This is a genomic window from Campylobacter sp. RM9333, from assembly GCF_020137705.1.
In the GTDB taxonomy this organism is placed as follows: domain Bacteria; phylum Campylobacterota; class Campylobacteria; order Campylobacterales; family Campylobacteraceae; genus Campylobacter_E.
Map to the genome: position 1 here is coordinate 1 of NZ_JACGAY010000019.1, position 42,675 is coordinate 42,675.

Sequence of the window (42,675 nt, forward strand, 5' to 3'; positions counted from 1 at the left end):
ACTCTTACTTAAAATCTCTTCCATATTTTCACGAGTGCTTGTACCTTTTACTTCTATGGGTTTTCTTTTTATATTCTCATCTTTTTCGGAATTTTCTTGTAAATATTTCTCTCCAAAATGTTTTTCATAACCATTTTGCTCTTTGTATAAATCAACTTCTAATTTTAAAGCCAAATAACCGATTTTAAACTCATCTAAATCATCAAGAGCAAATAAATCCATAAGCCTATCCATAAAGCCACCGCTCCCACAAAAAACATCTCCTAGCTTTATATTGCCTTGAGAAAATCTGCTTAGATAAAACTCAGGCACGCTAGTATCTCCAAAATTTGTATCATTAGTAGCAAATCTAACGCCCACAATCTCGTTTTGCTTTAAAAACTCTAAAAGTTTTAAATCGTTTTTAATAAATGCTTGATTATAAATATTATTAGCTTTTGTATTTATTTGTAAAGCGTCTAACTTAGAAAGAGCCTTTTTGTCATCGTTTTCGTTGAAAAATGCAGGGTGTAAAGAATTAATCACTTTTACCATTTCTTCAGCTCCGACACTCTTGCCCGTTTCTATCCAGTATTCTCGCTCTTTTTTATTCATTCCATAAAAAAGCATACCTTCCATAAACTCGCTTTCAAGCATAGCGTGAAGCTCTGGATGCTTAGATTTATTTACACCCAAAAGTATTCTTTGTGTATTATTTGGCTCATAAGTTCCACATTCATCTTGTGGAACATCTTTTAATAAATTCATAACTTGCTCTTTTATATTATCTTTAGGAGTTTGAGTGGTTGGAATTTGATTTTTAATATTTGTTTGATAATTTATATAATTGTTATTTGTTATTTGCATTTTAAACCCCCGTTATTTTTCTATATCGGTAAGTTTAAAAAAATATTAATAGATATTTAATTTATATCTGAACTCTTTTATAAAATTTTTAGCTTTAATTCTTATTCATATAAAATATTAATCTATATTCATTTTAACAATTTTATAAATTTTCTTTATTTTAAACTCTTTTATCATATAAATTCTCGCCATTTTTATAGGCTAAAAATATAGCTAATAAATCTCTTTCATCTTTAATATTTTGAATATTAATTTTGCTAAGTATTTCTTCCATACTTTCACGAGTGCTTGTGCCTTTTACTTCTATGGCTTCGAATGGTTTTTTATCTTCGGTTTTGTCTTTTTTATCTTCAACTTTTTCATCATTTTCATTTATGCTAGATATTTCATCACTTGGCTTTGGATTTTTGCTATCTTGAATATTTTCACTATTTTGAATATTTTCATGCTCTTTGCCTTGTTTTATCTCATCAATTCTTGCTAGATATCTTTGCTTAAACTCATCTTCGCTAATATTTCTTGCATTAAATAGCTTTGCTATTATTACATCTTGATTCCATTTATAATCTCCTGAGCTATCCGAATGCTCCTTTAAAAAATCCTTTAAATCTTTTTGCACATCTTGATTTGCTTCAGGACTAAAGGCTCTTTCATAAATTGTATTCGTATACATATCGCCATATAAAGCATCTTGATGTTCAAGTAACATATAAATAACCATACTTTGAATTTTTGCTTCATTGCTATTAGTTGGGTAATTAAAATCCAAGCTATCGTGAGTATCGGGGTAAAACATTTTAATAAAATCATCATATCTTTTTGCATTTTCTTTATTTTCAAGTCTTCCTTGAACTAATGCTTGATTATTATTTGGCTTTTGTAATGGTAAGTTATAATTATTTGAACTAATTTTCATATTTTATCCCTTTAAAATAATTTAATAATTAGTAAATATATTAATTAAATATAACTAAATATAACTTTAAAAAGATTAAGTAGCAAAACTTAATTTAAACTAACGATTAAAAAAAATTAGATAAATTCAGCAAAAAATTATCTAAAAGAGTTTTATTATGAGTTTTATGGAAATTGTTATTATTTTAATAGTTGCTGTTTTGGTTTTAGGACCTGAAAAACTACCTGGCACTATAGTTGAAATCGCAAAATTATTAAAGGCTGTTAAAAAACAAATTAACGAAGCTAAATCAAGTATAGAAAACGAAATCAATATTAGCGAATTAAAAGATGAAGCTAGAAAATATAAAGAAGAAATCACAAAAGCAAATGATAGTATCAGAAAAAAACTAAGCTTTGAAGAATTTGATGAGATTAAAAATACTTTAAGTGATTTTGAAAAAGACGCACAAAATGCTTTAAATAGCACTATTGATAGTGTAAAAAATACAGAAAACTCAAATCAAAATTCAAATTCTACAGAAGAAAAAAATATAAATACAGAAGAAAAGCAACTTAGCAAAAGAGAACAATTTTTAAAAGAAAAGAGCGAAAATGTTTGAAGAATTAAAACCACATTTAGTTGAACTTAGAAAAAGATTATTTATTAGTGTAGTTGCTTTGATTTTAGCTTTTTTTGTATGTTTTGTATTTTGGAAACCAATACTGCATTTTATTTGTGTTCCACTTATGAATGTATTGCCTGAAGGCTCTGAAATTATATTTTATAAACCACAAGAGAATTTCTTCACTGCTATGCAAGTGTCTTTATTTGCAGCATTTCTTGTAGCATTGCCTATAATTTTGTGGCAAGCTTGGAAATTTGTTGAACCAGGTTTATATGAAAATGAAAAAAGATTTGTAGTGCCTTTTGTATTTAGCGCTACTATTATGTTTTTGATTGGTGCGGCGTTTTGCTATTATTTAGTAGTTCCTATTGCTTTTGATTTTTTAATCAATTTTAGCGGTGGAGAATATAAGGCTATGCCTTCAATTTCTGAATATGTGAGCTTTTTTACAAAATTAGTAATTGCATTTGGATTAGGATATGAATTACCTGTTGCTATATTTTTCTTAGCAAAAATTGGTCTTGTAACTGAAAAAACTCTTATTAGAAATTTTAGAGTTGCTATATTAGTTATTTTTATATTTGCAGCAATTATGACCCCACCTGATGTATTTTCGCAATTTTTAATGGCAATTCCTTTAATTGGGCTTTATGCTATTTCAATTTATATTGCTAAAGTAGTAAATCCAGCTGACCCTGATATAGATAGCGAAGATGATGAAAAAGAATTATTAGAAGATAAAAATGCTTGATAATTTACTAAGTTCTTATGATTATGATTTGCCAGAAGAATTAATCGCAAAATACCCTGCAAATCCTGCTGATAGTGCAAAACTATTAGTATATGAAAAAAATAGTGGAAAAATTACTCATAGTGTATTTTATGAATTAGCTAATTTTTTGCCTGAATGTGCTTTGATTTTTAATGATACTAAAGTATTTAAAGCTAGATTTTATGGCAATAAAATTAGTGGTGCAAAATGTGAATTATTTATAAATAAAATTCTAGCAAATGATGAGTTTTTAGTGCAAATTAGGGGTAAAGTTAAAGAAGATGATATTTTAATTTTTCAAGATAATTTAAACGCAAAAATATTAAAGCTAAACGCAGATGGCACCAGAATTGTGAAATTTTGCAAAAACAATGAAGTTTTAAAAACCGATGAAGTTTTAACAATTAGCGAAAAAATCGGACATATTCCACTACCACCATATCTTAAAAGAATGGATAATTTAGATGATGAGATAAATTATCAAAGTGTGTTTGCTAAAAATATTGGAGCTGTTGCAGCACCTACTGCGTCATTGCATTTTACGAATAGAGTTTTAGATAGTCTAAAAGATAAAAAAAGCGCTTATATTACTTTACATGTTGGTGCAGGAACTTTTGCTAGCGTAGAATGTGAAAACATACAAGAACATAAAATGCATAGCGAATACTTTAATCTAAGCGATGAAGCAATAAAATTAATTAATAGTGATATACCTATTTTAGGGGTTGGCACAACTGCTACAAGAACAATAGAGTATTATGCAAGGACAAAAAAAAGTAGTGGTGAATGTGATTTATTTTTAAACCCATCTAATAGGCCAATTAGACAAAATTATTTATTAACAAATTTTCATTTGCCAAAATCAACTTTAATTATGTTAGTAGCTAGTTTTATAGGTAGGCAAAATACTTTAAAACTTTATGAAGAAGCTATTAAAAATAAATATAAATTTTACTCATACGGCGATGCAATGCTTATTATTTGAAAGGAAAATATGAAAAAATTATTATTAATTTTAATCTCAACCTGTCTATTTGCAGATTCTAAAATAGATTTTTCTGATAAAGATACAATACTTTTATTTGTAGTTTTAGGTGGCTTAATAGTTTTATTATTAGCTTATATTTACAAGCTAAAAATGAAATTAAAAACTAAAAAAGTAAAAATGTTTAGTGTTAGCGATGAAGCAGAATTTGAAAGTGAAAGTTTTGAAAAATCATCTTTATATTTTGATTTACAAGAAGTATTTTTGTATTTTTTCAAAACGCTAAATTACGAAGCTAGTGTTAAAAATAATATATTTTTAGTTAGACAAGATATGTTATATCTAAACGATAACAATGAAAAATGTATGCCAAATAGGTATTTTTATGGAGATTATACAAATATTATCAATGCTATTTGGGCTGCTGCTGATTTGATTAATCAAAATGTAGAAAATGAAACCATATTTATTGATATTGGAATTATGAATAATATGCAAAATAGAACTCTTTTATGCGTTGATATTGGAGTTTGTGGGGTTGTTGATGATAAAAAAACTGAACTATTTAAAAGCTTTACTAATCCTAAAAAATTATCTATTTCAGAACAATTACATAAATTTAGTGGATATATGAAAAAAATTGATGGTTCTAGCTATGCCTTTAAGGATACAAATGAAAGAATTAATCACGCAATCTGTCTTAGTATCCCAATACTAATCAATGATAAAGAAAATAATTTACCAGATGTAACTCCAAAAGATAGATTAAGTGTTTTAATAGTTCATAACAATATTGACATATCAAAAACAATCACTGCAAATCTTGAAAGCTATGAAATAAACTGCATTCAAAACCAATCAAGTAATGGTCTTTTAGAAAAAATTGAAGATGGGGTAAATTGCGCTTATAGAGCTGTTTTATTAGACGCAAATCTAATTAATACTTTTAATGAATATGATTTAAATCGTTTAGTAAAAGCACAAGATGAATATTGCTTTAAATTAATTCTTATACTAAATAATCATAAAATAACACCTAATATTGAAAAGATTATTCAAGAAGTAGATTTCCTACCATTACCATATACAATTGATAATATTCGCTCAATTGTAAATATCATAAAAACTCAACAAGAAAAATTATTAAGCTAATTTATTAATTAGCTTAATTTTATAGTTTTAATTAATTTAGCTGGAACCCCTGCTACTATTTGAAATTCTTCAACATCTTTAGTAACCACCGCACCAGCTGCTATTATTGAGCCTTTTTTAATTTTTACTCCGCTAAGTATTGTGGCATTTGAACCAATCCAAACATTATCTTCTATTGTTATTGGCTTTAATACCATATCAGAGCGTTTAAATGGATTGATATCGTGATTTATAGTAGCTAATACTACATTATGCCCTATTAAAACATTATTTCCAATATAAATTCCACCTTGGTCTTGAAATTTACAACCACTATTTATAAATACATTTTTGCCTACTGAAATATTTTTACCGCAATCCGTATTAAAAGGTGGAAATAAAGTGAAACTTTCATCTACTTCTTTACCAATTAATTGAGAAAATAATTTATTTAATTCTTCTGGTTCATTATAAGTATTGTTAATTTTAAAAGTTATTTTCATAGCTTCTTTAGCTTGTTTAAGCATAAGTTTATGCTCAATAGAATTTGCTTTTACATACTTAATCATAATTAATCCTTATTTTTAACATAAAACCTAGCATTAATTTTGCCATTACCTAAAAGCCTTTTTAACTCATCTTTATTAATGCCATAAATTGTTCCTAATTTAGTAAAACTCCAAGAATTATTATCATAATAAATTACTATATTATTAGCATTATATAAAATCAAATCAAGTGCTTTAGCTTGAAAATATTTATCATTAGTAGGAAGATTTTTATCAATTCTTCCTACCTTTTCAAACCCACCATAATCATTCATTAAAACATTCAAATCAGACTTTTGTAATACTTCATAAAGAGCAGTTGATGATGAATTACTTTCTAATTTTATTCTTAATTCTTGATTATTTATTTCAACATATATTTCATCATTGCTAAATCCATTTAACATACAAAAAGCTCCTAAACCAATAAAAATGCTAAAAACTTTTCTTAAGTATATGAATAATTTCATCTTTATTAAGCTCCTTATAACCACCATTTAAAATGAATACATTATTAGCAATATCTTCAATCAAACTTTCATCTACTAATAAATCTTTTATATTCATACAAAGACCTAGCTCACTCATCCAATCTCTCATAGCAAATAGTCCTAATTTAGCTATTTCTTCATCGCTTTTATTATCTTTTATATCCCAGACATTAATAGCAAACCTTTTAAATTTCTCAATATTATAAGGCATTATATATTCATAATACGCCAAGCTAATAGCACTTAAAGTAGCTCCGTGCGTTGCATTGGTAAAGCCACCAATTGCCTGACCTATCATATGAACCATCCAATCTCCATTTTTACCACAATGAAGCATAGTATTTAATGCTAGAGTACTTGCCCACATAATATCGCTTCTAGCCTTATAATCATTAGGATTTTTGTTTGCAATTTTGCTTGATGAGATTATTGAACGCATAAGCCCTTCTGCTAAATAATCACTCACATTATCATCTTCTTTTGAAAAATATTGCTCTAAAATATGATTAAACGCATCATAAATTCCATTTATCATTTGATATTTGCTAATACTTAAAGTGTATTTAGGATTTAATATAGAAAACTTAGGAAATACTCTTTTATCATTAAAAACTTTTCCTATTTTTTGATGAGTTTTTTCATTTGTAATTACACTACCACCATTCATTTCAGAGCCTGTCCCACACATTGTCAAAATACAACCTAACGAAACTACATCACAATTTGGCTCAAGTTGATTTATAAAATACCTATCCCAATAATCATCGCTTGAGTTTATACTAACTGCTAAAGCTTTTGTATAATCACAAACAGAACCGCCACCTAAAGCTAATAAAAAATCAGCTTTATGCTCTCTTGCTATCTTTACACCTGAGTTTAATTTTTCTAAAGTAGGATTTGGCATAACACCATCAATATATGCTACATTTTTGCCTAATTTATCTAGTATTTTTACAATTTGGTTAAAAATACCATTTTTATGCACCGAGCCACAACCATAAACCAAAACAATGTTTTTACCATATTTACTTAATTCAAATTCTAAAGATTGCTCTACTTCATCAGTAAAATAAATCTTAGTTGGATTGTGAAAAATAAAATTATTCATAAAAAATCTCCTTGTTTTAAAAGTAAAATAATTTTATTTATTTTTAGTAGAAATATCAAATACTTATAATATATAATTAATTATAAAAATTAATTATTTCTAAGGAATATTATGGAAATTAGAGTTTTAAAATATTTTATAGAATCTGCAAAATTGCAAAACATAACTAAAGCAGCTAATAAATTAAATCTTACTCAACCAAATCTATCAAGACAATTAAAAGATTTAGAAGTAAAATTAGGGCAAAAACTTTTTATTAGGACAAATTATAAAATCATTCTCACAAAAGAAGGAGAAATGCTTTATAAAAGAGCTTGTGATATTTTAGATTTAGTTGATAAAACCGAGCAAGAATTTAAAAATTTAAAAGATTTTAATGGTGGAGATGTTTATATAGGCTGTGCTGAATCAATTGGAATAGTCAAAATAGCAAGAACTGCTAAAAAGCTACAAAATAAAAATATTAAGTTTCATATATTTAGTGGAAACTATGAAAATGTGGTAAATAAATTACAAAATTCTTTAATAGATTTTGCCGTTGTAGTTCAAGAATTTGATATTAGCAATTTTAGTTATTTAGATTTAAATCATAGTGATACTTGGGGGATTATTATGAAAAATACTTCAAAATACGCTAAGCAAAAAGATATAAGCATAAATGATTTATTTCAAATGCCACTTATAGTATCAAGACAAGGTTTTACGCAAGAAATGCCAAATGTTTTAAGGCAAAATCAAGATAAGCTAAATATAGTAGCTACTTATGATTTATTATACAATGCTGCAATTTTTGTTAAAGAAGATATTGGATACGCTTTATCTCTTGATAAATTAATTAACACTAATGATGATTTATGTTTTAAGCCTATAAACCCATTAATTACTTCTAATTTAAGGTTAATTTGGATTGATGATAAATTAAGTGATGTTGCGAGAATTTTTTTAAAAGAATTGCAAAAAGACTTAAAAAACTAATTTGAAATTCCTAAGAATTTCAAATTATATTTATTTATTTTCTTCCATAGCTCTTGCTACTTCTTCTGAACTTTGTTTGATTTTATTCATACATTCATTTGCAGTATTTGCTAACACAACACTATCATTTACTTGAGCTATGCTTTTATTTATACTCTCAACAACATTAGCACTAACATTTCTAATAGAATTAATTGTTAAAGTAATTTCATTAATTGATGTTGCAGTCCTTTCAGCAAGTTTTCTAACCTCATCAGCAACCACAGCAAAACCACGACCATGCTCGCCAGCACGAGCGGCTTCAATAGCAGCATTTAATGCTAATAAATTAGTTTGCTCTGCAATATCTTTAATAGTTTGAATAACAGATACAATCTCATCTGATTGAGTATTTAACGAATTAACCAATTCACTACTTTCATTCATAATTTCTGCTATTTCTTGGACATTTTGCACGGTTTTAGCAATAACTTTACTACCTTCATTTGTGCTTTCATCATTTTTTTGTGCTAACTCGCTTACGATTTTATTTTTATTCAAATCTCTTATTACTTGCTCACTAACATCGCTTGCAAATTTAATTACCTTATAAACCTTACCTTCGGCATTATAAACAGGATTATAACTTGCTTCTAAATATACAGGATTATTATCTTTTGTATATCTTATAAATTGACCTGATTGAAAATGTCCGCTTCTTAAATCTTCCCAAAATTTTCTATAATCACTACTTTTTACATATTCACTATCACAAAACATAGAATGATGTTTGCCTATAATTTCGCTTTTTCTGTAATTTAATGTATTTAAAAAATTATCATTTGCATCAAGTATTTCTCCGTTTGGAGTGAATTCAATTAAAGCCATAGACTTACTTGCTGCATTAATTGTGTTTTTTAAGTCCAACAATTCATTTTCATGCTCTGTAATATCAGCAGCAAACTTAATTACTTTATAAACTTGATTTTGCTCATCTACTATTGGTAAATAATTTGCTTCTAAATAAACTACTTGACCATCTTTTGCAAATCTTTTAAACTGACCACTTTGTGGAATATTTCTTGATAATTCTTGCCAAAAGATTGAATAATCACTTGAATTAACATAATGTTTATCACAAAATATTCTATGATGCTTACCTTTTATCTCTGCTAGTGTATATTTTGTAGCTTTTAAAAAATGCTCATTTGCATCAACAATATTTCCTTTAGTATCAAATTCTATAATCGCCATTTCTTTATAAATAGCTTTTAAAATAGCTTCTTTATCTTTTAACTCCTTAATAATCTTGTCTTGTATTTCTTTATTATTTTTAAAAAACATTAAATTACTCCTAATTTTAAAAAAAGGAGCGATTATAAATAATTTTATTTAAAAAAGTATTAATAGTTTAAATTAAAGCAAATAATTAATCCAAATCAATGAAAAATTAATTTGGATTAATCTAAAAAATCAACAAATTACAATCACATTAAATTATCATCAATATATTTATCAACATATTTTTCTTTTATTGCAAATATTTCTTCTTTACAAGCAAAAAATGCTTCAACCACTTTAGGGTCAAATTGAAAACCTGAATTATCACTAATATATTTGCAAACTTCATCAAGTGGCCAAGCTTTTTTATAGCATCTATCACTTGCAAGCGCATCAAAAACATCAGCTAAAGAAACAATTCTTGCATAAATATGAATATCATCACCTTTTTTACCCATTGGATAGCCACCACCCGCATATTTTTCGTGGTGTTCGTGAGCGATGATTGCTGCTGCTTCCATAATTTTACCTTTAAATCTATGCAACATTTCATAGCCTATTTGTGCGTGTTTTTGCATGGTTTTAAATTCTTTTTCATCAAGTCTTCCAGGTTTATTTAAAATAGCATCAGGAATTCCAATCTTACCAATATCGTGAGTTGGAGCACCATAACTAATTAGCGTTACTTCTTCTTCGCTTAACCCCATTTGTCTTGCTATGGCTTCGCTTATTTTACCTACTCTTTTTACATGATTTCCTGTTTCTTCACTCTTACTCTCAACCATTTCAGCTATTGAATAAATTAAATCTTTTTGAGCGTTTAAAATATCTTCTTGGAATTTCATTCCTTCATAAATCTTACCTGAATAATCAGCTGCAATTCTTAGATAATCTAAATCATCTTTATCAAAATTATTATTAATATCTGTAAGTTTATTTAAAGCTTGGAATACCCCAATAACTTCGTGCTCACTATTTAAAATAGGCATAGCTAAAATTGATTTAGTGCTATATTTTGTTCTCTCATCATTTGAGCTATCAAAATACGGATTGCTTTTTGGATTATTTTCTAAAATAGCTTCTTTTGTCTCAATTGCACGACCTACTATTCCTTTACCAAAAGGAACTCTAATCTCACCTACTCCATCAGCGTGTAAGGTATAATATTCTTTTCTTTCATTGTCAATAAACCACACACTACATCTATCAGCTTGAATGTTTTGTTTAACCATTTCGCCTAAGGTATTTAAGTTAGCTTTAGAATCAGAATTTTTAGATATTTGAGAAAAGCATTCAAGTATGGTTTCTAGTTTTTGCTCTTGGTCTAAATTATGTCTTTTTAATACATTTATCATATCACTTTGATAATTTGTATTAAATTGCATAAATGAACCATTTTTAATAATCATTCCATAATCTTTTAAGATATTAAATTCTTTTAATTCTTCTTCTATTTTATCTTTAAAGCAATATTTAATGTGATACACATGGAAAATCACATCATCTCTTACATTGTCTTGAATTTGCTTTAATAATTTTGGAGTTAGGTGCTTAGATGCTTTTGCTAATTTATCCATACTAGAATCAAAACTAACATCAGCAATTACTTGTCTTATATCAGTTCTTTTATTGATTAATTCCACTATATCATCGTGATAATAAGTATCTGAAGTAAAATATATACTATCTTTATCATAAGTTAAAATAAAACCAAAACTACCTTCAATGTGATAGCTCTTAACTGGCTCTATTGTTATATCATCTATTAATAATTTATCTCCTACATTAATTTCTTTATAAACTATAGCAGGACTTCCATTTGGCAATTTTATCTTTGCAAAATCAGGCCAAATTTTATTGTTAAAAAAATGCTCTTTGAGATTATCTATACTTTCTTTACTAGCATATATACAAATACTATCTTGAAGTTTTAAAAAATAATTATCAACATATAAAGCAATAGCACAAATATGGTCTAAATGAGTGTGGGAAATAAAAACATGCTTTATAAAATTATCATCAGTTGGTTTTGGTAAAAATCCAGCATCAATCACACCATTTAAACTAAATTGAATGCAAGTTAAATTATCACTTAAATATTTGCTAACCGAAGAACCTTCAAAAACTATTCTATGTGTGTTAAAAATATTCATATTAATCCTTATTAAATACACTTGAAAACGCTATAAAAGGTTTGCAAGAAAAATTGGGCGTATTATAATTCAATTTTTGTTTATCAAGCCCTAACATTAATCCACCACTTTGATTTATTAAAAAATCCCCAGCAGCTAAATCCCAAGAATTGAGCCTTTCGTATCTTAAATATACATCAGCATCACCTTCTAATAAAGCACAAAACTTTAATGCAGAGCCTATATTTAATGCCGAGTATCCGTAGCTAAATGGAATTTTACTATTATTTATATCTTGTTCTTTTCTTAAAGATACTAAAGCCTTATTTGATTCTTTTTTAACTTTATTTAGGATTTCTTGATTTTTATAAACTGGCATATTTTTAGCTGAATAATACAAATTCTTATTGCAAACATCATAAATTACACCTAAAATTGGTCTTGTATCTTCAATCAAACTAATACAAACGCAAAAATTTTTTCTATTTTTTAAATAGTTATTAGTGCCATCAAGTGGGTCAATTAGCCAAAATAAAGTTTTTTTTCTTTTTTCATAATCTAAAATCTGTTCTTCAGAACATATATTAATTTTACTTTTTCCTAAAATATCAAATATGATTTCATTAGCTTTTAAATCAGCTGAACTAACTAAAGTTCCATCTGGTTTTGTATTAATTAAAGGGTATTTTATATCAATTATTTCATCTCCAGCAATTCTTGCTGCTTTTTTAGCAAGAGTTAATAACTCTTGCATTATTTTTCCTTAATCCAAGTCTGACTTCTTCCTATTAAAGAAAATCCAACATATCCTCTTAAAATTAATTTATCATCTTTAAAAGTTGCATTTGCTCTATATAATTTACCACTTTCTGGATCAATTATATAACCACTTTTATAAGAATTTTCACCATCTTTTTTTAATTTATAAAGCAATGGCGCACCTACTATTTTCATCTTTCTAGCATCTTCTGCATAAGTAAAATAATCATAAGTTTTTTCACAAGATTTACAAAGTTCATCATCGCCATATTCAAACAATTTAACAACTTTGCCAAATAATTCATTATTTTCTTCATAAATATGCCATCTAGCAGTTTTTTTACCATTTTCATCAATACTTATATAATTACCATAATCCTTAGCTAATAAACTACCTAATAATCCTAAACATAAAAATATTTTTTTCATTAAATTAAAGCCTTTTAAAATTTTTTGATTTTGGGTTTATTATATCATCACTTATATTTACAAAATCTTTATTTTTGTATGCAATAACCCCTGCTCTTGCTATCATTAAAGCATTATCAGAACAATATTTAAGCGGAGCTAACAATAATTGCATATTATTTTTTTTACAAATTTCATCTAATTTAGACCTAAGCAATAAATTAGCACTTGCACCACCAACTACGCCTAATGCTTTATAATTTTTATTATGTAAAACTATGTTTAATTTATTAATTATATGTTTACAAGCAATTCTTTGAAATGCTGCTGCTATATTTGCTTTTTGAGTATCTAAAGTATTATTTGCTATACAATCATTAATAGCTAATCTCACTTGATTTTTAATACCCGAAAATGAATACTCAAGCCTACTTTTACTTGGGATTGGTAAAGAAAACTCATAAGTATTATTGCGTTCATTTTTTGCTAATTCTTCAATAAATACCCCACCAGGATAACCAAGTCCTAGCATTTTTGCAACTTTATCAAAACTTTCTCCAAAACTATCATCACTTGTAGTTGCTATTAAATTTATATCATATTCTTTAGTAATCTCAAGTATCATAGTATGACCGCCACTTACAAGCAAAACTAAAAAATCATTCATTATTTCTTTATCTAAAAATAAAGAACAAATATGACCTTTTAAATGATTTATCGCAATTAATGGTATATTTAAAGCCACACTTAAAGCCTTAGCCATTGCAACTCCGCTTTGAAGCGATACTGATAATCCTGGCTCATTAGTAACTGCAATTGCCTTTAATTCATTTAAAAAAGGCTTGGTTTTAGCTAATATTTTAGGTAAAGCTTCAGTATGTAGCCTTGATGCAAGTTCTGGCACAACTCCACCAAACTCACTATGCTCATCTTGAGATATTTTTTCATAAAATAAACATTCATAAGTATTTACATTAATAACTGCGATGCTTGAATCATCGCAGCTACTTTCTATTGCTAAAAGTAATTCTCTCATTTTGGCTTAATCATATTTGCAGGAACTACAAATTTATCAAAATCTTCTTCACTAACTAAACCTAATTCTAAGCAAGATTCTTTTAGGCTAATTCCTTTTTTGTGAGCATTTTTTGCAACTTTTGCTGCATTTTCATAGCCAATATGTGGATTTAGTGCAGTTACTAGCATTAAAGAATTATTTAAATTATGAGTAATTTTATCAATATTTGGAGTAATTCCTATAGCACAATTATCATTAAAGCTAATCATACCATCAGCTAATAATCTTAAACTTTGTAAGAAATTATAAATAATCACAGGCTTAAATACATTTAGCTCAAAATTACCTTGAGAAGCTGCAAAACCAATTGCCGCATCATTTCCCATTACTTGAACGCTAAGCATTGTTAAAGCTTCACTTTGAGTAGGATTTACTTTACCTGGCATAATTGAGCTTCCTGGCTCATTTTCAGGGATACTAAGCTCTCCTAAACCACATCTAGGACCACTTGCAAGCCATCTAATATCGTTTGCTATTTTCATTAAATTTGCTGCAAGAGCTTTAAATGCTCCGTGTAAAAATACTAAAGCATCGTGGCTTGTAAGTCCGTGGAATTTGTTTGGGCTACTTATAAATTTAGTGCCTAAAAGTTCGCTTAATTTTGCTGATACTTTTTCACTAAGTTCTGGATGAGCATTAATTCCAGTTCCAACAGCTGTTCCGCCAATTGTTAGCTCTCTTACATCTTCAAGCGCTTTTAAAATATGTCTTTTTGAGCTTTGCAACATATATACATATCCACTAAATTCTTGACCTAAAGTAAGTGGGGTTGCATCTTGCAAGTGAGTTCTTCCGATTTTAATTATATTTTCAAATTCTTTTGCTTTTTTATCTAGTGTTTTTTCTAGAATTTCTAATGCAGGAATTAAAGTCCTTTCAGTTTCTAGGACTGCTACTATATGCATTGCAGTTGGGAATGTATCGTTTGAGCTTTGGCTCATATTTACATGGTCGTTTGGATGGACTATTTTTTCTTTAGTAAAATCCATTCCACTAAGTTTAGTAGCAAGATTTGCTATAACTTCATTTAGGTTCATATTTGTTTGTGTTCCTGAACCTGTTTGCCATATAGCAAGTGGGAATTCATCATTATGTTTATTAGCTAAAATCTCATCACAAGCTTTAACGATTGCATCTTTTTTTACATTGTCTAATTTGCCTAAATCATTATTTACTAAAGCTAAAGACTTCTTAAGATGCGCAAAAGCGTGGATTAATTCTACAGGCATTTTTTCTGTGCCGATTTTGAAATTCTCTAAACTTCTTTGTGTTTGTGCTGCCCACAATTTATCTGCAGGAACTTTAACTTCACCCATTGTATCGTGTTCTATACGAAAACTCATTTTATCTCCTTTTATTTGTAGTTTTTAATTAAATCAAATGTTGTGTTTTTAATAATATCTATTGTGCTAATCTCACATCTTTCATAAATACTATGTGGGCTTAAGATATTTGGACCTATTGAAGCACATAATAATTCATTTTGCTTAGTTTTTAACACTCCACATTCAAGCCCTGCGTGAATACTACTCATACTAGCTTTTGGATTATATTTTTGTAAAGAATTAAGCACTGCATAAGTAAAATCATTTGGTATAGGCTCCCAAGGCTCATCTTTAGCAAGTAGTTTTACTTCGTAATTATTAAAATGTGCTTTGGTTTTATAAAAGACTTCATCTAAATCTGCTGAATTATCGCTTCTTGCAAATAATTCAAGCTTTAATTCATCATTATTTTGACTAATAATTGCTAGATTTACGCTAGTTTTTACTATATTTAAATCCCTTGAATAAGACCAAACTCCGTGTTTATAACTAGCAATTAGACTTAAAATATCTTCTTGAATTACTTTTTCGCCTTTACTCTCAAGCTTGGTTATTTCAATATTTTCACTAGATTTAAGTTCAGTGTCGCTATAAAAAATAGCCTTAGCATTTACACTTATACTATTAGTTCTTTCCCCACCACTAAAGCTTACTAATTCAGCATCGTTTTTATATAAAAATAAAGCTAAATCACTAATAGCACTAGGAATGTTTTTAATAATATCAATCCCACTATGACCGCCTTTATAGCCTTTAGTATGAGCTTCATATAAATATTTTTTACTAGGGTTTTTATAATTTAGCTTAATATTTACATTCATCATTAAACTCGCCGCACAACCAATTATTACTCTATCTACACACTCGCTATCAAGATTTAATAAGTGTTTTGAGCTAATTTTTAGCTCTAAATTATTTGCACCTATAAGCCCTACTTCTTCATTAGCGGTAAATAAACATTCAAGGTCGCTAAACTCATTCATAGCTTCCATCATAATGGCAATTCCTATACCATTATCAGCACCTAAGGTTGAATTATTTGCTTTAATAAATCCATCACTTTCTATTATATTTATATTAGGTGCATCTCCAACGCAAACCATATCATAATGGCTTTGCAAACATATATTAGGATTTCCCTTTTTGCATAAAATATTTTCAGCCTTATCAACTAATACTTCAAAACCTTTTGATTTTGCATAATTAATTAAAAAATCTTTTAATTTAACTGCATCAAAACTACAATGCGGAATTGCTGCAATTTGTTTAAAGTTTTCTAAAACTCCCATTCTTTCTCCTTATTTTTAAGCAAACATTAGATTTTAAAGTTTAATAAAGAGTAAGATTTGTGTGTAATTTTGTAATTTATTTTAAAGTGTGTAAATTCGTAATATTTTTGTAGAATTTAATTCAAATTCTAAAAAGAATTTGAATTAAAAATTTATAGACCTTTAAATCCAAATAATTTATATTGCCATTTTAATTCTGTGATTTTTTTAAGAACTTTTGCTAAAAATCCACTAAAATCTTTGCCTTGAATACTTGCAACGGCATATTTTTCACTAAGAGAGCAAACGCTTCCTTGGTCTTTATAAATAAATGTTTCTTTAAATTCTTCATTATTTAATCTAGCACTTAAACTTCTTGCTAAATAATTACCTTGCTTGCAAGCTATTTGAGCTGTTGGAGCAAATGGTCTATCATTATTCATAATTAAAGAACAATCTCCTAAAATATAGCAATTTGAATAATTTGGCGCTTGTAAAAACTCATTAACCAATATTCTATTATTTTTGTTTTCAAATACACTATTTTTAATAACTTCATTTCCCTTAACGCCAGCTGTAAAGATTATATTTTTTGAATCTATATAAGTATCTTCATTGTTTAAATACAATCTATCCCCAACTTTTTTAATAATTTTATGAGATGTTAAAACTTTTACGCCTAATTTTTCAAGATAATTTCTTGCTATTTTTGCTAAATCTTTATTATACATAGGCAAAATCTCATCCATAGCTTCAACTATGCTAATTTTTGCATCAATTCCTTTGCTTTTGCAAACTTGAGCTATAGAAGCACATAATTCAACACCACTAAATCCGGCTCCACAAATTACAATATTTTTATAAATACTTTCAGATTTTTCTAAATTAGAATAAATAATTTCTTTGGTTTTTAAAGCATCTTCATAAGTTCCGATTTCATAAGCTTCATCAAGCCCTTCTATACCAAAAGTATTTTTATTAGCACCTAAACCTACATAAATCTCATCAAAATCATAATCAGTATTTTTGCAATATAATTTATTTCCTTCAATTTTAATAGCACTATCTTGAATAATTACAATTTCACTAGGAATTATATCTTTTAAAGGAATTTTGATATTTTTTTCACTCTCATTTGCTGCAATTTTATGTAATTCTGTAGTTTTATAATGATATGAATTATTATTAATTAGTAAAAATTCAGCCTTTGTTAAATCTTCCTTGCTTAGACTTTTAATTAAAGATAAGTTTGCATATCCAGCACCTAAAAAAATTATTTTTTTCATAACACCCCTTTTTATTGTAATTTAATTAAATATTCTTTAGATTTTTTTTCAATATTATAATTATATATACCATCAAGTTTTATTACAAGACGATAAAAATTTCTATGAACTCCAGTATAAATTTCATCAAAATAATTAGCTTTTATTTCAAATGATTTATTTTTTAAACTTGAATTAATTTTAAAATCCATAACAATTCTATTTGGTTTTTTTAAACTAAATTCCCTAATTAATTCGCTATTTGTTTTAATTGAAATATTTTTTTTGTCTATAACTATTTTAAAATTATTTGATATGTCTAATGATAAAGGTGTATATTCTGTGGTTTTACTAATTTGATTTTCTTTGTTTTCTTCTTTCTTAACTTCAGTAATTTTAGTAGTATTTTGCTCTACATTAGAATTGTCATCATTAGCGTTTTCTTGATTTTTTAATGCAAGTTTTATTTTATCAACTTCTTTTAATTCAGTTTTTGCTTCTTCTTTATCTTGGTTTGTAAGCTCTTGGGCGTCAAGTAACATATAAACTTTATGCCAATCAAGAGCTTCATTAATATCTAACTCAAATTCTTTCAATGTCCCATCTACATTTGTATAAATAAGTTTCATTTTATTTAAAATTCTAGCATCACTTGGAACACTAAAAGCTGTTTTTTTAAATTCCTTTATCTCTTCAATAGGACTTGGATTATTGATTTTTACAATAGGCACAAATGGATTTTCTCTAGCAAAAAGCATTGAGCTTATTAGTAAAAATAAATATTTTTTCATTATAAATCCTTTCTAAAATAAGCCCTTACTAAATCCATATTTATATAAAATTCTTTCATCAAGGTAAGTGCTAGATATTTACCAAAAAAAGTATTATTAATAATACCATTATTTATGTTAATTGCTCCAATAGTCTGCATTGCTTTTAGTTTTAGCCCTAAGTGTTTTTCTAAATCACAATTATAATTAGAATTAAAATTATTAATATTCAAATTATCCTTAAAAAACTCTGTTAGAAAAATATAATTAATTCTATCTTCAGGACTAAAATCTATATGAGCTAATTTTTGATTTTTACCAGCTAAAACCTTAGCTTTATAATCATCTAATTTAAAAGCATTTACTAAAAGCTTATTATTTGTAAAAGAAAAAGCCCCGCTACCAGCACCAATGTATTCGTGATGTGTGCTTACATATTCATCATTAAAACTAGTTCTATCCTTAGAAAAACTCCAAGAGTTATTTTGCTCATAATCACTAAAGTATTCGCAAATTATCTTATAAAATTCATATTCATTATCTTGTTTATCTATGCCTAATTTAGCTGCAATTATTTCTTTAGTAAGATTAGATTTCATCAGTGGATATAAAGTAATTTGTGATGGAGCAATATTTTTAGCTAATTCAATATCTTTTATTAGCATTTGTTTTGTTTGTGATGGAAAATTAAAAATCAAATCAATACTAAAAGTTGGCAAAATACCATTAGCTAATTCTAGTTTTTTTACTAATTCTTTTTGATTTCCAAACTTTTCTAAACGATTAACTTTTCTTAAAATTTCATCATCAAAACTCTGCACCCCACAACTAAGCCTATCAATAAGCCCTTTAAAGTCTTTTAAAGCTTCAGGCTTTATATGATTTGGGTCACTCTCACAAGAAATCTCTTCAATACTAAATAAATCCTTACATAAACTAAGTGTTTTTATAAGTTCTGCTTCATTGATTAAAGTAGTTCCGCCACCAACATAAAGTGTATTAAAATCGTATCCTAAATCCTTAAATTGCTGTAATTCAATTCTTAAAGTTTTAAAATATTCTTTACATAATTCTTCATCATAAGCAAATTTGTGAAAGCTACAATAAGGACAAAAAGTATGGCAAAACGGAACATGAATATATAGCATTACCTTTTTACCATCTTTAGATTTTTCTAAATTAACTTCATTTTTAAAATTAAACTTAGACTTAAGCTCTTTGTTAAGAAAATTGCAAGTATATTTTAAAGCTTGATTTTGTAAAAAATTCATTAATAACCTTTATTAAAAATTAAAAAATGCCATTAGTTTATACAAATAAAATTAATTCAAAATAACATAAATTAAGAATTAATTTTAAAATTAATATGCTCTTCAAATTCTTTTAAACGCTTGTGAATACTTCTTAATTCTGTAATAGTTGTCCAGTTTTTAGTAAGAACACTAAAGCTTGAACGAACACTACTAAAAGCATTATTGATTTGAACTAAAACACCTAGGGCAATTATTCCTAAGAATAAATTTTGCCCTACTATCAAATAAGCAAAAATCACCATAAATTGTTCGTATAAATATAGCCAAACATCAAAATATCCATAGTGCAAAAACAATCTTTTGTAATTAAACTTAAGCCCTGTAAAAAGCTCAAACATTTGCTCTGGTAATGCGTGATTGGTTCTATCATTTTCTGCATAAACTAACTCTTTTCTAAAAGCAGCTTCGGCTTTTTGATTGTTATATTCAAGATTAGGAAGTTTAATTCCAACAAACCAAGATATAATAAGACCACCAACACTTGTTAATAAAGCCCACATAATTAAACCTGATTGAAAATTAAAAATAGGTAAAACCAAATTAGCCCCTAAAGTATATAAAATAGGCAAAAAAGCAATCAAGGTCATAAAAGCCTTTATAATATCAACACCCAAGCTCTCAACGATTTTTGCAAATCTATATATATCTTCTTGGATACGCTGTGATGAGCCTTCTATATAATCATTATTCTTACGCCAAGCCTTAAGATAAGCAAATGTAATAGCTTCTCTCCAAGCAAAAGCAAAATGCCTAGAAAAAAACGCTGTTAATGTAGCTATTAAAATATAAGGTAAAGCTATAAATAAAAAATCACTCAAGCCACTTAAAAACTGCTCGTAGGTGCTATTTTGTGGTGCTGCTTGTAAGAGATTATAAAAATCTTTATACCAATTATTGATTTGTACATTAAGTAAGGTTTGAGAAAAAATTGCAAGTAAAATAAGCAAACTCCCGCCCCAAGACCATAAAAACCATTTTTTAGATAAATAAAATGCTCTAAACATATAAATCCTTGCAAAAAAATAGGCTAATCATAATAATTTATCTTTAATACATTTAGAATTTGAAATATCATTTATGTTTTTTAAATCCCTTTTGATATTGCTCGTCAATATAGCCTAATTCTAATAATTTATTAAATATTTTTGCAACAATTGGCCCAGAAGTAGCACCTCCATGCATTCCATGCTCAACTAGAACAACCACGGCATATTTTGGCTCTTCATAAGGTCCATAAGCATTCATCCAAGCGTGACTTCTTGTATAATATTCCATATTTTCTTCTTTCATACGCTTTTTTTCACTTTGAGAAATCCCTACAACTTGCGCTGTGCCTGTTTTGGCTGCTAATGTGATTTTACTCTCTAATAAAGGTTTATATCCTGTGCCTTTAGGTGTATTTGCTACATCATACATAGCTGCTCTAATATATTTTAAATCTTGTTGTTCGCTTTGAGTAAAAATATCTTTTTTAACAATTTCAACTTTTTCTTTATTTATTTCATCTACAAAATGTGGCTTTATTTCATATCCACTAGCTAATTTTGCTGTATAGACTGCTACTTGCATTGGAGTTGCTAGGAAATTACCTTGCCCTATGCTAGTAATTAAAGTTTCACCTTGATACCAAGGCTGGTTATATCTTGAACTTTTCCATACTTTATTTGGTAATATACCAACACTCTCAAGTGGTAAATCAATATCTGTTTTTCTACCAAATCCAAGCTTATATAAACTTGCACTTATATCAGCTATTCCAACTTTTAAGCTGCCTTTATAAAAATAATCATCACAACTTGACCTAATAGCAGTTCTTAAATCCATAACCCCATGCCCATATACATTATGACATCTAAATTTTCTACCACCAAAATCAAAAGAACCAGAACAAGTAAAAGTAGTATTAGTATCTATTTTACCACTTTGTAAAAACGATAAGCCTACGCCCATTTTTACAACCGAACCTGGTGGATAACGACCATTTATAATCTTATTTGTAAATGGGTGGTCTAAATCTTGTATCATCATATCCCATTCATTTTGTGAAATTCCAGTAACAAAAGGATTTAAATCATACTCTGGATAAGAACCTGCTGCAATAATTGAGCCATCTTCAATATTTAAAACAACTGCTGAACCACTAATATTTTTAAACAATTCATCTAAGTATTGCTGCATTCTTATATCAATAGTGAGTTTTATGTCATTTTCCATAATTGGTTTTTTAAACTCAATTTCTTCTACTTCTTGATTGATGGAATTTACTTTTGTAACTTTTTTGCCAGGCGTGCCTTGTAATATATCATCATAATATTTTTCTATGCCTGTTTTTCCAATTTTTTTTGTAACTTTTACAACATCATTATTTACCATATCTTCAGCATTTGCCCTTGCCACATAGCCTATTATATGACTTGCTAAAGAATTAAATGGATATAGTCTTTTAACACTTGGTTTTATTAATATATTATCATCTAAATTCAGCTCAAAATAACAAGGATTTATCTTCTCATACTCTATAAAATCTATAATTTCTATTTCATCTTGATTGTAATAGCTATTTTCTCTTTTATATATTTTAATAATTTTATCAATATCTAAATCACTAAAGCATTTTAGAATTTTATTAGTTGTTACATCTAATAAATTACTACTTAAATGTGGTTTTAAAGATATTGAAAATCCGAGCTGATTAACAGCTAATGGGGTATTATTTCTATCTAATATTATCCCTCTAATAGGCGGAATTAATTCTTCTTTGGTTGAATTCTTTTGTGCTAGTTCTTCATAATAATCATTGCTATAAATACTAAGCCAATATACCCTAGAAAGTAGCATTATAAAAAATGACAATATTACAAAAATTACAAATTTTAATCTCACACAATACCTCTAAACAAAATAATTGATAATAAAGATTCAAGGCATATATAATAAATAAAAATATTGCTTAATTTAAGCACTTCTAGTTCAAATAAATAAGAAAATAATAAATTTAAAAATATATCTATAAAATATACAAATATTATAAAAATAATTATCAAAATATCCCTATTTTTAAGTTTGTAAATCAACTTATCATAAAAATAATAAAAAAATATTAAAAACGCTATTGTAGTGCTAAACAGCACTAATCCGTGGGTTATTTCAATAAGACATAGATATAAAATAATAAGCAAGCTAGTTTTATCAAAACCACTTTTTTTAAAATGTATAATCAAAAATACAAAAAAAACTCCGAGTAAAGGTGGTAAAAAAAATGTAATAGAGCATAGTAATTGGTAAAAAAATAAAACAAATATTGTTATATAATAGCTTAACCCAACTCGTTCTTTCATTTAATAAACTCATATATTTTTTCCTGCAATTTATCTATACCTTTTTTACTAGCACTTGATACATAAATTGCATCTTTATATTTTGATTTTAGCTTTGAAAATTCACTCTGATTTAATTTATCAATTTTTGTAAAAACCTTTATATAAATTTGATTTTCATTCATAAAATCTTGTAAATATTCATAAACACCTTCATCTATATCTAAATCATCGTGTCTTGAGTCTATTAAATGAATAAAGCATTTTATTTCTTTTCTTTTTTGTAAAAATTCATTTAAATTCTTGTTCCAAGCAGCTTTTTTATCCTTAGAAACCCTTGCATATCCAAAACCTGGTAAATCTATTAAAATCAATTTGTTTTTATCCGCAAATGTAACTTCAAAAAAATTAATTAATTGAGTTTTTCCTGGAGTTGAAGATGATTTTGCAAGACCTTTGTGATTTGCTAAAGCATTTATTAAAGAGCTTTTACCTACATTAGAACGACCTAAAAAAGCAATTTCACCTAAATTATATTCTTGTGTTTGAAAATATTTTTCACAAGATATTAAAAATTTTGCACTTACTATATTCATTTTGCTATCTCAAAAATTAATTTAACTGGCTTATTAGCTTTATCGCTTTTTACTTTATATGTTCCATCATTTTGGTTTATATAAATATAATCTGCTGATAATTCTTTGTTATTTTCTGTAATTTTAACATTCCCTATAAGCTCATAAGTATTTTTATTTACATCATAAACAATCTTATCTGCTTTGCCTTTGAAATTATCTTTATTTAAACTTATAGAAAAACTTGTTACATATTGTGCTTCATAGCTAGCAATTTTATTATCCTTATTTGTTCTTATTGTCAATATTTGACAATTTAAATAATCTTTACCTTGCCTTATGCTAACATCTTTGCTAAATACCCCAGTTTGATTATCTTTATTACCTTCAAAAATTTTTGCATTAATCTCAATTTTTTCAGCATATAAACTACATAAAGATAATAATAAAATAACTATTTTTCTATACATAAATCAACCTCTTTTAATAATAAATCTGAAGAATTTAAATTATAACTAAAAGAATTAGCATTAATTAAACTATTATTATAGGTTACTTTAGTTTTACTCAAAGAGCTTAAGATTTTTTCATTTATTGAATAATTTAATACATCGCTTTCAAGCTTAATTAGATTATCTTTATATTTAACATCGCCATTTAATACTATAATATTATTTTCTTTAGTTGCCTTATTACTACTTAAATGCTTTTCTAAATCATTTATACTCAAATCTATCAAATTATCTTGATTATTTATTTTGTAATATTGCTTAGCATAAGCTATTTTTTCAAGCTTATTGCTAAGCTCATAACCAATAATATAATTAGCTTCAAGACTTTTAAAATCAAGTTGATAATTCATCTTATCAATATCATAAGGCTTTTGTATTATTATAAAAAAAAGCATAGATAGCATAGAAACTAAAATAATATTAAAAGTTTTTATTAACACTTAATCCACTGCTTTAATTGATTATTTTCTTTTACAATAATTTCAAGCATTTCATGCACACAACCATATCCACCTTTTGTATTTAAAATTCTTCCAAAAATTTTTGCCCCATCTTTAGGAATAAAAGGTAGCTTAACAGATTTTAAAAGGTCTAAATCGTTATAATAGTCCCCTATTGCAGCAACTTCATCAAAAGTAATATTTAAATCTTTCAGTAATGTTTTAGCACAACTTAGCTTATCCTTAATACCACAATATACATATTCAATGCCTAAATCTCTTGCCCTATTTAAAACAACTTCAGAACTTCTTCCTGTAATAATTGCAAATTTTATACCCAATTCTTTAGCTTTTAAAATAGCAGCTCCATCTTTTACATTAAATTCTTTAATCAAATCAGCATTAGGAGAATAAATAATTTTACCATCACTTAAACATCCATCAATATCTAAAATAACTAATTTAATCATTCTTACTCCCTAAATATAAATGAACCTAGAAAATTAGCTAAGTTTATAAAATCCTTTGCTTCTTCTTCACTTCTAAAGCCTTTTAAAAACACTCTATAAAATCCATCGCTAGAATTTAATACTTTACTTGTATAACCTTTATAATTTGCATATCTTTTTGCTAAATTATAAGCATTTACAGAGCTTTTAAACGCTCCTATTTGTATCATAAAATCTCCACCCATAATACTATTTACACTATTTTGAATGTTGGAATTTGTATTAGATATTTGAGGTTTAATATTGTCTTGATTAAAGCCTAATATAGTTAATTTTACCCTTGCAGTGCCTTTTTTAGTCATATCTATTTCATGCGCTGCACGATTTGATAAATCAATAATTCTTCCAGCAACAAATGGCCCTCTATCATTAACTCTTACTACAACACTTTTTCCATTTTCTAAATTATCAACTCTAACCATTGTATTCATAGGTAAAGTTTTATGAGCTGCTGTCATAGAATTTGTATTAAAAGTTTCTCCATTTGAAGTCTTTTTACCATGAAAACCTGGGCCATACCAACTAGCAATACCAGTTTCAGTATCTCCAATATCAACCTTACTTGGATAATAAGTCTTACCATTTATTGTATAAGGTCTCATTGTAGCTGGAGTATTTGGTTTAGCTACTCCATAATTATAATTTTGGTTTAAGCTACTTGTAGTTGAACAAGCAGCAAATAAAAATAAAAAACTAGCGAAAACTAAATATTTTTTCAATTTTTAGCCTCCTTACTATCATCATATACTAATACAGGAATTAATAAAGTTTGATTAATTCCAATTCTATCATCTTTTAAATTATTATAAGCTCTTAAAGCATTTGTAGAAACACCATTTTTCTTAGCTATTGCATATATTGTATCACCTTGTTTTACCCTATAGCTTATTACATTTTTTACATTATTTTTAGCATACTTAATAGGATTTGAGTTATCTTTATAAGCTGCTATCTTTTCTATTGGTAAATAAGCATAATAATTATAAGGTGGTGCAAAATTGCCTTTAAATTGTGGGTTTAAATCTTTAAATTCACTTAAGCTAATCCCAGCTTTTCTAGCAATTGATGATAAACTTTCTTTTGGTTTTACATCAACTTTACCTATATTAAGTGCCATAACTTGATTTAACAAATAAATATCACCATACTTAGCAATATCATTTTCTGCTATTAAACTAGTACTTAAAATCTTTTTGAAAAATCTTCTTGTTTCTTTAGGTAAATATTTTTGGTCTTCATCTAATAATACACTTAATTCATCACTACCTGCATTTTTAATAGCTTTTCTAACACAGCCATTTCCACAATTGTAAGCAAAAATAGCTAAATACCATTTACCAAATTCATCTTTTAGCCTATGCAAATATTTTGCAGCAGCAACACTAGCAGCTACAACATCTTTTCTTTCATCAATAAATTTGTCAATTTTTAGACCAAAATTCTTAGCAGTAGGTTCCATAAATTGCCAAACACCTGTAGCTTTTACTCCAGATTTAGCATCTGTTTTAAAATTACTCTCAACCATAGCAAGATATAAAAAAACATCAGGAACACCTTCTTTTTTTAAAATTGCTTTAATAATTGGAATATTCATATTAGCTTCATTCAATACTTTTGTAAAATAAAGCACTTCTCTTTCACTCATATCGTAAAAAATTTCCATAAAAGATTGGTCTTGTAAATATCTTAAATCTACATCAATACTTTTTAAGATTTTTTCTTGTTTATCGTATTTATCTACTGAAAAATTCGCATATAAACAAATACTTGTAACTATTAATAATATAAATTTTTTCAAATTAATCCTTTAAATAATTTTTTTGCGTTATTTGTTGTAAGTTCTTCTATCTCCTCAATTGATTTATTTAGTATTTCTGCCATTTTTTGTGCAACCAATTTGCAATATTTTGGCTCATTTAAAGTCCCCCTGTGTGGATGCGGGGTAAGATAAGGCGAATCAGTTTCTATAAGTAATCTATCTGTTTTGATTTTAGGTAAGATTTCAACTAAGTTTTTTGCATTTTTAAATGTAAGCACTCCTCCAATTCCATAATAAAATCTATCGCTTAATTCCAATAGAATTGGACTTGCATTAAAACAATGCAATACTCCAAAAGCTTCTTTATAAGCCTTTAATATTTCTAAAGAATCAGCATTTGCATCTCTTATATGTATTATTAATGGTAGTTTTCTTTCAATTGATAGTTCAATCTGTTTTTTGAATACTTCTTTTTGTAGATTTTTTTCTTCTTCGCTAGGATTTTTATAATAATCTAAACCACATTCTCCTATTGCAACACATTTACTATCTTCTAAAAAACTCTTTAAGTAGTCTAAATCAAAATCTTGTATATCATAAGGATGAACTCCGGCAGCAAAATATACATTATCATATTTATGTGAAATATCACGAGCTTTTTGTAATGTTTTTATATCAGCACCTGGAATAATATGAAGTTTTACTTCTTCATTGCTAGCATTAAGCAAAACTTCATCTAAGATATTATCATATCTTTCATCATCTAAATGCGTATGAGTATCAATTATCACTATTATTCGCCTTCATAAACTTCAACTCTATCACGACCATTTCTTTTAGCGTCGTATAAAGCTTCATCAGCTTTTTTAATCATTTCTTCTATTTCTGATTTTTTAGAGCCTACTGCAACTCCTATTGAAGCTGTGAAATTAATTGGTTTATCAAGATACATAGCAGGAGTTGATTTAATTGCACTTCTAATTTTCACTGCCATTTTAATAGCGTCTTCTTTCTTAATATTTTTAATTAATAAACAAAATTCTTCGCCACCAAATCTAGCAACCATATCCCCACCCTTAACTTGTTCAAGTAGAGTCTGACCACATTGAACAATAACGCTATCTCCTGCAGCATGACCTAGTGTATCGTTAATGTTTTTAAATTTATCTATATCTATCATTAATACAGCAAAATCAACATCATCATTGATTTTTGAATAATATTCTTTGCTAGCCTCAAAAAAGCTTTTTCTATTATTTAATTTTGTTAAAAAGTCCTTTTCAGCACTTTCTTTTAGTTGTTCTGAATAATAAATTAAATCTATACTATTATTAATCCTACAAATAATATTCTCTCTTGAGAATGGCTTTTGAATAAAATCATTTGCTCCGGTTTTTAGCATTCTAGCACCAACATCATCACTTCCGTGAGCTGTTAAAACTATTATTCCTAATTGATTTTTATTATAAGATTTTCTAACTTCTTTTATAAGCTCTTCACCAGAAACTGCTGGCATTTCTTTGTCTGTTAAAATAAGTTTTACATCAGGGTGTTGTTCTAAATATCCTAATGCTTCAGCTCCGTGAGCTGCTGGGAAAACTTGGAATTTGTAAGCTTGCAAAATATTTTTAATAATATTTCTCATAGCCATTGAATCTTCAGCCACTATAATTTTTGTATTTTCGTTTCTTTGTAAGCGTTCAATAATATCTATTATATAATCAACACATTCGCTACCTTCTTTTAACACATAATCAACAATGTCTTTATCCATAAAACTTTTTCTTGTAGCGTCATCATCAAGTCCAGTTAGAATAATACTTGGAATTTTCTTAGATAGAGCATAATCAACAACTTGACCATGCATAGCATCAGGCAAACATAAATCAAGTAATGCAGCAAAATACTGATTATTATCTAGCAACTCTTTAGCCTCTGCAAAATCATAAGCTACATCAAATTCGCAATTTAATGCGCCACTAACTTTTTTTGCTATTGCTTTAGCTAACATCTTATTGTCATCTACTAATAGTAATTTCATTCTTTTCCTTCTAATATGGTTTTTGCAAAATCTAAGGCTGATTGGCTGATATTCTCATCACTAATCATTCTTGCAAGTTCATTTGCTACTTCATCTTTTCTAAGCTCTCTTGCAAAGCTTTTATTGTTTTCTTTACTTACTAAAAAATGCTGATTTGCTTTTGCACAAATCCAAGGCATATGAGTTATTACAAATATTTGATAATGCTTACTTAATTTACTAATTACATTTGCAATACTAATGGCCTCTTTTCCGCTTAAATTAGCATCTATCTCATCTAAAAATATATAACCATTCGCATAATCAATAAAATCAGCAAAACTAGCCAAAAATGCAAGTCTTAATCTATTTAACTCGCCCGAGCTAATCTCTTTAAAACCTGCTTTATTTAAACTGATTTCAAATCTATCTATGCCGTTAATTCCTAGTTCAAATTCCACTAACCTAAGAGCAATTTTGTCTAAGTATAACAAATTTAGATAATCATTAATTTTACACTCAAGTTCATTAAGGTAAATTAATCTTATTTTTGATATAGCTTTCGCATCGCTTATAAGCTTATTTTTTAGAGTTTTAAGCTCTTTTTCAATATTGTCTTTTTCGTAATCAATATTTTCATAAATATTTAATTCTTTTTCTTTATCTTTGAGTATATTTAACGCATCTTCAACGCTTCCATAACGCTTTACTAGATAATGAAGCTTTTCTAATCTATTTAAAATCTCTTCAATATCTAACTCACTACTATCATTATTTAAATCATTATAAATATCATTTAATTCATTCATAGCACTTACAAAAAATTCACTATCAATATTAGCTAACCTTAAAAGCTCTAAAACACTGCTCTCATAGGCAAAAATGCCTTCTGATTTTCTTAAAGCTTGTTCTATTTTATCTCTTTTTGAAAGCTTGGTTTTAATATCTAATAATTTTTCATATTCGCCTATTTTTGGATTTATATCTTTAATTTTTTTAATTTCTAAGCTTAATAATTCTTTTAAATCATTGATTTTATTTTCATCTTCACATAATTTTTTGTATTCTTTTTCTAATTCATCTAATTTTTTAAAATTATTTTTATATTCATTTAAAGTATTTTCATAATTTTGTTCTTTTTTAACTATGATTAAATCTAACATTTTTAATAAATAATTTGGCTCAAAATCATCATAATTTTTAGCCGATAAATAGCGAATATTACTAGCATTTAGCTCACTCATAATCTTTTTTGAAACTGCTTGATTGTTTATAAAATATCTAGTAACTTTATCCTTTTTAACCCTAAAAACATTTGGATTAGAATTTTCTATACTTTCATCATTTATCTTATCATCTATGCTAATTTCTAAAAGACTTGCACTGCTTTCAAAAATTCCAAAAGCTGCTAATATGCTTTTAAAAATCACTGATTTTCCAGCTCCACTAGAACCTGTAAAAACTATAAGACCATTTTTAAATTCTAAGTTAAGTTCATCAAAAGTTATATTATTTGTAAAATATAATCTTTCTATCATCTTACTTCTCCCCAATTAAGCTTTTCATTTAAAACCCTAAAATAAGAGCTATTTTTACGCCTAATGATATTTGCTCTTACATTACTAAGCCCTATTCTAACGCTTTTAAATTCATCTTTATTAAATACTTCTTGCCCATCTATACTTAAAGTGCAATTTGCACTTATAATATCAATAAAAAAACTTTTAGGTAATACTATTGGTCTTTGAGTAAGCGAATGAGAACAAATTGGAGTTAGCATAAAAACACGGCTTAATGGATAAATAATTGAGCCGCCTGCACTAAGATTATAAGCAGTTGAGCCTGAAGGAGTGGAGATTATAAGCCCATCGGCATTATAGTTATTAAAAATATCTCCTTTAAAACTCGTTTTTATATCCGCTAATAATAAATGATTTGCTCTATTAAATACTGCGTCATTAAAAGCATATTTTTGTAAGATTTTGCCATTATTTAGCTTTATTTGAACACTTAGTAAAAATGGTCGCTCAAGTTTATATGAACCACTTAAAAACTCATTCATACCGGTTTCAAATTCTGTAGTTTTAAACTCCGTTAAAAAGCCTAAATTACCGGCATTTACTCCAAACACAGGAATATTAGAATTTGCTAAATATCTACAAGCTGAAATTATATTTCCATCTCCACCTAAAGATATTAATAATCCCACATTTTCTAAATCAAATTCTATTTCGTTTTTTCTATCATTTACATAAGTAATATGTGAAATATTTTTATTATCTAAATAGTTTTTAATACTTTTTAATTCGCTACTATCTTCTAAACCTAATTTGCAAAATATAATTATTTTTTTAATTTCTTTATTTTTCATAATCTTTTCTTATTCTTTTTATTATAAATTTACAATTTTTGAGTAAAAATCAATTAATTTAATAAAAATTCATGTTAAGGAAAAAAATTGAGAACACATTATAGCACTGAGCTTAGCATTAAAAACATTGATGAAGAAGTAGTTGTAGCTGGATTTGTAAATAGCTACCGCGACCATGGTGGAGTTGTATTTTTAGATTTAAGAGATAAAGAAGGTATTATTCAATTAGTATGTGATCCTGAAATAAACAAAAATGCTCACGAAATAGCAAGTAGCTTAAGAGATGAGTATGTAATAAGTGCTAAAGGTAAGATTAGAGCTAGAGGCGAAGGTTTAGTAAATCCAAGACTAAAAACCGGAGAAATTGAAATAGTATGTAGCGAAATTGAACTAATTAATAGTGCAAAAGCGCTACCTTTTGATATAAATGATTTAAATGTTAATGAAGAATTAAGACTAAAATATAGATTTTTAAGTCTTAGAAATCCTAAATTATTAGATAATTTTAAAAAGCGTTCAATCATTACAACAGCAGCTAGAAATGCTTTAACAAAATTAGGCTTTATGGAAGTAGAAACTCCGATTTTAACAAAAGCTACACCTGAAGGTGCAAGAGATTATTTAGTTCCATCTCGTGTACATGAAGGCGAATTTTATGCGTTACCACAAAGCCCACAATTATTCAAACAACTTTTAATGGTTGCTGGGTTTGATAAATACTTTCAAATTGCAAAATGCTTTAGAGATGAAGATTTAAGAGCTGATAGACAACCTGAATTTACTCAAATAGATGTTGAGATGAGTTTTTGCGACCAAGAAATGGTTATGCAAAATGCTGAAACTTTCTTAAGAGAAACATTTGCAAGTGTTGGCATTACAATGCCTCTTAAAGTAAAAAGAATGACCTATAATGAAGCAATGGAGCTTTATGGAAGTGATAAACCTGATTTAAGATTTGATATGCCAATGATTGATGTTGCACACATTTTTGCAAAGTCAAATAATGCTATTTTTAGCGAACCTGCAAAAGATACTAAGAAAAATCGTGTAAAAGCAATTGTTGTTAAAAATGGAGATAATATTTTTTCAAAACGCCAAATGCAAGGATTTGAAGAATATGTTAGAAAATTTGGTGCTAAAGGTCTAGCGTTTATTCAAATGAAAGAAGATGGACCAAAAGGACCATTAACTAAATTTTTTGATGATGAAGGCGCTGAACTTATAAATTTCTTAAAAGAAAAAGCTGATTTTAGCGTAGGAGATGTAGTATTCTTTGGCGTTGGTGCTAAAAAAACCGTTTTAGATTATATGGGAAGATTTAGATTATTCTTAGCGAATGAATTAAAGATTATTGATGAAAATAAATTTGAGTTTTTATGGGTTGTTGACTTTCCTATGTTTGAGCAAAATGATGATGGAAGCTATTCGGCAATGCATCATCCATTCACAATGCCAAAAAATATCGATGCACCAATTGATGAAATAAGTTCTGTTGCTTATGATATAGTATTAAACGGAGTTGAGCTTGGTGGTGGAAGTATAAGAATTCATAGAAGCGATATTCAACAAAAAGTATTTAAATTACTTGGAATTAGCGAAGATGAACAAAAAGAAAAATTTGGCTTTTTACTAGATGCATTAAGCTATGGAGCACCTAGTCATGGTGGATTTGCAATAGGGCTTGATAGATTATTAATGCTAGTTACAAAATCTAGCTCAATTAGAGATGTAATAGCATTCCCTAAAACTCAAAGAGCGCAATGTCTAATGACTGACGCACCAAGCAAAGTTGCTTATGCACAGCTAAATGAATTACACATTGCACTAAAAGAAAGTAAAAAATAATTTTTACCCCTAAAAAAGGGGTTTTTATCCTATGTTAATTAGATATTTTAAACAATATAAACTTCGTAAAAATGTTAAAAACTTTTTAAATCTTTCTTGGCGTGATGCAAGTTGCAATGGTGTTTATTATGGCTGGGGAAGAAAGGAAAGTGGAAGAATAGCCAAGAATTTAGCTAAAAAAAATAATGCTAAATTTTGCTTACTTGAAGATGGGCTTATTCGCTCTTTAGGGCTTGGCATTAATGATAAAAATAGCTTTTCACTAGTATTTGATGATATTGGGATTTATTACGATGCAACCGCTGCTAGTAGATTAGAAAATATTTTAAATACTTACGAGTTTAGCGAAGATGAATTAGAGCAAGCAAAAAAAGCTATCAAATATCTAGTAGATAATAATATAAGCAAATATAACAATGCTTACAAAGAATTTAAATTAGGGAATAAAGATAATGTTTTAGTGATTTTACAGAGTGCAAATGATCTATCACTTAAATATGGTTTAGCTAATAATATTAATTCACTTGATATGATTAAAGATGCAATTAAAGAAAACCCTAATTCTAAAATATATATAAAAATTCATCCAGATGTACTAAGCAGCAAAAAACAAAGCGATATAAATATAAATGAAATTCCACAAGAATGCGAGATTATAAGCGATAGTTATAATCCAATAATTTTACTTAAAAACTTTAAAAAGGTTTATACAAAAACTTCAACAATGGGGTTTGAAGCTTTACTTTGTGGGTGTGAATGCGTGTGCTATGGAATGCCTTTTTATGCAGGATGGGGAATTACAAAAGATAAACAAAAATGTGAGCGTAGAATAAAAATAAGAAATATTGAAGAAATATTTTATGCTATGTATTTTTTATATACGAAATATTATAATCCCTACTCTGAAGATATTTCAGATATTTTTGATACTATGAAAACCATGGTGCAATTTAGAGAAATTTATAAGGCTAATTCAGGGAGATTATTTTTCTTTGGGTTTTCTTTATGGAAAAGAGCTCATACAAAGCATTTTTTTAAATCATTTGATAATAAAATAATTTTCATGAACTCTTTAAGTGCCTTAAAGCGGTATAAGGTTACAGAAAACGATAAAGCATTTATATGGGGTAAAAAATATGATAAAGATGAACTCGAAAAGTATTTTAAGAATGTTAGCATAGTAGAAGATGGTTTTATACGCTCAATTGGACTTGGCTCAAACCTTACTAAAGCATACTCATTAGTAGTTGATGATATGGGAATTTATTTTGACCCTCAACTTCCAAGTAGATTAGAATATATCCTAAAAAATACCAATTTTAGCGATGAGTTAATAGAAGAAGCAAAAGAGATTAGAAAACTAATTTTAGATAATTCATTTTCTAAATACAATTGCTTAAAACATCAAGAATTGCCAAAAAGAAAACAAAAAACAATACTAATTCCAGCACAAGTTGAAGATGATGCATCTATCAAATGTGGTGGTTTAGGATATGATACTTTAAAACTTATAAAGCAAGTTAGAGCTGAAAATCCAGAGGCTTATATAATATATAAAGTTCATCCTGATGTAGTAGCTGGTAATCGTAAAGGACTTAAGGATGAGAAAATTATCTTAAAATATTGCGATGAAATTATAACTGATATTAGTATAGATAGTTGTATAAAAGCTTGTGATGAGGTTCATACTATCACATCAACAGCAGGATATGATGCACTTATCCGAGATAAAGTAGTAGTAACTTATGGGGCTCCATTTTACGCTGGCTGGGGTTTAACCATTGATAAAAACATAACTCCAGAAATCCTATCCCATCGAGGAAGAAAACTAAGCATTAACGAGCTAATAATAGGGGTTGTTATCTTGTATCCTAGATATTTAAACCCTATATCTACCAATTTAACTAAATCTACAAGTACAATTAGGGTGCTTATCAGTAAAAACTCAAATGATAAAATATAACAATCTTATTTAGTACCTATTTACGTGTTGGATACGGATCTTTTGGTGCATCACCAACGCCAGATAAACAGTCCCACTTATTTGTTACACGAGGATGTTTAACTTTCATTAATGGGCAAGGCGGTAAGCTTGTTACTGATTGCACAGGTAGTTTATATCCACACACAGTACACTTATAAGTACCTGATGATACATCTGAACCAATAGGAATATTATTCTTTTTCATATTTTTCTCCTTATAGATATAATATAAATACAACACCAATTTATTAATCATATTTATATTGAAAATTATATACCAAATACGGTAATTTTATGCTTTACTATTAAAAAGAGACTAATCACAATAATTCAATAATTAAATACTCACATTTAAGTAACCTATTTTATGAGTAAATATAAAAAAACTACTATTTTCTTAAAAAATTGAAATATTAGATTTTATTATATTTATCAATATTATTAATATTTTCTAAAATCATTTATATTTTCACACCTGACAAACCATAAATAATTTTATCTATCAATATTTTTCAATATTACCAATAAAATACACTTAAACGTCAATAAACCAATCTCTAAGATTATCCTTATATCCTCAATATTCAAATGACAAAAACAAATGTATTTTATAATCTAACACGTATTATAAATAATTTAATCAGCTAAATTTTATATTAGCTGATCTAAAATAAATATTAATTTATTATTCTTCATCATAGTTTATATAAGAATAAATAATCTTTTGAACAAAGTTATCTTCAATACTAAAACATTTTTTTAAAATATTACATATGTCTTGTTCTGAATATTTATAGAATTTTAACCTAAAACTTATATCTAAAATTCCACCATTAATACAATCCATTTCTATTGTTGTTGGCTTGTTGTGCCAAGCAGAAAAAGTATCATATGTTTTTGAATTAATAGTGAGTTTGTCATATGTAACCCAAATTGGTAAAAAATTATTATCCTTATCTTTAACACACGACGATAAAAATTTAAATGATATTTTCCCACTTAAATGCGTTTTAATTTTTAAATTAAAATCACTAGTTTCTATTTTATTATTATAAATTATCATCCCCTTTCCATTTGATGCATCATACCATTTAGGATATTCAACTACAACTCCATTGCTACAATTTGTGTCAAATTCTTGATGGTTATTTTCCATAAACACATCAATTCTAAAAGTTTTTAGTGTTTTTAAAATTTTTTTAATCTCTATTAGATCTTTGCTATCATTATTTTCATGTTGAATTGCTTTTTCATAATATTCATTAGACACATCTACTGCAAAATCTACATCTGGCAATATTTTACTCAAGTCCTTGTTGACTATTATATCATTAGCATAAATCTCATATATTTCATCTAAAGTTAATTTTAAAGATTTACTACATAAAAATAAAGAAATAAAATCTAAAAAATCTATTTTACAAGTATCGTTAAAAGTTGCACTTGTATGCTCACCCCATTCAGTTTCTTCTTTTTCATTGTCAAAATAATGCAATTTTGTACTATTATCAATTAAAAAATCATTTTGAACAGTTGAGAATTGATTAAAATACGAAAACGCTTTTACTAGATTATTTTTATCATTAGATATTTTTATCAATGAATATGTCCCATAATATCTATCCGGTACTATAGATAATTTATCATCTTTATTCCAAGTATGTATACCAACTATAAACCAACCACTATATTTTGATAACTTTGCTATTTCAGTATCTTTATTTAATCTTAAAACCTTTTCACAATAGCATGAATTTTTATGCACCAAATCAGAATCTTTAGAAAATATATCTTCATAGTTTATTATTTTGAATTCTAAATCTAATAAATTTACATCATTAGGATTTGGCATATCAATTAAATTATAATTTTTAATTATATTAGCTCCTATTTTTCTCATTATACTATTTAAAGGATGATTAGCATCTGGTTTTTTAAAAAATTCAAACAAATTTTTAGATATCATGTATTGTTGCATATCAACAACGCTAATATCATACAAATTACAATAGGATTTATGTATGTTATAAATAACTTTATGATTGATATTATTTTCATCATAGAGTGGTTGAGAAATTAGTAAAGATACGACTTTAGTTTTTAATTTAGATAATTCATTATAAAGATAATGAGCATTTCTTTCTATCATGCTTATATTGTATCTAGAATATAAATATTTAATAAAATCATTCAAATAAGCATCTATAATAACCAAATCAAAAGTTTTTATCTTATCAATATTGCGTGTTAGTTCATAAAGTCTATGTGCAGAACCTGGGCCCCCAAGAGATAAATTTAAAAATTCATGATTACCCCCCCCCCACAATATTAGAATTTAAAGTATCCTTTAAACCACGTTGCAAGCCTTCAAGCATTACACCATTACTACCACCGATCAAACAAACCTTCATTTAATTTCCTTTTTTTATTTAATAATTTCAACAATCTGACTTAAATAATCTTTATCTTTACACTCCGGAACATTCCTTTGATTTATTTCATTAACATACTTGCCAGGTACAGGACCTCTTTGACCAAATCCACGTAAGGAACATTCATAAATTATATCTAAATGACCTATATCAAGAGCTCTATACCCCCCCCCCAACAGTTAAGTCATACGCTAACACCGTAGCTGTTGGTCCTAAAGCTATTAAAAATAAATGACTATTATCTATTTTATTGCAAGCTTTTAATATATCATCGTATTTATCAAAAGCATTTTCTTTAGGACACAGTATTCTTTTGATACTTTTCACATTATCCAACAAATCATTACCTACGCCCATTCTTGTTGCTTCACCCTCGACAATAACTATATCTTTATCTTTCCATATATTTTTAAATTTCAATACATTACTTACGTTTCTTGTTATCTCAGCATTCCCATAATTTTTATTATAATTTACAATAGTATTATATAATTCTCTTTTAGTTTTTACTACAAAATGTAACCAAGTAGATTCATCTTTAATATCAAAACTATAACAATTGTTATAATGAGGACTTATACAAGTAAACACACTATCATTATTATTTTGAATTATTTCTATCAGTCTATTTGATAGTTGTAAATTATATTTTTGAAACCCAACTTCAAATTTACCAAACATTAAACCTATTTCTCCATCTCCAAATCTAACTAATGACCTATTTGATTTTACAAGCTCATCCATTGTAGAATCTAAACTTAAAATTTTTAATTTTGGTTGCAAATATGTCTTAATATTTTGTAATTCATTTTCTAAATAAATTATTTTTTTTATCAAATATTCATTTAGATTATCTTTGTTATTGAAAGAACTTATTTCTTGCACAATTTCTAAAATAGCTTGATTGATATTCTTATCAGTATGTATTTTTAAAATTTTAGCAATGTCTTGTAATTCAGACCTATTATAGCTATATAATTCTAACTTTAAATCTAATTCTACTATATCGTCTTTTTTTGCAGACAAATTTGACATGATATCTAAACTTTTATTATGCCATAAAGCTACTTTTTCATCTAGCATTTCTTGTTTATTAATTTTAAATGATTTATATACTACATAAATAGGGTACGGGCTATCATCTAGCATTATTAGACTATTTTTTAAATTAATTTTTAATTTACAATCGCAATTGACTTTAATTTTAATACTATCATCCAATATATTATTAAATATAATAGCACCTTTTGAATTAATTTTGTTTAACCACTCTGGATATATAATTTTTGTGTTTGTATCATTACCAACAAACTCAATTATATTTTTACCATCTATATTATTTTTTAGCTCGGTCGCTAATATATCTAAGCGATAACTAGATATTGTCTTATATATTTTTTCTTTTAATTCTCTAACTTCCATATCTACCTCTATTTAATTTAATTTTTCTTTTAATTGTTCAATTTCTTTTATTAACTTTGCGTTTTCTTCTTTGATAAGGTCTAGGATTTCTCGTCTAGTATTAAATTTTACATACTTCAAACCTAAGAAATAATATCTTGTTTTATATTTTTCTCTTGTGATTGAGAAAATACGATTTGGTTGTTTTAATTTAGTTGATTTTTCATACTCCAGTCTGTTTTTAATAATATTTTCAATAATATTATTTATATCTTTAGGCTCTACTCCACTAGAAAGCTTAATTATTAATTCTTTTAGTTCACTTTTAGTATAAGGATATGGTGCTTTGGTTACCTCTATGTCTATCATCTCATTATCCTTAACCTTCATTTCATAGGTAAAAGCTTTATCATGCCAAGTAGTAATAGGCTCCCTTAAAATCTCTTTTCCATTTATCTTGATTGATTGATAGTTGACATACAAAGGAATCATTTTATTATTATATTTTCTATAAATTCCCATAAACTTAAACACTAAATTACCATTACATCTAGTTTTAATTTGAAAACTATCTTTATAGTTTTTACTAGCTAAAATTGCTCCTATACCATTATTATCTGCAAACCAGCTAGGGGTACTTATACTTATATTTGAACTATGATTTAACAATCTTATATTGTTTTTATATGTTCTCACATTTCTTATATTAATTTTAAAATATTTACTACCAATATAATCTACTTCTAATTTAATTATTTGTTTATTTAATACATATTTTTTTATCTTATATGAAGTATTTTTAGTAATATTTAATGGCTTTTGCAAAAGATTTTTACCATTTATTTTAATCTGATTATAAATAATATTTTCATTATCACAAAATAAATCTATAACAAGTAGGCCACTATTGATTATTATAAATTCAATAATATTATTATTGCCAAAAATACTATAACCGTTACTTTTTTCTGTTGATATACTTATATGTTTATTTATCTTTTGAATAATATCAATATTGTTTTTGTTAATACCAAAATTTTTTACATCAATACGACTTGAACTTAATACACTTAAATATGTTAAATATTCATCCTTAATATTAAAATTATCAAAATTATTTGATTTAAAATTTATTTCTTTTTCTGCAATTTTCATCCATTCATAATACAATTCTCTAATATTAAAATCATATTGTTCTATATTTTTAATATTCCAAGGCTTCAAATCTGTGTTATAATGAATTATTTTTGCATATTTTACTAATTTTTTTTCTTCTAAAAATATATTTTGATTAAAAAATAAATAATTCCATTGATAGTTCCATATGATTTCTAATAATTTCTTACGACCTTGACAAGCCATATTTAACAAATCTTGATCTGGATATTCTAAATCTCTATACTTATCAATTAATTCAAAACATTTATTTTTAATTTTTTCAATTATAAATTTTTTTGTATCAATCAACAATACACCAGAATTAATATATTCATTTTTGTTCATATTTAATTGTTTTATTTTTTTTTCATACTTATCTACAGGATTGATGATAGCACCTAATATATTACCTTCTAAATCAATATTATAAAATTCAGATATGTCACCTTTTATAAGAATATCACAATCTAAGTAAATAATTTTTTCATAACTTTTAAGGATTTCAGGAGCTAAAATTCTATAATACATCTCTATACTGAAATGATTTGTACTATATAAATTATATTGCTGAATATAATTAAAAACATCTATAAATTCTATATATATATTATCTTTTATTTTTGTATTAAAAATCTTATCCATACTATCTTTTTTTAAGTTACTATAAAAAATAAATATATGATATTCATCATTATTATTTACAGTATTAGATAATGATTTCAAAGCTACTCTCAAATAATCCACATAATAGTCATTAGTCGCAAAAATAACTGGTATATAATTTTTAGAAAAAACTATATTTTTTATTTGTTCTACAACTTTAATATCAATTAGATCTACACTAAATATTTTATCCTGCATACACTCATCTTTAAGTAATTTTCTAAAAATTCCCCTATCTTTTAAAGAAATCCTATTTTTATAAAAGTAAATATAAGAATTATATTTTCTTAACAACAAGATATTATATAGGTATTGAAACTTACTATTTTTTTTCATAATGTTAAATACATGTTGTTGCTCCAAGAAGATAGTATAAACACAAGATTTTTTAAACATTGAAGCTTCTTCATTATCTTGTCTGTAATAGTAAAAAGCTTCATCTAAATACATTATTTTATCTGCTAAATAAGTGGTACAATAATCAAATCCTATATCTTGATGTGATGCTCCTGGAGTTTCATTGAAAGTAATATAATTGCTATCTAAAAAAACTTTTTTAAATATTCCTGTTGGGTTTATCACAAAACCTAGCTTATCTTTATCATTAACTCCATTAAAAATTTTGTTATAACAATTATCATTTATAACTTTATTTAGAGTACTAACATTGTTTTTGTATATATAATAGTTTGATTTTAATACATCCAAATCATTTTCTTTAGCGACTTTATAAAGTCTTTTATACATATCTAAAGCTATGAAATCATCAGGTTCAACTATGCCTATATATTCACTATTAGCAACACGTAAACCACAGTTCATAGAATTTCCATATCCTGTATTAATCTTATCAATTATTTTAATATTTCTATGCCTATTTGCAAAATCATTTAATATATCTAAAGAATTATCACTTGAGCCATCATTAACGCAAATAATTTCAATATAATCAAAAGTCTGACTAGTTATAGAATTTAAACATTCTTGTAAATACTTAGATACATTAAATATAGGAATAATTATAGAAACTTTTGCTTTCTCTAAGTTAGTATAAATTTTGCAATATCTTTTAAGTGAAAGTTCAACTAATTTTTGTTTGACTAAATTTATGTCATCATTGTCTACATTTTTAATCTTTCCCCAATACTCCTTTTTCAATCTCATTAGGCTTAAATCGTAAAGTTTATTTAAATTATTCTTATTTGTATAATCTAAAATTTCTAAAAATGCGTTCAAAATATCAATTACTCTACTATTGTCCCAAGTGACTGTTTTATGCTCCATTCTGTAAGTATAAGTATGAGATTTTACAACATATATTTTTTTTGCACAATCCATAGCCTTAATCATAAAAATAGGATCTTGATATCTTTTATAATTTGGAAAAAATATATTATTTTTTAAAACCATCTTTCTACTATAAATAAACCTTTGAAAGCCATAATCAAACTGATAGTCTGAATAGTCCATTATCCCATCATATTTAAATAAATCTTTATTGTTATCCTTTTGATAGCACTCTTTTTTATTTTCATCGTATATCAATAACGATCCGCCACAAATTAGTACATTATTTAAAATTGCTTTTTGATATAAAATTAAAATCACATTATTGTCTGGATAATAATCATCAGGATCAATGAATGCTAAAAATTCCCCTTTTGCTTTTTGTATCCCCTCATTTCTTGAATACCCTACTCCACAATTTATCCTGCTAACAACAAAGATGCGA

General features: G+C 26.7%; 39 protein-coding genes and 1 pseudogene. 7 read left to right on the forward strand and 33 right to left on the reverse strand.

The window, feature by feature from the left end; all coding sequences use genetic code 11:
• Positions 1-846: hypothetical protein (locus AVBRAN9333_RS07085; protein ID WP_336609680.1), on the reverse strand; the 846-nt coding region annotated here is incomplete at its 3' end.
• 160 nt (positions 847-1,006) lie between these two features.
• Positions 1,007-1,762 carry a hypothetical protein gene (locus AVBRAN9333_RS07090; protein WP_336609681.1) on the reverse strand — a complete coding sequence of 252 codons (756 nt, stop codon included), beginning with the start codon at positions 1,760-1,762 and terminating at the stop codon, positions 1,007-1,009.
• 157 nt (positions 1,763-1,919) lie between these two features.
• Here AVBRAN9333_RS07090 and tatB point away from each other — a divergent pair, with 157 nt between their 5' ends.
• Genes tatB through AVBRAN9333_RS07110 form a run of 4 tightly spaced genes read left to right on the forward strand, consistent with a single transcriptional unit; the run spans position 1,920 to position 5,278 of the window.
• A complete protein-coding gene (gene tatB / locus AVBRAN9333_RS07095; protein WP_214118044.1) occupies positions 1,920-2,363 on the forward strand; it encodes a Sec-independent protein translocase protein TatB in 444 nt (147 codons plus the stop codon).
• A complete protein-coding gene (tatC, locus tag AVBRAN9333_RS07100) occupies positions 2,356-3,120 on the forward strand; it encodes a twin-arginine translocase subunit TatC (RefSeq protein ID WP_214118042.1) in 765 nt (254 codons plus the stop codon). The genes tatB and tatC overlap by 8 nt, the downstream gene beginning before the upstream one ends.
• Positions 3,113-4,126: a tRNA preQ1(34) S-adenosylmethionine ribosyltransferase-isomerase QueA gene (gene queA, locus AVBRAN9333_RS07105; protein ID WP_214118039.1), complete on the forward strand. Its 1,014-nt coding sequence runs from the start codon at positions 3,113-3,115 to the stop codon at positions 4,124-4,126. Before tatC ends, queA begins: the two co-directional genes overlap by 8 nt.
• 9 nt (positions 4,127-4,135) lie before the next feature.
• Positions 4,136-5,278, forward strand: coding sequence for a hypothetical protein (locus tag AVBRAN9333_RS07110; protein ID WP_336609682.1), 1,143 nt, complete (start codon positions 4,136-4,138; stop codon positions 5,276-5,278).
• 8 nt (positions 5,279-5,286) lie between these two features.
• On the opposite strand, the gene AVBRAN9333_RS07115 is transcribed toward AVBRAN9333_RS07110, so the two are convergent.
• From AVBRAN9333_RS07115 to AVBRAN9333_RS07125, 3 genes are read right to left on the reverse strand one after another with little or no spacing between them, the layout of a single operon-like run.
• A complete protein-coding gene (locus AVBRAN9333_RS07115; RefSeq protein WP_214118035.1) occupies positions 5,287-5,826 on the reverse strand; it encodes a DapH/DapD/GlmU-related protein in 540 nt (179 codons plus the stop codon).
• A gap of 2 nt (positions 5,827-5,828) precedes the next feature.
• Positions 5,829-6,275 carry a cyclophilin-like fold protein gene (locus AVBRAN9333_RS07120; protein WP_336609683.1) on the reverse strand — a complete coding sequence of 149 codons (447 nt, stop codon included), beginning with the start codon at positions 6,273-6,275 and terminating at the stop codon, positions 5,829-5,831.
• Positions 6,241-7,404: an iron-containing alcohol dehydrogenase gene (locus tag AVBRAN9333_RS07125; RefSeq protein WP_336609684.1), complete on the reverse strand. Its 1,164-nt coding sequence runs from the start codon at positions 7,402-7,404 to the stop codon at positions 6,241-6,243. Before AVBRAN9333_RS07125 ends, AVBRAN9333_RS07120 begins: the two co-directional genes overlap by 35 nt.
• A gap of 111 nt (positions 7,405-7,515) precedes the next feature.
• On the opposite strand from AVBRAN9333_RS07125, the gene AVBRAN9333_RS07130 reads away from it, so the two are divergent.
• Entirely contained in the window at positions 7,516-8,379 is an 864-nt protein-coding gene (locus tag AVBRAN9333_RS07130) for a LysR family transcriptional regulator (protein WP_336609685.1), read from the forward strand.
• A 30-nt stretch (positions 8,380-8,409) separates the two neighbouring features.
• Here AVBRAN9333_RS07130 and AVBRAN9333_RS09570 read toward each other — a convergent pair whose 3' ends face one another.
• The 23 genes and pseudogenes from AVBRAN9333_RS09570 to AVBRAN9333_RS07240 all read right to left on the reverse strand — a co-directional run bounded on the left by AVBRAN9333_RS09570 (position 8,410) and on the right by AVBRAN9333_RS07240 (position 31,460).
• On the reverse strand, positions 8,410-8,919 hold the full coding sequence (locus AVBRAN9333_RS09570) for a methyl-accepting chemotaxis protein (RefSeq protein ID WP_239803726.1): 510 nt from the start codon (positions 8,917-8,919) through the stop codon (positions 8,410-8,412).
• A gap of 24 nt (positions 8,920-8,943) precedes the next feature.
• Positions 8,944-9,702: pseudogene (locus AVBRAN9333_RS09575) on the reverse strand (PAS domain-containing protein); the annotation flags it as partial.
• Between the two features lie 143 nt (positions 9,703-9,845).
• The gene (locus AVBRAN9333_RS07140) at positions 9,846-11,792 is read right to left on the reverse strand and encodes an HD domain-containing phosphohydrolase (RefSeq protein WP_336609687.1); all 1,947 of its coding nucleotides are present in this window, start codon (positions 11,790-11,792) and stop codon (positions 9,846-9,848) included.
• Position 11,793: 1 nt separating this feature from the next.
• Positions 11,794-12,525, reverse strand: a complete 732-nt coding sequence (locus tag AVBRAN9333_RS07145; RefSeq protein WP_336609688.1) for a 3'(2'),5'-bisphosphate nucleotidase CysQ — start codon at positions 12,523-12,525, stop codon at positions 11,794-11,796.
• A complete protein-coding gene (locus AVBRAN9333_RS07150) occupies positions 12,525-12,959 on the reverse strand; it encodes a DUF2147 domain-containing protein (RefSeq protein WP_214118015.1) in 435 nt (144 codons plus the stop codon). Before AVBRAN9333_RS07150 ends, AVBRAN9333_RS07145 begins: the two co-directional genes overlap by 1 nt.
• A 4-nt stretch (positions 12,960-12,963) precedes the next feature.
• Positions 12,964-13,974, reverse strand: a complete 1,011-nt coding sequence (gene tsaD / locus AVBRAN9333_RS07155) for a tRNA (adenosine(37)-N6)-threonylcarbamoyltransferase complex transferase subunit TsaD (RefSeq protein WP_336609689.1) — start codon at positions 13,972-13,974, stop codon at positions 12,964-12,966.
• Positions 13,971-15,359 (reverse strand): class II fumarate hydratase, encoded by a 1,389-nt coding sequence (fumC, locus tag AVBRAN9333_RS07160; protein WP_336609690.1) that lies wholly within the window; start codon positions 15,357-15,359, stop codon positions 13,971-13,973. The genes tsaD and fumC overlap by 4 nt, the downstream gene beginning before the upstream one ends.
• An 11-nt stretch (positions 15,360-15,370) precedes the next feature.
• Positions 15,371-16,630, reverse strand: coding sequence for an aminoacyl-histidine dipeptidase (locus AVBRAN9333_RS07165; protein WP_336609691.1), 1,260 nt, complete (start codon positions 16,628-16,630; stop codon positions 15,371-15,373).
• 152 nt (positions 16,631-16,782) lie between these two features.
• Positions 16,783-17,895 (reverse strand): NAD(P)/FAD-dependent oxidoreductase, encoded by a 1,113-nt coding sequence (locus AVBRAN9333_RS07170; protein WP_214118000.1) that lies wholly within the window; start codon positions 17,893-17,895, stop codon positions 16,783-16,785.
• Positions 17,896-17,906: 11 nt separating this feature from the next.
• Positions 17,907-18,665, reverse strand: a complete 759-nt coding sequence (locus AVBRAN9333_RS07175; RefSeq protein WP_336609692.1) for an AMIN domain-containing protein — start codon at positions 18,663-18,665, stop codon at positions 17,907-17,909.
• A complete protein-coding gene (locus tag AVBRAN9333_RS07180; RefSeq protein ID WP_239802643.1) occupies positions 18,665-19,915 on the reverse strand; it encodes a coproporphyrinogen III oxidase family protein in 1,251 nt (416 codons plus the stop codon). The genes AVBRAN9333_RS07175 and AVBRAN9333_RS07180 overlap by 1 nt, the downstream gene beginning before the upstream one ends.
• A 71-nt stretch (positions 19,916-19,986) precedes the next feature.
• Entirely contained in the window at positions 19,987-20,961 is a 975-nt protein-coding gene (locus AVBRAN9333_RS07185) for a putative transporter (RefSeq protein ID WP_214117998.1), read from the reverse strand.
• A gap of 67 nt (positions 20,962-21,028) precedes the next feature.
• Positions 21,029-22,840 carry a penicillin-binding protein 2 gene (mrdA, locus tag AVBRAN9333_RS07190; RefSeq protein ID WP_214117996.1) on the reverse strand — a complete coding sequence of 604 codons (1,812 nt, stop codon included), beginning with the start codon at positions 22,838-22,840 and terminating at the stop codon, positions 21,029-21,031.
• A 451-nt stretch (positions 22,841-23,291) separates the two neighbouring features.
• On the reverse strand, positions 23,292-23,870 hold the full coding sequence (gene yihA, locus AVBRAN9333_RS07195) for a ribosome biogenesis GTP-binding protein YihA/YsxC (protein WP_214117994.1): 579 nt from the start codon (positions 23,868-23,870) through the stop codon (positions 23,292-23,294).
• Positions 23,867-24,319, reverse strand: coding sequence for a lipopolysaccharide transport periplasmic protein LptA (lptA, locus tag AVBRAN9333_RS07200; RefSeq protein ID WP_214117992.1), 453 nt, complete (start codon positions 24,317-24,319; stop codon positions 23,867-23,869). Before lptA ends, yihA begins: the two co-directional genes overlap by 4 nt.
• Entirely contained in the window at positions 24,304-24,756 is a 453-nt protein-coding gene (lptC, locus tag AVBRAN9333_RS07205) for an LPS export ABC transporter periplasmic protein LptC (RefSeq protein ID WP_336609693.1), read from the reverse strand. The genes lptA and lptC overlap by 16 nt, the downstream gene beginning before the upstream one ends.
• A gap of 38 nt (positions 24,757-24,794) precedes the next feature.
• On the reverse strand, positions 24,795-25,271 hold the full coding sequence (locus AVBRAN9333_RS07210; protein ID WP_214117989.1) for a KdsC family phosphatase: 477 nt from the start codon (positions 25,269-25,271) through the stop codon (positions 24,795-24,797).
• Between the two features lie 2 nt (positions 25,272-25,273).
• Positions 25,274-26,029: a septal ring lytic transglycosylase RlpA family protein gene (locus tag AVBRAN9333_RS07215; RefSeq protein WP_336609694.1), complete on the reverse strand. Its 756-nt coding sequence runs from the start codon at positions 26,027-26,029 to the stop codon at positions 25,274-25,276.
• Entirely contained in the window at positions 26,026-27,108 is a 1,083-nt protein-coding gene (locus tag AVBRAN9333_RS07220) for a lytic transglycosylase domain-containing protein (protein ID WP_336609695.1), read from the reverse strand. Before AVBRAN9333_RS07220 ends, AVBRAN9333_RS07215 begins: the two co-directional genes overlap by 4 nt.
• Positions 27,105-27,860, reverse strand: a complete 756-nt coding sequence (locus AVBRAN9333_RS07225; protein ID WP_336609696.1) for a TatD family hydrolase — start codon at positions 27,858-27,860, stop codon at positions 27,105-27,107. The genes AVBRAN9333_RS07220 and AVBRAN9333_RS07225 overlap by 4 nt, the downstream gene beginning before the upstream one ends.
• Before the next feature lie 2 nt (positions 27,861-27,862).
• The gene (locus tag AVBRAN9333_RS07230; protein ID WP_214117982.1) at positions 27,863-29,110 is read right to left on the reverse strand and encodes a GGDEF domain-containing response regulator; all 1,248 of its coding nucleotides are present in this window, start codon (positions 29,108-29,110) and stop codon (positions 27,863-27,865) included.
• Positions 29,107-30,627, reverse strand: a complete 1,521-nt coding sequence (locus AVBRAN9333_RS07235) for an AAA family ATPase (RefSeq protein WP_214150367.1) — start codon at positions 30,625-30,627, stop codon at positions 29,107-29,109. The genes AVBRAN9333_RS07230 and AVBRAN9333_RS07235 overlap by 4 nt, the downstream gene beginning before the upstream one ends.
• A complete protein-coding gene (locus AVBRAN9333_RS07240; protein WP_336609697.1) occupies positions 30,624-31,460 on the reverse strand; it encodes an NAD(+)/NADH kinase in 837 nt (278 codons plus the stop codon). Before AVBRAN9333_RS07240 ends, AVBRAN9333_RS07235 begins: the two co-directional genes overlap by 4 nt.
• 87 nt (positions 31,461-31,547) lie before the next feature.
• Between AVBRAN9333_RS07240 and aspS the strand changes: the two genes are divergently transcribed.
• Both aspS and AVBRAN9333_RS07250 read left to right on the forward strand, forming a co-directional pair.
• Entirely contained in the window at positions 31,548-33,305 is a 1,758-nt protein-coding gene (gene aspS / locus AVBRAN9333_RS07245; RefSeq protein ID WP_336609698.1) for an aspartate--tRNA ligase, read from the forward strand.
• Positions 33,306-33,336: 31 nt separating this feature from the next.
• Positions 33,337-35,268, forward strand: coding sequence for a capsular polysaccharide biosynthesis protein (locus AVBRAN9333_RS07250; RefSeq protein ID WP_239802650.1), 1,932 nt, complete (start codon positions 33,337-33,339; stop codon positions 35,266-35,268).
• Positions 35,269-35,284: 16 nt separating this feature from the next.
• Here AVBRAN9333_RS07250 and AVBRAN9333_RS07255 read toward each other — a convergent pair whose 3' ends face one another.
• From AVBRAN9333_RS07255 to AVBRAN9333_RS07275, 5 genes are all read right to left on the reverse strand, one after another.
• Positions 35,285-35,494, reverse strand: a complete 210-nt coding sequence (locus AVBRAN9333_RS07255) for a zinc ribbon-containing protein (RefSeq protein WP_239802651.1) — start codon at positions 35,492-35,494, stop codon at positions 35,285-35,287.
• Positions 35,495-35,974: 480 nt separating this feature from the next.
• Positions 35,975-37,615, reverse strand: a complete 1,641-nt coding sequence (locus tag AVBRAN9333_RS07260; protein ID WP_336609699.1) for an SGNH/GDSL hydrolase family protein — start codon at positions 37,613-37,615, stop codon at positions 35,975-35,977.
• A gap of 99 nt (positions 37,616-37,714) precedes the next feature.
• Entirely contained in the window at positions 37,715-37,897 is a 183-nt protein-coding gene (locus tag AVBRAN9333_RS07265) for a hypothetical protein (protein WP_336609700.1), read from the reverse strand.
• Positions 37,881-39,143 (reverse strand): GT-D fold domain-containing glycosyltransferase, encoded by a 1,263-nt coding sequence (locus tag AVBRAN9333_RS07270; protein WP_336609701.1) that lies wholly within the window; start codon positions 39,141-39,143, stop codon positions 37,881-37,883. Before AVBRAN9333_RS07270 ends, AVBRAN9333_RS07265 begins: the two co-directional genes overlap by 17 nt.
• Positions 39,144-39,155: 12 nt before the next feature.
• The coding region (locus AVBRAN9333_RS07275) for a glycosyltransferase (protein ID WP_336609702.1) at positions 39,156-42,675 on the reverse strand (3,520 nt) is incomplete at its 5' end.

What these genes read in the sequence shown, in the direction of transcription:
- AVBRAN9333_RS07090 (WP_336609681.1), bottom strand. Translation starts at nt 1,762, where the DNA reads ATGAAAATTAGTTCAAATAATTATAACTTACCATTACAAAAGCCAAAT.
- tatB (WP_214118044.1), top strand. Translation starts at nt 1,920, where the DNA reads ATGAGTTTTATGGAAATTGTTATTATTTTAATAGTTGCTGTTTTGGTT.
- tatC (WP_214118042.1), top strand. Translation starts at nt 2,356, where the DNA reads ATGTTTGAAGAATTAAAACCACATTTAGTTGAACTTAGAAAAAGATTA.
- queA (WP_214118039.1), top strand. Translation starts at nt 3,113, where the DNA reads ATGCTTGATAATTTACTAAGTTCTTATGATTATGATTTGCCAGAAGAA.
- AVBRAN9333_RS07110 (WP_336609682.1), top strand. Translation starts at nt 4,136, where the DNA reads ATGAAAAAATTATTATTAATTTTAATCTCAACCTGTCTATTTGCAGAT.
- AVBRAN9333_RS07115 (WP_214118035.1), bottom strand. Translation starts at nt 5,826, where the DNA reads ATGATTAAGTATGTAAAAGCAAATTCTATTGAGCATAAACTTATGCTT.
- AVBRAN9333_RS07120 (WP_336609683.1), bottom strand. Translation starts at nt 6,275, where the DNA reads ATGAAATTATTCATATACTTAAGAAAAGTTTTTAGCATTTTTATTGGT.
- AVBRAN9333_RS07125 (WP_336609684.1), bottom strand. Translation starts at nt 7,404, where the DNA reads ATGAATAATTTTATTTTTCACAATCCAACTAAGATTTATTTTACTGAT.
- AVBRAN9333_RS07130 (WP_336609685.1), top strand. Translation starts at nt 7,516, where the DNA reads ATGGAAATTAGAGTTTTAAAATATTTTATAGAATCTGCAAAATTGCAA.
- AVBRAN9333_RS07140 (WP_336609687.1), bottom strand. Translation starts at nt 11,792, where the DNA reads ATGAATATTTTTAACACACATAGAATAGTTTTTGAAGGTTCTTCGGTT.
- AVBRAN9333_RS07145 (WP_336609688.1), bottom strand. Translation starts at nt 12,525, where the DNA reads ATGCAAGAGTTATTAACTCTTGCTAAAAAAGCAGCAAGAATTGCTGGA.
- AVBRAN9333_RS07150 (WP_214118015.1), bottom strand. Translation starts at nt 12,959, where the DNA reads ATGAAAAAAATATTTTTATGTTTAGGATTATTAGGTAGTTTATTAGCT.
- tsaD (WP_336609689.1), bottom strand. Translation starts at nt 13,974, where the DNA reads ATGAGAGAATTACTTTTAGCAATAGAAAGTAGCTGCGATGATTCAAGC.
- fumC (WP_336609690.1), bottom strand. Translation starts at nt 15,359, where the DNA reads ATGAGTTTTCGTATAGAACACGATACAATGGGTGAAGTTAAAGTTCCT.
- AVBRAN9333_RS07165 (WP_336609691.1), bottom strand. Translation starts at nt 16,630, where the DNA reads ATGGGAGTTTTAGAAAACTTTAAACAAATTGCAGCAATTCCGCATTGT.
- AVBRAN9333_RS07170 (WP_214118000.1), bottom strand. Translation starts at nt 17,895, where the DNA reads ATGAAAAAAATAATTTTTTTAGGTGCTGGATATGCAAACTTATCTTTA.
- AVBRAN9333_RS07175 (WP_336609692.1), bottom strand. Translation starts at nt 18,665, where the DNA reads ATGAAAAAATATTTATTTTTACTAATAAGCTCAATGCTTTTTGCTAGA.
- AVBRAN9333_RS07180 (WP_239802643.1), bottom strand. Translation starts at nt 19,915, where the DNA reads ATGAATTTTTTACAAAATCAAGCTTTAAAATATACTTGCAATTTTCTT.
- AVBRAN9333_RS07185 (WP_214117998.1), bottom strand. Translation starts at nt 20,961, where the DNA reads ATGTTTAGAGCATTTTATTTATCTAAAAAATGGTTTTTATGGTCTTGG.
- yihA (WP_214117994.1), bottom strand. Translation starts at nt 23,870, where the DNA reads ATGAATATAGTAAGTGCAAAATTTTTAATATCTTGTGAAAAATATTTT.
- lptA (WP_214117992.1), bottom strand. Translation starts at nt 24,319, where the DNA reads ATGTATAGAAAAATAGTTATTTTATTATTATCTTTATGTAGTTTATAT.
- lptC (WP_336609693.1), bottom strand. Translation starts at nt 24,756, where the DNA reads ATGCTTTTTTTTATAATAATACAAAAGCCTTATGATATTGATAAGATG.
- AVBRAN9333_RS07210 (WP_214117989.1), bottom strand. Translation starts at nt 25,271, where the DNA reads ATGATTAAATTAGTTATTTTAGATATTGATGGATGTTTAAGTGATGGT.
- AVBRAN9333_RS07230 (WP_214117982.1), bottom strand. Translation starts at nt 29,110, where the DNA reads ATGAAATTACTATTAGTAGATGACAATAAGATGTTAGCTAAAGCAATA.
- AVBRAN9333_RS07235 (WP_214150367.1), bottom strand. Translation starts at nt 30,627, where the DNA reads ATGATAGAAAGATTATATTTTACAAATAATATAACTTTTGATGAACTT.
- AVBRAN9333_RS07240 (WP_336609697.1), bottom strand. Translation starts at nt 31,460, where the DNA reads ATGAAAAATAAAGAAATTAAAAAAATAATTATATTTTGCAAATTAGGT.
- AVBRAN9333_RS07250 (WP_239802650.1), top strand. Translation starts at nt 33,337, where the DNA reads ATGTTAATTAGATATTTTAAACAATATAAACTTCGTAAAAATGTTAAA.
- AVBRAN9333_RS07255 (WP_239802651.1), bottom strand. Translation starts at nt 35,494, where the DNA reads ATGAAAAAGAATAATATTCCTATTGGTTCAGATGTATCATCAGGTACT.
- AVBRAN9333_RS07270 (WP_336609701.1), bottom strand. Translation starts at nt 39,143, where the DNA reads ATGGAAGTTAGAGAATTAAAAGAAAAAATATATAAGACAATATCTAGT.